Source organism: Candidatus Thiosymbion oneisti (assembly GCF_004359955.1).
Taxonomy (GTDB): Bacteria; Pseudomonadota; Gammaproteobacteria; order Chromatiales; family Chromatiaceae; genus Thiosymbion; species Thiosymbion oneisti.
Map to the genome: position 1 here is coordinate 1 of NZ_SMSC01000029.1, position 48274 is coordinate 48274.

Annotated in this window: 33 protein-coding genes, 1 tRNA gene and 1 pseudogene; 19 read left to right on the forward strand and 16 right to left on the reverse strand. The window is 62.7% G+C overall.

Features of this window, described 5'->3' with window-relative positions; genetic code table 11:
- Positions 1–604: 604 nt before the first annotated feature.
- Entirely contained in the window at positions 605–2743 is a 2139-nt protein-coding gene (locus tag E1958_RS15795; protein ID WP_133512725.1) for a nitric oxide reductase activation protein NorD, read from the forward strand.
- Positions 2744–2909: 166 nt separating this feature from the next.
- The gene (locus tag E1958_RS15800) at positions 2910–3938 is read left to right on the forward strand and encodes a KpsF/GutQ family sugar-phosphate isomerase (RefSeq protein ID WP_243448392.1); all 1029 of its coding nucleotides are present in this window, start codon (positions 2910–2912) and stop codon (positions 3936–3938) included.
- Here the strand turns inward: E1958_RS15800 and E1958_RS15805 are convergent.
- The gene (locus E1958_RS15805) at positions 3914–4756 is read right to left on the reverse strand and encodes an arginyltransferase (protein WP_243448393.1); all 843 of its coding nucleotides are present in this window, start codon (positions 4754–4756) and stop codon (positions 3914–3916) included. The genes E1958_RS15800 and E1958_RS15805 overlap by 25 nt on opposite strands.
- 317 nt (positions 4757–5073) lie before the next feature.
- On the opposite strand from E1958_RS15805, the gene E1958_RS15810 reads away from it, so the two are divergent.
- Both E1958_RS15810 and E1958_RS15815 read left to right on the forward strand, forming a co-directional pair.
- Positions 5074–6387, forward strand: coding sequence for an HD domain-containing protein (locus E1958_RS15810; protein ID WP_133512726.1), 1314 nt, complete (start codon positions 5074–5076; stop codon positions 6385–6387).
- The gene (locus tag E1958_RS15815) at positions 6380–6922 is read left to right on the forward strand and encodes a hypothetical protein (RefSeq protein WP_133512727.1); all 543 of its coding nucleotides are present in this window, start codon (positions 6380–6382) and stop codon (positions 6920–6922) included. Before E1958_RS15810 ends, E1958_RS15815 begins: the two co-directional genes overlap by 8 nt.
- Positions 6923–6972: 50 nt before the next feature.
- On the opposite strand, the gene tadA is transcribed toward E1958_RS15815, so the two are convergent.
- The 8 genes from tadA to cobO all read right to left on the reverse strand — a co-directional run bounded on the left by tadA (position 6973) and on the right by cobO (position 13590).
- Entirely contained in the window at positions 6973–7425 is a 453-nt protein-coding gene (gene tadA / locus E1958_RS15820; RefSeq protein ID WP_133512728.1) for a tRNA adenosine(34) deaminase TadA, read from the reverse strand.
- 299 nt (positions 7426–7724) lie between these two features.
- The gene (gene guaA, locus E1958_RS15825) at positions 7725–9311 is read right to left on the reverse strand and encodes a glutamine-hydrolyzing GMP synthase (protein ID WP_133512729.1); all 1587 of its coding nucleotides are present in this window, start codon (positions 9309–9311) and stop codon (positions 7725–7727) included.
- 151 nt (positions 9312–9462) lie between these two features.
- Positions 9463–9912 carry a type II toxin-antitoxin system VapC family toxin gene (locus E1958_RS15830; RefSeq protein WP_133512730.1) on the reverse strand — a complete coding sequence of 150 codons (450 nt, stop codon included), beginning with the start codon at positions 9910–9912 and terminating at the stop codon, positions 9463–9465.
- Complete coding sequence (locus E1958_RS22115; RefSeq protein ID WP_133512731.1) at positions 9909–10163, reverse strand: FitA-like ribbon-helix-helix domain-containing protein; 255 nt, start codon at positions 10161–10163, stop codon at positions 9909–9911. Before E1958_RS22115 ends, E1958_RS15830 begins: the two co-directional genes overlap by 4 nt.
- Before the next feature lie 53 nt (positions 10164–10216).
- Positions 10217–10393, reverse strand: coding sequence for a hypothetical protein (locus E1958_RS22120; RefSeq protein WP_133512732.1), 177 nt, complete (start codon positions 10391–10393; stop codon positions 10217–10219).
- Positions 10394–10584: 191 nt separating this feature from the next.
- Complete coding sequence (trxB, locus tag E1958_RS15845; RefSeq protein ID WP_133512733.1) at positions 10585–11541, reverse strand: thioredoxin-disulfide reductase; 957 nt, start codon at positions 11539–11541, stop codon at positions 10585–10587.
- 67 nt (positions 11542–11608) lie between these two features.
- Positions 11609–12988: a cobyrinic acid a,c-diamide synthase CobB gene (locus E1958_RS15850; RefSeq protein WP_208108609.1), complete on the reverse strand. Its 1380-nt coding sequence runs from the start codon at positions 12986–12988 to the stop codon at positions 11609–11611.
- Positions 12985–13590, reverse strand: coding sequence for a cob(I)yrinic acid a,c-diamide adenosyltransferase (gene cobO / locus E1958_RS15855; protein WP_133512734.1), 606 nt, complete (start codon positions 13588–13590; stop codon positions 12985–12987). The genes E1958_RS15850 and cobO overlap by 4 nt, the downstream gene beginning before the upstream one ends.
- A gap of 74 nt (positions 13591–13664) precedes the next feature.
- On the opposite strand from cobO, the gene efp reads away from it, so the two are divergent.
- Together efp and epmA are read left to right on the forward strand one after the other, a co-directional pair.
- On the forward strand, positions 13665–14237 hold the full coding sequence (gene efp, locus E1958_RS15860; RefSeq protein WP_133512735.1) for an elongation factor P: 573 nt from the start codon (positions 13665–13667) through the stop codon (positions 14235–14237).
- Positions 14234–15202 (forward strand): EF-P lysine aminoacylase EpmA, encoded by a 969-nt coding sequence (gene epmA, locus E1958_RS15865; RefSeq protein WP_133512736.1) that lies wholly within the window; start codon positions 14234–14236, stop codon positions 15200–15202. The genes efp and epmA overlap by 4 nt, the downstream gene beginning before the upstream one ends.
- Positions 15203–15508: 306 nt before the next feature.
- Here the strand turns inward: epmA and E1958_RS15870 are convergent.
- From E1958_RS15870 to birA, 3 genes are all read right to left on the reverse strand, one after another.
- Positions 15509–15584, reverse strand: a tRNA-Thr gene (locus E1958_RS15870).
- A 543-nt stretch (positions 15585–16127) separates the two neighbouring features.
- Positions 16128–16868 carry a type III pantothenate kinase gene (locus tag E1958_RS15875; protein ID WP_341765489.1) on the reverse strand — a complete coding sequence of 247 codons (741 nt, stop codon included), beginning with the start codon at positions 16866–16868 and terminating at the stop codon, positions 16128–16130.
- 867 nt (positions 16869–17735) lie between these two features.
- Positions 17736–18710, reverse strand: a complete 975-nt coding sequence (birA, locus tag E1958_RS15880) for a bifunctional biotin--[acetyl-CoA-carboxylase] ligase/biotin operon repressor BirA (RefSeq protein ID WP_341534736.1) — start codon at positions 18708–18710, stop codon at positions 17736–17738.
- A 390-nt stretch (positions 18711–19100) separates the two neighbouring features.
- Here birA and E1958_RS15885 point away from each other — a divergent pair, with 390 nt between their 5' ends.
- From E1958_RS15885 to purD, 5 genes are all read left to right on the forward strand, one after another.
- Positions 19101–22076, forward strand: a complete 2976-nt coding sequence (locus tag E1958_RS15885) for a molybdopterin-dependent oxidoreductase (RefSeq protein ID WP_133512738.1) — start codon at positions 19101–19103, stop codon at positions 22074–22076.
- A gap of 19 nt (positions 22077–22095) precedes the next feature.
- Positions 22096–22743 carry a 4Fe-4S dicluster domain-containing protein gene (locus tag E1958_RS15890; protein WP_133512739.1) on the forward strand — a complete coding sequence of 216 codons (648 nt, stop codon included), beginning with the start codon at positions 22096–22098 and terminating at the stop codon, positions 22741–22743.
- Position 22744: 1 nt separating this feature from the next.
- Entirely contained in the window at positions 22745–23704 is a 960-nt protein-coding gene (nrfD, locus tag E1958_RS15895) for an NrfD/PsrC family molybdoenzyme membrane anchor subunit (RefSeq protein ID WP_089724551.1), read from the forward strand.
- A 257-nt stretch (positions 23705–23961) separates the two neighbouring features.
- Positions 23962–24543 (forward strand): Uma2 family endonuclease, encoded by a 582-nt coding sequence (locus E1958_RS15900; RefSeq protein ID WP_133512740.1) that lies wholly within the window; start codon positions 23962–23964, stop codon positions 24541–24543.
- Between the two features lie 289 nt (positions 24544–24832).
- Complete coding sequence (gene purD / locus E1958_RS15905; RefSeq protein ID WP_133512741.1) at positions 24833–26122, forward strand: phosphoribosylamine--glycine ligase; 1290 nt, start codon at positions 24833–24835, stop codon at positions 26120–26122.
- A 358-nt stretch (positions 26123–26480) separates the two neighbouring features.
- Here purD and bioC read toward each other — a convergent pair whose 3' ends face one another.
- From bioC to bioB, 4 genes are all read right to left on the reverse strand, one after another.
- Positions 26481–27359 carry a malonyl-ACP O-methyltransferase BioC gene (bioC, locus tag E1958_RS15910; RefSeq protein ID WP_133512742.1) on the reverse strand — a complete coding sequence of 293 codons (879 nt, stop codon included), beginning with the start codon at positions 27357–27359 and terminating at the stop codon, positions 26481–26483.
- Positions 27353–28129: a pimeloyl-ACP methyl ester esterase BioH gene (gene bioH, locus E1958_RS15915; protein WP_133512743.1), complete on the reverse strand. Its 777-nt coding sequence runs from the start codon at positions 28127–28129 to the stop codon at positions 27353–27355. Before bioH ends, bioC begins: the two co-directional genes overlap by 7 nt.
- 276 nt (positions 28130–28405) lie before the next feature.
- On the reverse strand, positions 28406–29578 hold the full coding sequence (gene bioF / locus E1958_RS15920) for an 8-amino-7-oxononanoate synthase (RefSeq protein WP_133512744.1): 1173 nt from the start codon (positions 29576–29578) through the stop codon (positions 28406–28408).
- Positions 29575–30573 (reverse strand): biotin synthase BioB, encoded by a 999-nt coding sequence (gene bioB / locus E1958_RS15925; RefSeq protein WP_133512753.1) that lies wholly within the window; start codon positions 30571–30573, stop codon positions 29575–29577. Before bioB ends, bioF begins: the two co-directional genes overlap by 4 nt.
- A 1354-nt stretch (positions 30574–31927) precedes the next feature.
- Here bioB and E1958_RS15930 point away from each other — a divergent pair.
- The 8 genes and pseudogenes from E1958_RS15930 (at position 31928) to E1958_RS21695 (ending at position 48263) form a co-directional block, all read left to right on the forward strand.
- On the forward strand, positions 31928–33766 hold the full coding sequence (locus tag E1958_RS15930; protein ID WP_133512745.1) for a tetratricopeptide repeat protein: 1839 nt from the start codon (positions 31928–31930) through the stop codon (positions 33764–33766).
- Between the two features lie 746 nt (positions 33767–34512).
- The gene (locus E1958_RS15935; protein ID WP_133512746.1) at positions 34513–35979 is read left to right on the forward strand and encodes a succinate-semialdehyde dehydrogenase; all 1467 of its coding nucleotides are present in this window, start codon (positions 34513–34515) and stop codon (positions 35977–35979) included.
- 14 nt (positions 35980–35993) lie between these two features.
- Complete coding sequence (locus tag E1958_RS15940) at positions 35994–36392, forward strand: arsenate reductase ArsC (RefSeq protein ID WP_133512747.1); 399 nt, start codon at positions 35994–35996, stop codon at positions 36390–36392.
- A 382-nt stretch (positions 36393–36774) separates the two neighbouring features.
- The gene (arsB, locus tag E1958_RS15945) at positions 36775–37881 is read left to right on the forward strand and encodes an ACR3 family arsenite efflux transporter (RefSeq protein WP_133512748.1); all 1107 of its coding nucleotides are present in this window, start codon (positions 36775–36777) and stop codon (positions 37879–37881) included.
- Positions 37882–38605: 724 nt separating this feature from the next.
- Positions 38606–39922: a polynucleotide adenylyltransferase PcnB gene (pcnB, locus tag E1958_RS15950; protein WP_207787871.1), complete on the forward strand. Its 1317-nt coding sequence runs from the start codon at positions 38606–38608 to the stop codon at positions 39920–39922.
- Positions 39923–39930: 8 nt separating this feature from the next.
- Complete coding sequence (panC, locus tag E1958_RS15955) at positions 39931–40794, forward strand: pantoate--beta-alanine ligase (protein WP_133512755.1); 864 nt, start codon at positions 39931–39933, stop codon at positions 40792–40794.
- A gap of 411 nt (positions 40795–41205) precedes the next feature.
- Positions 41206–44334 (forward strand): annotated as a pseudogene (locus tag E1958_RS21390) (SpvB/TcaC N-terminal domain-containing protein); the annotation flags it as partial.
- Between the two features lie 1319 nt (positions 44335–45653).
- Positions 45654–48263 carry an RHS repeat-associated core domain-containing protein gene (locus E1958_RS21695; protein ID WP_165742138.1) on the forward strand — a complete coding sequence of 870 codons (2610 nt, stop codon included), beginning with the start codon at positions 45654–45656 and terminating at the stop codon, positions 48261–48263.
- Positions 48264–48274 lie beyond the last annotated feature (11 nt).

The following is a 48274-nucleotide window of genomic DNA, read 5'->3' on the forward strand; positions in this document are numbered from 1 at the left end:
CTAGAGGGCGTTCTCAATTGAGCTGAATCCTCATGAAAATCAAGCACATCAGGCCCATGCAGCAGCGGCTACGAGTTTCCGAGACACTCCGCGGCGCGGAGCTTCTGCGTTCCCACGCGGCGCGTGGGAACGAGAGAAAGCCCGAACGCGGTTGGTTTCGCTGACCTAGTCTTCAAGCCGGGCGGGCAGGCGTGCGGCCTGGGCACGGGCGACGCCTGGCTTGTAACCTCTCGCCATCAATCTCACCCTCTCGGATCGAACTCGACCGGGAGCTTACCCTCGCCACCACCAAGGGCGAATTCTTTTACAGTCTTCCGGAGCGTGGGAGCCAGAGAAAATTAGCGAACCGCACCATTTTTCCTATAGTCAATGCGGCTCAAATAAGAGGTTGCCCGGCATCTGTGGGGACGGACCGGGCACAGAGATTTTGAACCGCAGTCGATCCGGCCCTACCGGTTGCGGATTGGTCGCCCGATGATCACAATAACCGGGCTGTCATTGCTGCCGGTCCGGCTCATCGCCCCGGCGGTTTCCTGCTCGCGTTCGCCCTGCCGGCTGCAGCCTGCTGCCACCGCAAAGACCGCTGTCTGCTTACCCTTCGCTGATGCCCAAGCCGCTCGCTGCCGACCAGCTCGAAGACCTGCTCGAGGATATCCTGTGGGCCGAGGCCTCGTCGAAGCGAGGGGCGGCCTTGGCCCTGGCGGGTCTTACCCGAGCGCAGCAGGAGTTTGCGCTGCACTGGGTGCGGACCCTGGAGAAGGACAACACCGCCTGCGCCTACCAGTTCCTGATTCATGCCGACCGCGCCTTGCAGGCGCTCTCCCTGCCGGATGTGGAACGCTGGATCATCCAGGGCCTGGATGTCTACGACCAATCCGGCCTCTACGCCGCGGTGGAGGTGTTCAGGAATGTGGACCAGTTCCTGGAGCGCGCCCGGGCTGCCCAGGTCGGGGCCTCGCTCGCGGAGCACACCGGTGTCCTGGAACGGGTGGTGCTGGGGCTCTCGGGTCGGCGCCTTGGGCTCGCGGCCGCCGAGACGATCCATACGGATACCGAGACCCTGTTCCTGCCGGCTATGGCCAGCCGGTTCGGGAGCCGCGAGGACAATTTCCGCTTCCTGAAGGCGGCGGCGGCCTATCTCTGGGCCCAGACCCGGTTCGGTACCTGGCGGCTGGGGATCATTGAGGCCCTGATGGGTTTTGATGACCCAAGGCGTGCGTTGCAGCTGTTCCACACCTTCGAGACCCTGCGGTTGGACGCCCGTATCGCCCGGGAGCTGCCCGGGATTCACCGCGATATGCAGCATCTCAACACCCTCGCCGGTCAGCACACCTGTTCGCCCCATTGGGAGGTGTGGCGGGAGCGGCTGCGCCGGGCCGGCGATCGGGCCCGGGATTCGCTGGCCCTGGTGGCCGAGGTGATGGCCGCGCCACCGCCCCTACCGGAGCCCCTGTGCTATCAAGGTGAGCTCTATCCGGAGCGGGTCGAGGAGGTCCTGCGGGCGCGGTTGGAGGACGAGAAGGCCGGATTGCGTAGCCTGCTGGTCCGCTATCGGAAGGACCTGGAATCCGAGCAGCCGGTGTCCGAACGCAAGGCGTTCCCCGGCGAGGCGGAGACTCCCTTCGCGGCGCGGAAACGGGAGGACGACGAGCATCCGGGGGAGTTCGAGTTGGAGATCCTGTTCCATGACCAGCCGGTCAGCCCGCCGGAGGACATCAAGCGGCTCATCGGCTCGATCATGCTGGATCTGGGGGAGCTGCCCCCGGACTATCTGGTCCCCGCCGGTGACGGCTACTATCGGCCCAAAGGGGCAGTGGAAGCGGACGCGGATGCGGGCGCGGATGTGTGGTCCGGCACCTACCACGAACGCGGCGCCCATCTCTACAACGAATGGGATTTTCGCCGCCAGAGCTACCGCAAGAACTGGTGCGTGATGCGTGAGCTCACGGTGGAGCCCAAACGCGACGGCTTCGTCGCCGCGACCCTCGACAAGTATTCCCGACATTTGCCGGGACTGCGCAAGACCTTCGAGGCCCTGCGCGGCGAGGACAAACGGCTCAAGAAGGAGCCTTACGGGGACGAGGTGGATATCGACGCCCTGATGGAGGCCCGCGCCGACGCCCATCGCGGCCTGGAGATGTCCGACCGCCTCTTCACCCGACGTGACCGGGTGGAGCGCAACATCGCGGTCATGTTCATGGTGGACATGAGTGGCTCCACCCGCGGCTGGATCAACCAGGCCGAGCGGGAATCCCTGCTACTGCTGTGCGAGGCCCTGGAGACCCTGGGCGACCGCTATGCCATCTACGGCTTCTCGGGCATGACCCGCAAGCGCTGCGAGACCTTTCGCGTCAAGGGCTTCGATGACGCCTACGGGGATGAGATCCGGGGTCGTATCGCCGGCATCGAGGCCAAGGACTACACCCGCATGGGGGCGGCCATCCGCCACCTGACCGAGCTCCTGGACCGGATCGATGCCAAGACCCGCATCCTGATCACCCTGTCCGACGGTAAGCCCGACGACTACAGCGACGAGTACCGCAGCCGGTACGGGATCGAAGACACCCGCCGCGCCCTGATCGAGGCCAAGCGCCGCAGCATTCACCCCTTCTGCATCACCATCGACAAGGAAGGCCGGGAATATCTACCCCATATGTACGGAGCCGTGAACTATACCATTGTCGAGGCGGTGGAAAGGTTGCCCTATAAGGTCTCGGAGATCTATCGGCGGTTGACGGTTTGAGTTGATCGAGTTCCGGTCATTCAGGTTCAGTACAACCGCGAGCCAGCTGCATACGGTAAAAATGCACCGGCAAATTACCCAATGGTGATTTGGTTATCACGACCTCCGGTGTTGATAAGGGCAATTTGCAAATGCAAGTAATCACAACAGCTCTTGGCACAGCGAGATGAAATCACGGTTGGCCGCGCGCAGTGCCATGCAGACGGCACAGTGGAATGGGGGCATTTCTAAGGACTCCTATCTCGATCGGGCACGGCGGGTATTGCGGATCGAGGCCACCGCCATCACCGCCCTGATCGAGCAGGTGGACTCGGATTTGGCCGCTGCCGTGGACGCGATTCTCGCCAGCCGGGGGAGGGTGATCGTCTGCGGTATGGGCAAATCGGGCCTGATCGGAAACAAAATCGCGGCGACCCTGGCGAGTACGGGGACGCCTGCGTTCTCCGTGCATCCGGGGGAGGCCTCTCACGGTGACCTGGGCATGGTGCGTTCGGAAGACATCTTCCTTGCGCTTTCGAACTCCGGGGAGACAGATGAGGTCATCCGGTTGATTCCCTTTCTCCAAGACAATGGGAACCAGCTCATCGCCATCACGGGCCGGCCCGATTCGACGCTGGCGCGGCATGCGGATTTTCACCTGAATGCCGCTGTGCCTAAGGAGGCCTGTCCCCTCCAACTCGCCCCTACCGCCTCCACCACCGCGGCCCTGGCGCTGGGCGATGCCCTCGCCATCGTGTTGATGGAGGCCCGCGGCTTCCGTCCCGAGCACTTTGCCCGCTTCCATCCCGGCGGAAACTTAGGCAGGCGTCTGCTGACCCGGGTGGAGCATGTGATGCATACCGAGCAGCTGCCCATCGTCCGCCCGGACGACCCCGCCGCTCACGTCGTCCAGACCATCAGCGCGGGGCGCATGGGGGTCGCGGTGGTCTGCGTGGACCAGGAGCTGATCGGCATCATCACCGACGGTGACCTGCGCCGGGCCATGGAGCGCCATCGCCGGGATTTTTCGGAGCTGTTGGCCGGCGATATGATGACGGCGAATCCCATCTGCGTCGACCGGAAGGCACGCTTGCAGGCTGCCGTCGACCTGATGACGGAGCACAGCATCACCAGCCTAGTGATCGCCGATGACCGGCGTCTGACCGGTGACCGGCTTCTAATCGGATTGGTTCACCTGTTCGATTGCACTGTGTGAGGCGCTGCACTGGCCCGGCCTGTCCCACTGATTTCAGCGCCCCGGCCGTACCATTGCCAGCGTTCGTCCAGCCAGGCCTCCAGGGGGCGGAAATGCTCCTTGTAGCTCATCTTAGGGCATTCCCCGACCCAGTAGCCCAGGTACAGGTACTCAAGTCCCAACCGCCGGGCCTCCTCGATCTGGCATAGGACGGCGTAGGTCCCGGGTGCACGATCGGAGCGCCCCGGATCGAAGAAGGTATAGACGGCGGACAGACATCCGGGCAGATAATCGGTGACGGCCACTGCCATCAGCCGTGTGTCCAGATATAGCTCCAGGAAGCGGGTCTCGCCTCCCCAGGGAGCGACCAGGAACTCACGGTAGCGCACCAGGGCGGCGTCGGAGCTGTCTGTGTCCCCATGCCGGCTCTGGATGTATGAGCGATAGAGGACGTAGTGCTCCGGATCGAAGCAGGCAGGACGGTCCCGGAGGACCACCTGGTTGCGATTGCGGGTCCGATTGCGGCGCTGGGATCGGTTCGGCACAAACGCATGTACCGGGATCCGCAGGGGGATACACCGCCGGCAGAAACTACAAGCCGGGCGGTAGATATGGGTCCCGCTGCGGCGGAATCCCTGCGCAAGGAGGGCTTGGTAGGTCGCTCCGTCCATGGGCACCGACGGATCCACGAACAGGGTCCGCGCACTCAGACCCGGGAGGTAAGAGCAGTCGTGCCGGTCCGTAACATAAAGGGGGAGCATGGCGGGCTTTCCGGCCTGTTCATCAAGACTCGTGATGTTGCCCCGGCGGTGGCTCGGGGGCACTGATCCGCTCGTCATTCCAGCTCCCGTACCGGTCGGAGCAGGGATGCCAGTGACCGAGCATACGGATGAGGTGTTCGATCACACTAAGGTGTCCCTTTTGACTACAAGGAAAAACCCTAGGTGCCTGAATGTTGAAACCTCAACATCTTGTGCTTTGATGGTCATGAGTGTGGTATATCATGTAGTTGAACAGTTACCCTCGTTTGCTGGTTTGGCCTCCGGTTAGGATACGGTTTCAGATACGCGAAGCGAGATGTGGCCGCAGCACGGTACTGCGACACTCCCGTGGATACCGTTGGTAAAGCCACTAGCCGAAGAGAGAACCTAAGTCCATGCCGAAGAATGTCCACGAGATCAGGGATCCGATCCACGTCTTCGTACGGCTTTCCAACGACGAACGCAAGGTATTAGATTCACGACCCTTTCAGCGCCTACGCCATATCCACCAATTAGGGTTGACTTATCTGGTCTATCCGGGGGCTACCCACCGCCGGTTCGAGCATTCTCTCGGTGTCATGGAGCTCGCCGAACGGGTATACGACGTCGTAACGGGCAAGCTGACCGATGACGTTCGCAACGAATTCCCCGATGTCGGCGACGATAGGAAGCGGGAATACTGGCGCTGCGTTTTACGCATGGCGGCTCTTTGTCACGACATCGGACACCTGCCATTCTCCCATGCCGCCGAGAAGAAACTTCTGCCCGAGGGCTGGAACCACGAGGCGTTGACCGCGCAGCTCATCCGCTCTGACGAAATGTATCCGATATGGAAAGGTATGAAGATCGATGCGGACGATGTGGTCAAGCTGGCACTCGGCCGCAAGGAACTTCCGGACGTCGATTTCACGCCCTGGGAAACGATCCTCGCTGAAATCATCGTCGGCGACGCCTTCGGCGTGGACCGGATGGATTATCTGCTCCGGGATTCCCATCACGCAGGGGTCGCGTACGGCAAGTTCGACCAGTACCGGCTGATCGACACCTTGCGTATACTGCCGCGGGTCCCCACGGATGTCGAGACCGGCTTTGCCTTGGGTCTCGACGAAGGCGGTATCCAATCCGCCGAGGCACTAATGTCGGCGCGTTACTTCATGTATTCGCAGCTATACTTCCACCCGATAAGGCGCATCTATGACATCCATTTGCAGGAGTTCCTCCTCGAATGGCAGGGTGATGACGGCTACCCGACCGACGTGGAAGGCCATCTCAGGCTCACCGATGCCGAGGTAATGCAGGGAATACGGGAAGCAGAGCAGAACGCGGATTTACCGGGACACTTGCACGCCCGTCGCGTCAGTCGGCGTAAACATTTCAAACTGATCTACTCGCACAATCCCATCGATGCCGCTATCGATACCGAAGCGGGCAGAGCAGTTTTCCGGGCGCTCAGCGAAAAATTCGGTGCCGATTATTTCCGCCATGACCGTTACCGTCAGGGGGGTAACGCGCCCGAGTTTCCGGTGCGCATGCGCGACGGCAGGGTCTCACTGTCATCCACGATTTCTGCCGTCCTGACCCACCTGCCGGTGGTCGATCTGGACTCTGTGTTTGCCGACAGGGCGGTTGCGGACGAGGCAAAACGCTGGCTGAGAAGCCATCGCAACGAAATCATCCGATCAAGACCAGAGGGGGACACCGATGGATAGGCATAAAAAAAATGCCGTGCTGACGTATTTCGTGCAGGCCTTGTGGGATAAGAGAAGCTGGGCAGGAGAGACCCACATCCAGAAGGCGGCGTATTTCCTGCAGGAATTATTGGAAGTGCCGCTGGGTTTCCGGTTCATGCTGTATTGGTATGGACCCTTTTCCTTCGATCTGCGTGATGAATTGACGGGGTTGCGGGGCGATGGGCTGTTGCGCCTCCGGCCCCAGCGGCCATATGGGTTTCGCTACGAGCCAACGGACCGTGCCAAGTATGTCCAAGGGGGGTTTCCAAAAACCCTGGCAAAGTACCATGACCGGATTGATTTTATCGCCGATCGGCTCGGAGACAAAAACGTGAAGGCGTTGGAACGTCTGGCGACCGGTTACTATGTCACCAGGAAGCTACCTGATGGGACCACCGAGGAGCGGGCGGCCGAGTTGATAAAAATCAAGCCGCATGTCGACTTGAGTGGCGCGGTAGCGGCTATTCGTGAGGTGGATGAAATTATCGGCCAGGCGCAGGTCCTCGTGCATTGACGAGCCCGAATACGCACACCTGGCTGCCACCGGGCGAATCGGGTCCCCGATCACCTACGTGATCGGAAAAAATCCCGCAGCAGCCGGCCGCACTCGTCGCCAAGGAGACCGCCCGTGCAGTTGGTGCGGTGATTGAAGCGGGCGTCCGCGGGCAACAGATCGAAGACGCTGCCGCAGGCACCACTCTTGGGGTCGGCCGCTGCGAACAGGACCCGTTTGACCCGCGCCTGGATGATAGCGCCCGCGCACATGGGACAGGGCTCGAGGGTGACATAGAGGCAGGTGCCGGGCAGCCGGTAATTGCCGAGGCGACGCCCGGCGTCGCGCAGGGCCAGGATTTCGGCATGGGCGCTCGGGTCGTTATCGGTGATCGGGCGATTCCAGCCCGTACCCACCAGCTCACCTTCCCGTACCAGGACCGCCCCTATCGGCACCTCGCCTGCCGCAGCCGCCTGCTTGGCGAGTGCCAAGGCGCGGCGCATCCACTCCTCGTCACTCGGCATGGGATACCTACGTACATAGTTTCGATCGATATTGCCAGCGAGGCTTCGCCTCAGACCGACGAGTCGTGAGTCGCTGTTGGCAAGAACCACGGATGAACACGGATGGAGACCAATCCGTGTTGATCCGTGTCCATCCGTGGTTCGAGATAGCCAGGATCAGATCGTTTGTTAATTGAGAACACCCCCGCGTTCATTTGCGGAAAAAAATGATTCCCAGGTTATTGGTGCTTCGGTACTGCTGCCCCAGCCACAGCGCATTCAGCGCTCGCAATACGGGTGTGCCGTCACACTGCGGAGTCTTACTCCCACTCGATGGTCCCCGGCGGCTTGCCGGTAATGTCGTAGACCACCCGCGAGACCCCGCGCACCTCGTTGGCGATGCGGCGGCAGACCTGATCGAGGAAGTCGTAAGGCAATCGGGCCCAGCGGGCGGTCATGAAATCCAGGGTCTCGACCGCCCGCAGGGCGATGACATGGTCGTAGTGGCGATTGTCGCCCACCACGCCGACGGATTTGACGGGCAGAAAGACGGCAAAGGCCTGGGAGACCTGGTCGTAGAGCTCCGCCCGGTGCAGGGCTTCGATGAAGATATGGTCCGCCAGGCGCAGAATATCCGCATAGGGCTTGCGGACCTCACCCAGGATGCGTACCCCGAGTCCAGGGCCGGGGAAGGGGTGGCGGTAGACCATCTCGTAGGGCAGGCCGAGTTCGACACCGATCTTGCGTACCTCGTCCTTGAACAGCTCCCGCAGGGGCTCCACCAGCTTGAGCTTCATGGCGGCGGGTAGTCCGCCCACGTTGTGGTGGGATTTGATGACCTTGGCCGTGCCGGTCTCGGCCCCCGCCGACTCGATGACATCGGGGTAGATGGTCCCCTGGGCCAGCCATCTGACGCCGGGCAGCTTTTCCGCTGCTTCCTCGAAGACCTGGATGAAGGTGTTGCCGATGAGCTTGCGTTTCCGCTCCGGGTCGGTGACGCCCGCGAGCTTGGCAAGGAAGCGCTCCTCCGCCTCGGCGCGGATGACCTTGATCCCCAGGTGGCGGGCAAAGGTACGCATGACCTGTTCGCCCTCACCCAGCCGCAGCAGCCCATTGTCGACGAAGACGCAGGTAAGCTGGTCGCCGATGGCCCGATGTAGCAGGGCGGCTACCACGGAGGAATCCACGCCCCCGGAAAGGCCGAGCAGCACCTGATCGGTGCCCACCCGACGGCGGACCTCCGCGATGGCGTCCTCGATGATGTTGCCCGCCGTCCAGAGGTTGCCGCAGCCGCAGATGTCGTGGACGAAGCGCTCGATAATGCGTTGCCCCTGGCGGGTGTGGGTGACCTCCGGGTGGAACTGGAGGCCGTAGAGGCGCCGTTCCTCGTCTGCCATGCCCGCCAAGGGCGCATTATCCGTGGTGCAGATGGCGCGAAACCCCGGCGGCAGGGCCTCGACCCGGTCGCCGTGACTCATCCAGACGTCCAGCAGGCCATAGCCCTCCGGGCTGGTATGGTCCTCGATGTCCCGCAGCAACCGGGAGTGGCCGCGGGCGCGCACCTGGGCGTAGCCGTACTCGCGTTGGGTCGCCGCGGTCACCCGGCCGCCGAGTTGGGCCGCCATGGCCTGCATGCCGTAGCAGATGCCGAGCACGGGAACGCCGAGATCGAATACGGCGGCGGCGGCCCGTGGCGTCGCTTGCTCATGGACCGATTGGGGGCCGCCCGAGAGGATCATCCCCTTGGCGCCGAAGCTACGGATGTGGTCGGCATCCAGGTCCCAGGGATGGAGCTCGCAGTAGACCCCCGCCTCGCGCACCCGGCGGGCGATGAGCTGGGTGTACTGGGAGCCGAAATCCAGGATCAGGATGCGATCGGCGTGGAGGGGGCTTGGGTTGGTGGTCACAAGATGGCTCGAGATGAAATGACGCGGATCGAAATGCCAGAGGGTAGTGGTTAAAGTCTAAATGGAAACATCGCCACCCACCGTGTGTTGGGCACGCCATACGCTACACCCTCTCTCCCTCCGAGGGTGTCGCAAAAGCGGTAGGATCCGTCTACGCTTCATCGTTTTCCTCCGTTATCAATTGTTGTGCTACCCAAGGGTTGATGACATTGAGGCCAGCGGTCTGGAACGGAGCAACATCACGTGTGGCGACGGTGAAGCTGCGAGCAGCTGCAATGGCAGCAATATAGCCGTCCGGCGTAGGGAACCCTTTGCCGGCGGCCCTGGCTGTCACGGCCAACTCGGCATAGTGCCGGGCCGCATCTGCATCGAACACCAGGACGCGCTCTCCAAACAACTCTAACAAGCCATCCAGGGTTTGGGCCAAGATGTTCTTACGGCGGCCGGACGGCATTGCGCCGATGCCGAACAGAAGTTCAGCAAGTGTGATGCTGGACAGATAGAGGGTTTCCGCCGCCTGCTGGTCAAGCCACGCCTGCACGACCGGATGTGGCTTCGGCTTCATCGCTTCGGAGACGACATTGGTATCCAAGACGATCATTCGAACCTCACTGGCTCAACCGGCGTTTTGTCGCACGCCTGTTCAAAGACGGCGAAATCCTCATTCGTCAACCCTACGCGCCGGCCTAGCGCCGCCAAGGCCGTACCCAAGCGAAGGCGCTTCGGTGGCCGGACGGTCGTCTCGAGGATTTCGCGGATTTCGGCCTCAGTACTCCGGCCATGCGTTGCTGCCCGCACGCGAAGCGCGCGATGCACTTCGTTGGGCAGATTTCTAACGGTAACTGTTGCCATGACTGCTTGATCCCCTTATCGCTATCAATGATGTCATTATTTTATGCTTGATGTCAGATCGCAAGTGGTAGTTTTGAAACTGGTGTAAAGCTCTGGGCTCGTCCAAGTGTCATGCCGGCAGCTATCAAGTTCATGATAGCTATGCGTTGTGCCTCACGGGTCGGTGCGGCAAATTGTGCCATGGCTGTTTCCAGCTCGTGCTGCACCACGTCCTGTGCTGTCTTTGTCATCAGTCCCGTAGGGCGGGAAAGCGCAGCGCATCCCGCCTTCAGCCGCTCACCGCATCTCAGGGGGCAGCTGTCAGTTACCAGTTATCAGGGAGCCTCCCCTGCCAACTGCCCCCTGCCAATCGATGCGGTTCACGCCGCCCGGCAGTGCTATCCTGAAAGACCTCCCACGCTCACCGCATCCTACGGCTATCCTACGGGCTTAAGGTGTCGAGATATTTCTCGGCATCGAGTGCCGCCATGCAACCCGTGGCCGCGGAGGTAATGGCCTGGCGGTAGATCCGGTCCATGACATCGCCGGCGGCGAAGACCCCCGGTACCGAGGTGGCGGTAGCATTGCCGGTGGTGCCGCTTTGGACCTCGACGTAGCCGTTGGTCATTGCGAGCTGTCCCGCGAAGATTTGGGTGTTCGGGTGGTGCCCGATGGCAATGAAGACGCCCATCAGCGCGAGGTCCTTGGTGGTACCGTCCTGCACCTGCTTGATGCGGATGCCGGTGACCCCGGTCGCATCGCCCAGGACCTCGTCGAGTACCTGGTTCCACTCGATTTTGACATTGCCGTGTTCCGCCTTCTCCAGGAGATGCTTCTGGAGGATCTTTTCGGCCCGCAGGGCATCCCGGCGATGGATCAGGACCACTTCGGATGCGATGTTGGAGAGATAGAGCGCCTCCTCGACGGCGGTGTTCCCACCGCCGATGACGGCTACTTTCTGATCTTTGTAAAAGAAGCCGTCGCAGGTGGCACAGGCGGAGACGCCACGGCCACGAAACTTCTCCTCGGAGGGCAGACCCAGATATTTGGCACTGGCGCCGGTGGCGATAATCAGGGCATCGCAGCTGTAGGTGCCCGCATCGCCTGTCAGACACAAGGGGCGCTCGGAGAGGTCGACCTGGTTGATCTGGTCAAAGACGATCTGGGTTTCGTAACGTTCCGCATGCCGGCGCATACGGTCCATCAGATCCGGCCCCTGCACACCGTCCGGATCCCCCGGCCAGTTGTCCACATCCGTGGTGGTCATCAGCTGGCCGCCCTGCTCTAGGCCGGTGATGATCACCGGGCTCAGGTTGGCACGGGCGCCGTAGACGGCCGCGGCATAGCCGGCGGGACCGGAGCCGAGGATGAGTAGGCGGCAGTGTTTGGGTTCGCTCATGGGTCTTGATGCTCCAGTAGCTTGGGTGATCCCCGCAGTTGCGGTATCAACTAGAAAAGGTGATGTTTCAGCGGTGATGATTGTTCGGTAGCCCTGCCATACCTGCACTCACCGTGCCTGCCGGATTGAACAACTGCACGACCGCCCCCGGGTTCGAGGGGAAATAGAAGTGCAGGTAGGAGGCAAGCAGGCCGTCTTCCCGGTATATCGGCTCCCCGCGCCGGTCGGCATCCCGGCCTTGACTCCAGGCGACGGGGGTCAGTGCCAGCTCCAAGCGCGAGTAGTGGAAGGTATGGCCGCGCAGCACTCCCTGGGTGAGCCTGACCCTATGGACACCGAGATTGGCGAGTTTTTTTTGTATCAAAGCGCGCCCCGGCAGCAAACCCACCATGTCTGCCCGATGTCCTTTCACATCGGTGAGGGATTCCAGGAGATACAACATCCCCCCGCACTCCGCGACGATGGGTCTACCAGCGGCGTGATGCGCGCGCACGGCCGCCTTCAGCGGCCGGTTTGCCGCCAGCCGCTCCAGGTGCAGTTCCGGATAGCCGCCCGGAAGATAAAGCGCATCCGCATCCGGTAACGCATCGTCTGCGAGCGGGGAGAAGAACACCAGCCGTGCACCCAAGTCACGCAGGAGATCCAGATTGGCACGATACAGAAACGCGAACGCCCGATCGCGTGCGATCGCAATCCGTCGGCCCTCGAGCCCGGACGGCAACGGGGTCTGCTCCGGTTGCGCGAATTCGATCGGCTCCAGCGCCGTCTCGACCCCGTAGGGTGGGCTGTGCCCACCGCATCCTAGGCCGTGTCCGTCGAATCCCCGCAGCGCCGCGGCCGCGCGCCGGATCCGCGCCTCCAGATCCTCGATCTCGTCCGCCTGTACCAATCCGAGATGCCGCTCCGGCAGTGCGACTCCCGCGTCCCTGGCCAGCCACCCGAACGCGCCTATCCCCGCGGGCAAAGCCTCCGTGAGCAGCCGGTAATGATGGGCCCCGGCCACATTGTTGGCGAGCACCCCGGCGAACGGGACCTCCCGGCGATAGGTGGCGAGCCCGTGCGCCACGGCACCGAAGGTCTGGGCCATGGCGGAGCCGTCGATCACCGCTAGCACCGGAATGCCGAACCGGGTAGCCAGATCGGCACTGCTGGGGTCCCCGTCGAACAACCCCATCACCCCCTCAATGAGTATGAGATCGGCCGGCCCGGCCGCCTCGTAGAGGAGTCGGCGGCAGTGGCGCTCACCCCCCATAAAGAGATCCAGGTTGTAAACGGGTGCCCCCGAGGCCCGCTCCAGAATCATGGGATCGAGAAAATCGGGGCCGGTCTTGAACACCCGCACGGTACGACCGCAGTCGCGACACCAACGTGCCAGCGCCGCGGTGACTGTGGTCTTGCCCGAGTTGGAGGCCGGCCCGCTGATGAACAACGCCGGACAGCGCCTCACAGATCGACCCCTTTCTGCGCCCTTACCCCGGCCCGGAAGGCGTGTTTGATATCGCACATCTCGGTTATGGTATCGGCCGCCTCCCGCAACGCCGGCGGCAGGCCGCGACCGGTGATCACCACATGCTGCATGAGCGGACGGGCCCGGAGCTCGGCCACGACGGCCGCGGGCTCCAGCCAATGGTTCCGCAACGGATAGGTGAGCTCATCCAGGACAATGAGATCGAACGCCGGATCGCGCAGCATCTCGCAGGCGACGGCCCAGCCGCGCTGTGCCGTCCGGATAGCGCGCGCAAGATCCTGGGTGTCCCAGCTAAAACCCTCGCCCAGGACATGCCAAGTCACCCCCGGCTGGCGGCGGAAAAAGCACGCCTCACCCGTGTCGTCACGACCCTTGACGAACTGCGCCACCCCCACCCGCAGGCCGTGGCCGAGGGCGCGCGCCACCATCCCGAACGCCGAGCTGGATTTGCCCTTGCCGTTTCCGGTGAGCACAAGCAGAACGCCCTGCTCCCGCTCGGCACGGTCGATCGCGGCGTCGATGACGACCTGCTTGCGCTCCATGCGTTCACGATAGCGCCTTTGCCGAGCCTTATCATCCATATTCGACTCGTTTCGCTTCGGACGCTGTTCGCGCTAGCATTGGTGATTTCAGCCCCTCTAATCAGGAGGACGATATGGCAAGTTACAGTACCAACGAGTTTCGCGGCGGCCTCAAGATCATGCTCGATGGCGATCCATATGTCATCGTCGAGAACGAGTTCGTCAAGCCCGGCAAGGGTCAGGCCTTCAACCGGGTGCGGGTTCGTAACTTGAAGACCGGGCGCGTGGTGGAGAAGACGTTCAAATCCGGCGAGTCCGTGGCGGCCGCCGATGTCCACGAGACCCGGCTCCAGTATCTCTATAATGATGGCGAGCTCTGGTATTTCATGGACCCGGAATCTTACGAGCAATTGTCCGCCGATGCCGCCGCGATGGGAGAGACCGTCAGCTGGATCAAGGAACAGGATATGTGCAATGTCACCCTCTGGAACGGCTCTCCACTGAATGTCGATCCGCCCAACTTCGTGGTGCTCGCGGTCACGGAAACGGACCCGGGGCTCAAGGGCGACACCTCCGGCGGTGGCGGTAAGCCGGCGACCCTGGAGACCGGGGCGGTGGTGCGCGTTCCCTTGTTCGTGCAGACCGGCGAGCTGATCAAGGTCGACACCCGCTCGGGTGAATATGTCGCCCGCGCCAAGGACGGGTGAGTCCCACCTGGCGGCCCAGCGCCGGCCTTGAGATGCTGAAGGCGCGGGCATATCTACTCGGACGCATACGGGAATTCTTCGCCGCTGCCGGCGTTATGGAGGTGGAGACCCCCATCGCCTCGCGTGCCGCCGCCAGCGACCCCGCCCTCAACAGCCTGAGAACCCGTTGGTCCGGCGCAGAGGCAGGGCCACAGACGCTCTATCTCCAGACCTCCCCCGAGCTCCCCATGAAACGCCTCCTGGCGGCGGGGAGCGGGCCCATCTTCCAGATCTGCAAGGTGTTCAGGGACGGCGAGCGCGGATCCCTGCACCACCCCGAGTTCAGTCTGCTGGAGTGGTACCGTCCGGGCCTCGGCTATGGGGCCCTGATGACGGAGGTCGCGGAGCTGGTACGCCATGCCCTGGATCGCCCTGAGCTTGCGGTCCGGCGCATCAGCTACCGGGAGCTGTTTCGGACTCATCTGGGCTTGGACCCCATGCGCGCGGATGTGGCGGCGCTGCGGCAGGCCGCCGATGGTCTCCCCGGATGCCGGGATCTGGATCTCGACCGCGACGGCTGGCTCGATCTGTTGCTTACTTATCGTATCGAACCGGCGCTCGCTCGGGACCGGTTGACCTTCGTCTACGATTATCCCCCGAGCCAAGCGACCCTGGCCCGGATCCGCCGGGATGCGGAGCCGGTGGCGGAACGCTTCGAGCTCTACCTGGGAGGGATGGAGCTGGCCAACGGGTTCCAGGAGCTCACGGATCCCGGCGAGCAACGCAGGCGTTTCGATGCAGATCTGCAGGAACGCTCCGCGCGGGGATTGGACCGGTTGCCCTTGGACGAGGCGTTCCTGGCCGCGCTGGAGGCAGGCATGCCCGCGGCAGCGGGGGTCGCCCTGGGCCTGGATCGCCTGCTCATGGTGGCTACCGGCAGTACCCACATCGACCAGACACTGGCGTTTCCGGTGGAACGGGCGTGAAGGTACAAGAAGAAATTAGAAATTATCGCTCGAAGGAGAAATGGGTTGCACGTTGCTGATGCTTGATGTTACGGATGCACTTTCCACATTCAGGCCGCATTCAGGCCGCATTCAGGAGAGATCACCATCCCGGGAGCGGGAGGCGAATGGGAATCAGCTTGCCGCTGGGGGTAATACTGGGGTCCGCAATCATTCAGCCCCCTACCGCTATCAGTTGGCGTAGGGGGTAATGCTCCGGGGTTGGGGTACGCCACAAATATGCAACGGGCAAAAAAGGGCTGCGATTTCTCGCAGCCCTTTGTTTTTTGGAGCTGGCGATAGGATTCGAACCTACGACCGGCTGATTACAAATCAGCTGCTCTACCAACTGAGCTACGCCAGCAGGATCCGATGTGCCCTTGTGGCCGCCTATAGCGCAGCGTTCACATTCGGCCCGCCCCGGCCCCGGCCCGCCTGTGCAGCGAGAGGCCGGGGCACACTGCTTAAAGCCGCCCGTGGAAACAGCACCCATGTCTCGATTTTATGGGAACCCGAAAGATCACACAATGACTCGGACTACTAGGACGAGGCAGGGGACGGAGCAGGTACGTATCGACTTCTCTCGCGTTAACAAGTCGTTTTCGCGCTCGTTCCCACGCTCCAGCGTGGGAACGCCGTCTTGTCCGCTCCAGCGGACTCAGCTCCTCTGTGCTAATAGGCGTTGGCTGTTAGCCTACCGAGACGCTTAATCGACGCTGGAGCGTCGGGATCTGCTCCCACGCTGGAGCGTGGGGAGCCAGCCGAACAATCTTTATCCGCAGATTACACAGATGCTCACGGATCATTTCGTTTTTAATCTGTGGAAATCTGCGTAATCTGCGGATTAAACAGGTTTTTATCAGGAACCCGACTTAGGTTCCTGTTATAGAGGGAAAAATGCTGGTTCTCAGGAGAGCAGGGCCAGACCCTGGAGCACGAGGTCGGGTCTATGTTGGGTTGGGAGGCGCAGGGCAGGGATAAGCCGTTCCGCATCTCCCCCCGAGAGGATGCATTGAGGTGTCTTACCGACCTGCTCGGTCAGCCGGTGGAATAGCCGCTCGGCCAGCGCGGCAGGGGCCTGGATCGAGCCTACGGCAATGGCGGTGCCCGTATCCGTGGCCCAGGTGTCCGCAGATTCCATGGGCTCGATTCGAGGGATCCGGGTGCCGGCGATCAGCCTATCGCGCATCATCTCGATTCCCGCCGTGATGAGCCCACCCAGATGGCTTCCATCCCCGAGCAGCAGGTCGTAGGTGATGGCGGTACCCGCATCGACTACAAGGACCGGGCCTCGGCAGATCCGATGGGCGGCAATCAGGGCCAGCCAGCGGTCGACGCCGAGCCGCTCCGGGTGTTCATAGGCGATGGTGACGCCACAGGCCTTCGGTTCGGTGGTGACGAATAGCGGAGCTCGGTCCCAGTAGGAACGACAGACCCGTTCCAAAGCCTTGGCCATCTCAGCACCGCCGACGTTGCTGACGAGAATTTGCCTCGGGGGTGTCAGCTGTTCCCAGGCCGCGTGCAGGTCGATTGGGAGCCCACCGTGGTGGCGGACGGCCCGCATCGCTTCCAGCGAGCCGGATGCGCCGAGAGTCCACTTGAGGTTGGTGTTGCCGATGTCGATGAGTAGATCCATTGATAAGGTCACATTGTCTTTCTCTGTCCGCAGATTACGCGGATTTTCACAGAAACTACGAATCACGCGAATTGCTATGTTTGCTGCTAACCGATGGTGCCCAACGCCGTGTTGGACAGGCCCACATTATTTTTTGCCGCAAATGAACGCGAATCAACGCATATCTTCGCAATCGGCTTGCGTCTGAACCGCGGATGCCGAGTATGTTTCTGTACTAATGCTCTGCGCGCTCTGCGTCTAACGCCGGCGACTGGAAGCTACCGGACTATTTTCCCATGCTCAATCTGGCCCGTTGTTACGTGACGCCGGAGCGTCGAAGCCAGAGAACCCCCTCTCCCCAACCCCTCTCCGGGGGAGGGTATTGCAAAAGCCCCTCTCCCGGCGGGAGGGTGTCGCAACAGCCCCGCTCCCGGTCTCTGGTTCCCACGCAGCGCCTGGGAACGAGAACACTCAGCCTGACTGATGACCAGTTGGACCGGCAACTGGGCATTCAGGTTTTACCCGATAGCCAAAAGGGCCAACGAAATATCGGTAGTCCCGGGGGCCGACAGAATGTCGGCGATCCCAGGAGCCGACAACATGTCGGCGGTCCCAGGAGCCGACAGGATGTCGGCAGTCCCGGGCCGGTTGGGACCGCCGTCTTTCAGGCGGCTTACGGACCCCATGACCAGCTGGCGGCAACGCTCAGCGCAGACGCCCTCCGGGCCGCACCGAATAACGCCGGACAGCCGGCAGGTTTGATTCCCGTGTATACACCGGCCTGATGCTCTCCGCGGCGCGGAGCAACCAGCTTCCCACACAGCGCGTGGGAACGAGAATGACCGCATCGGGCCTCACCTTTTACGACACCCTCGCCGGGAGAGGGGCTTTGAGGCTTACTCAAATAGCATTGGGCCGCAGGCTGACTTCACCGGCCTGGAAGGTCCGGATATTGCCGTCCATGTCCAGGCGCAAAGCGCCTTGTGGGGTCACCCCGGCATGCATGCCTGAGAAGCTCTGGTCGGCCAAGTGGATTGTGACCGGCTCACCGCGGTAGCGATCGAAACGCTCCCATGCCGGGAGGAAGGGGCCGAACCCGTCGCCGCCGTAACGGACCATGATGTCGGTGAGGCGCTCCGCCAACCGGGCCGCGAGTCGGTTGCGGCTAATGGCGCCGAGCTCGGCAACGGAATCCAGGTCGGTCCAGGGTTGATCGATCGCAGCGGCCTGGGCCGCGGGGAGACGGGTGTTCAACCCCAACCCGAGCACCACCAGGCTTGGGCCCTGGGCCTCGCCCGCCACCTCCAGGAGCAGGCCCGCGAGCTTGCGGCGGTGCCACAGGACGTCGTTGGGCCACTTGAGGCCGATGTCGGGTATGCCTTCCGCCTCCAGGACGCCGGCTACCGCGGTGCCCGCGGCCAGACTTAAGCCCCCGAGCACCGCCGGTCCCAAGGGGTAGCGCCACAGCAGGGAGAGATAGATGTTGGTGCCGAAGGGGGAGATCCAGGTCCTGCCGCGCCTCCCGCGTCCGGCCCGCTGGCGTTCGGCGAGACACAGGGTACCCGACGGCGCGCCCTGTTGCGCCTCGCGCATCAAGTGGCTGTTGGTCGAGTCGATATCGGCGTAGACCTCCAACCGCTCGATCCGGTGCCGAGCCTGGTGCGGGATCGCGGCCAGAATGCGTTCGGCATCGAGCAGCTCCAGGGGCGCCACCAGGCGATAGCCGCGCCCACGCACCGAGCGGACCTCCAGCCCCAGTATCTCACCGGCCTTGTGTACCGCCTTCCAGACCGCCGCTCGGCTGACGCCCAGGGCCTGCGCCAGGTCCGCGCCGGAGTGGAGCTCGCCGTCGGCGAGCCGGCGGATTATCCTCAAGTGGGTTTCCATTCTCGCAAGACAGCCGATCTATTGACGCTCGTCAGTGATTAAGGCCCCCGAATAACATAGATTAACCTTCCTGTATGCGTCGGAGCCAGTCTCCGGTCGCCTAAAGGATGCTGTAACGAGGGTACTCATGGCTACCTTGGAAGCTGTACGGAGCCAGGATACCCCGCCGTCCAGCGTAAGAAAATAAAGGCGCTCGAAATGCCGTGTCTGCCTGTGCCTGTGATCTGCCTGCCGCCCGCCGGCAGGCGGGCCAGGCACTTAAACAAGTGAGCGTCGGGCCGGAGAATCCTTAGGGATCGAGGGTTCTTCAAGGTCCCCTTATAAAAATCCCGGTCGTCGTAGCACCGGGGCAGCATCAGCCACAGAGGAGGATCCCCCATGGGGTGGAAGATACCACGCCTTTCCCGCCGTGCGTTCCTGAAAACCACCGGCTACGGCACCGCCGGACTGAGCCTACTCTCTCCCATTTCTCCCCTCGGCGGCATGGTCGGCAAGGCCGTCGCCAAGGATGAACAGGAGCAGGAGGAGGTCACCTATAGCATCTGTAATTTCTGCTCGTCGCTGTGCAACCTAGAGGTCACTACCCGCACCAAGAACGGCGACAAGCGCATTGCCAAGATCGACGGCAACCCCAACTCCACACTCAACCGCGGCAAGATCTGTGCCCGTGGTCAGGCGGGGATGCGCCAGACCTATGATACGGACCGCCTCAAGACGCCCATGATTCGCGTCGAAGGGACCAAGCGCGGTGAGTACAAGTTCCGCGAGGCGAGCTGGGAGGAGGCCTGGAAGTATATCGAAGACAAGCAGAAGTCCGCGAAGATCCAGCCCTGGGAATGGACCATGGTGGGCGGCTGGACCTCCTGCGTCTTCTATATGAACTGGGCCGTGCCCTTCGCGGTGGCCAACCAAGTGCCCAATATCATCGCCTCGCCCATGCAGCACTGCGTGACCACCGGCCACCTGGGCACGGACATGGTCACGGGCAACTTCAACATCCACGACGAGGTCCTGCCGGATTTCGATAACGCCAAGTACATCCTGTTCGTGGCCAACAACGCCTCCATCGGGGCGGTCTCTACCTGCCGCATGGTGCGCTTCGCGGAGGGTCGCAAGCGGGGCGCCAAGGTAGTGGCGCTGGACCCGCGCTGTTCCGAGACCGCGGCCAAGGCGGACGAGTGGATCCAGATCCGTCCGGGGACCGATCTGGCCTTCATGCTGGCCCTGATGAAGATCATGATGGAGAAGGGGTTCTACGACGGCGAGTTCCTCCGGCGCTACACCAACATGCCGTTCCTGGTCTACACGGACGACCAGGGCGAGCTGCGAATGGTCACCGACGAGGAAGGTCGTCCCAAGGTGGTGGAAGAGGGCCTCGGCAACATCCGCGTGCTGGAACAGTTCAGCAACAACAATTTCAAGGAGGCCAGGAGCACGACAGCGCAGGACAGCACCGACGTCGACCACGTCCACGGGCAGGAACAGCCCGGCAGCGGCGGTTCCACGCGCGGCGAGGACCACTACGCCGTCCCCTCCGGGGCGAGGCAAGACCCGCATGTTGCTGCGGCTCATACTCCCAAGGACGACCAGACCCTCACCTTCCTGCCCGCCCTCAAGCTGTCGCAACCTGTCATGGTCGACGGCAAGCCGGTCAAGACGGTGTTCGAGGCCCAGCTCGAGGCGCTCGCCGAGTACACCCCCGAGTGGGCGGCGGCGATTACCGGCATACCCAAGGAGACCATCGAGCGCATCTCCCGCGAGTTCGGCACCACCCGCCCGGCCATCGTGGACCCGGGCTGGCACGGCGCCCGCTTCGGCAACGCGCTGATGCTGCGCCGGGTGCAGGCCATGGTGCAGGCGCTCACCGGCGGTATCGACAGCGTGGGCGGCTGGGTAAACTCCGGCGAGGTGCATCACAAGGCGGCCCATATGTACAAGGACATGGAAGAGATGGGTATATCCATAGACGCCTTGGTAGGCAAAATGCACGAGCCTTTGTTAAACCTGGCCGGCCTGGCTTTTATCAAGCTGGTCATCGGGGCCTTCTCCGACCAGAAAGGCCAGTTCTTCAAGCATGGTAAGCCCGGCTGGTCCTGGGCCTTCAGCCAGCAGGAAAAGGAGGCCGGCCGGTTCAACGTCGCCCTGCCGGTGATGACCGACACCGGTCTACACGAGTCGGTGAAGGGCGAGCTGCAATTCAAAGGCGAGCCCTATCGGACCCGGGCCTTTCTGATCAACGCGGCCAACCCCGTCCGTCACTACTATCCCGATACCTATTGGCGGGAGGCCCTGAGTCACGAGAACGTGGAGCTGGTGGTGGCCGTGGACGTGCTGCCTTCGGATACGGTCCCCTACGCGGACGTGATCCTGCCCAATAGCACCTACCTGGAGCGCGACGAGCCTACCCTCTACGGCAACGGCACCAACCAGGACCTGGCCTTGACTACCCGCTATGCGGCCATCGATCCTCTTTACGACACCGATGAGATGGCGGACATCCTGTACCGGCTAACCGGCATCATCAGCGGCAATCAGGGACAGGAGGGTTTCCTGCAGATGATGGAGATGCTGGTGGGGCTCAAGGCCGCGAACGTCAAGAAGTACTACGCCGAGACCCAACAGACGCATCAGGACAGGCAAGGGAAAGGGGCCTTCGCTGCCGCCTGCCGCAAGGCATCCTTCAACTTCTACGCCGAGCGTATTAAGACTACCCCGCAGCACATCGATAAAGTGCTGCGCGAGAAGGGGGTCTATCACGAAGAGGATATGCGTGAGATCCTCGCCCACCAGGCCATGCCGCGTAAGATGCCGGTGCCCACTGACAGCGGCCGGGTAGAGTTCTTCAGCGGCCTGATGCGCGCGCAACGCGACCTGGGCCACACCCAGGACAACTTCCAGGTGCTGGCCGGCTGGATCGCCCCCGAGATACCGGACGGCAAAGCGTTGGGAGCGGATGAGTTCTATTTCATCTACGGCAAGTCGCCCACCGTTTCCCACGCCTCCACCAACAGCAACAACCCGGTGCTGTCCGGCATCAACAAGTTCAAGGACGATATCTACAAGGGGGTCTGGATGCATCCGGACCGGGCCAAGAAGCTGGGCATCGGGAGCGGAGACCCGATCCGGCTCACCAACACCAAATCCGGTCAGGAAGCCAAGGGTCGCGCCTATGTCACCCGCCTGGTGCACAAGGACACCTTGTTCATTCACTCCTCCTTCGGCGTGGAGAATAAGGCCTTGACCCGGACGTCCGGGGACGGTACCGCGACTAGCACCCTCATCCCCCATCAGGTGGAGCCCGTGGTGGCCGGATTCAGGTCCCAGGAATTCACCCTCAAAGTAGCTCGCGCTTAAGGCTGGGAGGATCTAAGACATGGCTAAATACGCGATGGTCATCGACCTCAACACCTGCGTGGGCTGCAATGCTTGCATGGCCGCCTGCACCCTGGAGAATCAGATGCCCGTAGGGCAAATCGAGGAGGATGTGGAGATCAAGTGGGATACCACGAAGTGGCGGACCTATGTCCACGACGAAGAGATCGGCGTGGGCAACGATGTGCACCGCCGCTTCTTCCCGCGCCTGTGCAACCACTGTGACAACCCGCCCTGCATGAGTGTCTGTCCCACCGGGGCGACCTATAAAACGGACGACGGCTTCGTACTGGTGAACGAAGACCTCTGCATGGGCTGCCAGGCCTGCGCCATGGCCTGTCCCTATAAGGCCCGGGTGGACATTACCTACGCGGACGTCCGGCAGGGCAAGGAGTTCTACGGCTCGGACTACCGCCGCACCCGTCCCAGCGTGGACAAGTGCTCCTTCTGCAACCACCGGGTCGAGAAGGGCTTAAAACCCGCCTGCGTGGAGACCTGCGTGGGCGAATCGCGGATGTTCGGTGATCTGGACAACCCCGAGGATCCGGTCGCCCAAATGGTCGCGAGCGGGGAGGCCCAACCGCTGATGCCCCACATCGGCACCCGGCCCAATGTCTACTACATCAACGATATGAAGCGGAGGGGCTGAGATGGAAGTCAACATCACCTACGAGACCCAGGACATCTGGACCTGGTGGTTCGCCGTCTACCTGTACACCGGCGGGCTCGGTGCGGCGGTGGTGGCGGTGACCTTCTTCACCGACATGTATCTCAAGGCCCATCGCAACCTGGTGCTCTGGGGAGCAGGCGCCGGGTTCGTGCTGCTGTCCCTGGGCTCCCTCATGTTGTTCTGGCATCTGCTCGATCACCTGGCGGTAATCCATGTGTTCAACCCGTTGGCCATGTTCAACCAGCCGATGGCCTGGATCGCCTGGGGCACCCAATTCATCCTCTGGATGATGATTTTTGCCGTGCTCTACGCGATTCCCTATGCCCGGGTGACCCCCTTGTTCCAGAACGCGCCGCTGCTCGGCAAGGCCCTGGAATGGGGTTTCGTGGTCAAACTGAGCGACTTCGTGGAAAAGTACCGCAAGCTCTTCGGTTGGCTCGCGGTCGCCACCGGGGTGGGCGTTGCCGTCTACACGGGTCTGTTGCTGCAATCCTTCCCCGCCGTGGCCCTGTGGGCGAATCCGGGGGTGGTGGTGCTGTTCACCGTATCCGCTTTCTCCACCGCCATGGCCTTCCTGCTGCTGATCATGTACACCATCATCAAGGACGACGCGGATGAACACCTCCGGGTGCTCTACGAGCGCAGCGATCTGGGATTGATCGGAGCCGAGCTCTTGATCATCCTCTCCTTCTTCTTCTACCTGCAACGGGGACCCGAATCGGCCATGCGGTCGTGGGAGATCCTGTTCACCGACCTGGGTTGGCTGATCGGCTTTATCGGGTTCGGCCTTATCGTCCCCTTCTTCCTGGAGCTCAAAGGGGTCATCAAGGGCTGGACCAGTCATGCACCCATCATCGCCGCCTCCATCTTCGTGCTCGTCGGCGGCTACCTGCTGCGGCACTATTTCATGTATGCAGGGGTCTACGCCTACCCTTGGTAGGATGAGCCCGTAGCACCCCGGCGGATCAAAGAGGCGCGCAAGCGCCTCTTCGCGTAATTGGGGATGCCTTTGAGCCGCTAAGGTGGTTGCAACCTGATATATTTCTGCGTCAGCTGCCGATAGAATCAAGCATCGATCTCCTGCATTTCTACAGACCACAGAATGGGAGGGAGAGAGAGACGCAGACGGTTTGGAAGAAAGCAGTTTTCCGCAAAAGGTCACGCTTGTAGGTACGTTTGGGAGATAGGGACAAGAAAATGCAACCGGCACTTCAACCTACCCTCTACGAGTCCCTGGAGGCCCTGCCTGAAGGGGTGACCGGGGAGATCCTGAATGGGCAGCTGCATACTCACCCGCGGCCTTCCGGAGCCCATGTGAACGTTGGCTCTGTACTCGGCGGTGAGTTATTTGGCCCCTTTCATAAGGGTAGTGGAGGCCTTGGTGGCTGGTGGATCTTCGATGAGCCGGAACTCCACTTCGTGCGGAATGTGGAAGTGGCGGTACCGGATCTGGCCGGTTGGCGACGGGAGCGGATGCCCTACTTGCCGGAAGATCAACGCTTCGAGGTAGTTCCTGACTGGATCTGCGAGATATTGTCTCCGTCCACGGCGAGTAGGGATCGTGAGATCAAGATGCCGCTGTATGCCCACTATGAGGTACAGTACATCTGGCTGATCGATCCGGCTAAGCGCATGCTGGAGGCGTACCGACTCGATGCTGGCACCTGGATCGAGGTCGGCCGCTTTGCCGATGCCGATCAGGTTACCGCACCACCGTTCGAGGCCGTGAGCCTTGATCTGGAAATCTTTTGGCCGCCTCAGCGACCGGTTTGGGCGTAGGTTGCGTTAAGACGCCGGCACAACCTGGCGGCAGATCAACGAGCCTTGGTGCGTCGAACGCAACACGTCCGATCCCCCAAACTGCGCCAAAGCATTGAGGGTTGCTAACTTCTCGTTCGATCCTGGCACTGTTCGGCGTTACCTGCGAAGGGGTCTTTGTTAATCCACAGATTACGCAGATTTTCACAGATTTAAGAACGAAGCAATCTGTGGAAATCTGCGTAATCTGTGGATAAAGAAAGTCTGGTCCCCCAAACAACGCCATATAATTCAGGGTTGCTGTTCTGACATGAAAGTTTTGATCATCGGCAGTGGCGGGCGCGAACACGCCCTGGCCTGGAAGGTGACCCAATCGCCGCTGGTGAGAGAGGTCTTGGTGGCGCCCGGAAACGGCGGCACCGCGATGGAGCCGGGTGTGCAAAACCTGGACATCCCATCCGATGACAGCGAGGGACTGGTCGCCTGGGCCCGGCGAAACGCCATCGGACTCACCATCGTAGGTCCCGAGGCACCGCTGGTGGCGGGAGTGGTCGACGCCTTCCAGGCCGCTGGCCTGCCCTGCTTCGGTCCCACCGGCAAGGCCGCGCAGATCGAGGGCTCCAAGGCATTTACCAAGGACTTCCTCGCCCGCCGGGGTATCCCGACGGCGGCTTATCGTACCTTCACCGAGCTGGGACCCGCCCTATCCTACCTCCGGGAGGTGGGCGCGCCCATTGTCGTCAAGGCAGACGGCCTCGCCGCGGGCAAAGGCGTGATCCTGGCGGAAGACCTCGCCACCGCGGAGCGAGCGGTTCGAGATATGCTGAGCGGCGGGCGCTTCGGCGCGGCGGGCAGCCGTATCATCATCGAAGAGTACCTGCGGGGCGAAGAGGCAAGCTTCATCGCGATGGTCGGCGGCGGCCGGATACTCCCCATGGCGAGCTCCCAGGACCACAAGGCCCGGGACGCTGGAGACCGGGGTCCCAACACCGGCGGCATGGGGGCCTACTCGCCCGCACCCGTCGTCACCCCCGAGCTCCATGCCCGGATCATGGCAGAGGTGATCCGACCCACCGTCACCGGGCTTGCGTCCGAAGGGCTGCCTTACACGGGTTTCCTGTACGCGGGCCTGATGATAGGGCCGGACGGCACCCCTAAGGTCTTGGAATACAACTGCCGTCTCGGCGATCCCGAGGCCCAGCCCATCCTCATGCGTCTGCGCGCCGATCTGGTGGAGCTGTGCCTGGCGGCCCTCGCCGGGCGGCTCGATCGGATCGAAGCGGCGTGGGATCCACGGGCCGCGCTGGGGGTAGTCATGGCGGCGGGCGGCTATCCGGATGCCTACGAGAAGGGACACCCGATCAGTGGTCTGGATGCGGCGGCGGGGTTTCCCGACCGCAAGTTGTTCCATGCCGGCACCAAGCTGGTCGACGGCGAAGTGGTAACCCATGGCGGCCGCGTTCTGTGCGCAACCGCCCTCGGTGACAGAGTCGCCACGGCCCAGGCCAACGCCTACGCCCTGGTGCACAAGATCGACTGGAAGAACGCCTACTACCGGAGCGACATCGGATATCGAGCCGTCGCCCGAGAGCAAACGTAGGATAGCGACCTGGTTCCCCGACCCACCCGGATGAGGCCACGGGACAGTTTGAACCCCAAAGACGCATATTGAGCATAGGAAAATACGGATAGGTTGAACAAGGCGTAGGATACGGTGAGCGCAGGAAATCTTTCAGGATGGCACTGCCGGGTGGCGCGAACCGCATCAATGGTGTGGTGAGCGCACCGAACCATCTTGCACAGCGAACCGCATCTTTGGATGGCCCGCCTGCCTGTGCGTCCCGCACGCAGACAGGTGCCCAACATCTGCCTGATATTCGCCTTCAATGCTCGAAAAAACGACTTTAAATTTCAGCGATCCTGAATGATTTGGCGTTGTCTGGAGGATTTGACTGTGATCATCTGTTCAAGGCGTCGCGGAGGGTGCCGACCGGAATGACCGTGGCATCTTCCAGCCGGCGCTGTTCGGGTGCCCAGGCGTGCCCGTAGACCACCTCGTAGCTCGCCGGCAGGCGTCCATCCCGGCGGTGGGTGTCGTAGGCCCGCTCTACCGCCAGCAGGCGGCGGCGGCCGGTGAGTCCGCGCGCGCGTTGGCTGCTCGCATTGTGGGCTCCCAATACCTTGAGGTCCCGCATCAGGTCTCGCGCCTGCCCATAGGTGACGGTCAGGCGCTCGACGTCCATGACGGGAGCGGCGAACCGGGCCTTCACCAGGGCATCGCCCACATCGTGCATGTCCGGGAAGGGGCTGACGTGGGGGTAGCCGTCGACAGCGGCCCAGGCGTCTCGCAGCTCCCACAAGGTATCCGGTCCGAAGGTGGTGAACAGCAGCAGGCCGCCGGGTCGCAGCACCCGCAGGCACTCGCCGAAGGTCCCGTGGATATCGTTGCACCACTGGAAGGTGGCATTGGAGAAGATGAGATCCACACTGGCGTTCGCAAGCGGCAGGGCCTCTACATCGGCGCACACACAATCCGGACGCTCGAGCCGGGAGCCGCAGGTCCGATCTCGGTCTCGGGCCTGCCGGAGCATGGCCGGCGCAAAATCCAGGGCCAGGATGCGGGCCGTGCCGAAGCGCTTTTGCAGCCCTGGGATCGCGTAGCCGGTCCCGGCGCCCAGATCCAGCACCAACTCGGGCTCCAGGCGGATATAGTCCAATCGCTCCAGGAGCCGATCGGCCAGCTCGCGTTGGAGCACCGCGGCCTCGTCGTAGCCGGCCGCGGCCTGCTCGAAGGAGCGGCGGGCGGCGCCTTTGTCGATGGGCCCTCCGTTCAGCATACGACCTCCCGGAAGAAGCCCGCGATTGCTTCGCCGGTTTCCTGCGGATGGGACAGGAAGGGCGCATGGGCGGCGCCGGCAATCACCCGGCGGCGGGCCTGGGGCAGCAGGCGGGCGATGCCCTCGCCGGCCGCCGCGGGGACCAGGGTATCGCGCCGCCCGAATAGCCACAGCGTCGGACAGGCGAGCGCGCCGATCCGTCCCCGCAGGTCGGTGTCCCGCAACAGGTCGAGCCCCAGCGCCAGGGCGGCGGGAAGCGGTGCCGGGCGGTGGGCGAGCTCGCGGCGCAGGGTGCGTAGGGTGTTCCGTGCCGCCTCGCTCCCCATGACCTGGAGGGCCAGGAAGCGTTCCAGGGTCCCCGGGGGATCGGCCAACAGGCCGTCATGGAACTGGGCCAGCACATCGGCATCCATAGCCGCCGGCCAGTCCGGGGCGCGGACGAAGCGGGGCGTGGTGGTCAGCAGGACCAGGGCCTGGATGCGCTCCGGGGCCTGCAGCGCCGCCTCCAAGGCAATCAGCCCCCCCAGGGACCAGCCGATCCACACCGCCCGCTCCGGGGCCGACTCCAGACAGGCGTCGGCCCAGGCCGCACGGCTGTCGTGACGTGGATCGAAGGGGCTGGCGCCGTGGCCGGGCAGCTCGATCTGCCACTGTCGCCGGCCATCCGTGAGCGAGGTCGGCAACCCCTCCCAGACCGCCGCGTTCATGCCCCAGCCATGGATCAAGACCAGCGCCGGCTCCGCGCCCTGGTGGTGTACGGAGAGTGTCATCGGATTGCCGCCGATTTTCTCTCGTTCCCACGCGCTGCGTGGGGACGCGGAAGTTCCGCGCCGCGGAGTGTCTCGGAAATCCTATGAGCTCTAGCCACTACCCTATTGCTGAACTGTAAGCGCCGCATTTTATGATATTCACTGTGCTGGAATGGCTACCGGTGTTTACGCGCCCCGATACAGTACAAATTCCACGTTCCACGTTCCCACGCTGGAGCGTGGGAACGAGCGCGGATTTCTCGCTGCGCTCGAAATGACACTAAGTGTCAACACCCCCTAGTACCGCAGACTGCCGAGGGCCGCCAACAGTCGATCCACGTCCTCCGCCGTGTGCGCGGCGGAGAAGGTGATCCGCAGCCGGGCCGAGCCCTCCGGCACCGTGGGTGGCCGGATGGCGCTGACCAGGATACCGAGCGTTTCGAGCCGTTTGCTCCAGGACAGGGCCTGCCGGGCCGTGCCGGCGATGAGGGGCTGGATCGGGGTCGCGGAGTCCAGGAGCGGCAGATCCAGCTCAGCGGCACCCGCCCGGAAGCGCCGGATCAGCGTCCGCAACCGTTCCCGCCGCCAGGACTCGCGCCGGGCGATGCGCAGGCTCTCCCGGGTCGCTACGGCGATTGCCGGTGGTGGTGCCGTGGTGAAGATATAGCTGCGCGCGCGCTGGATCAGGGTCTCGATCAGCTCCCGGCTGCCCGCGACGAAGGCCCCCGCGGTGCCGAGGGCCTTGCCCAGGGTGCCCACCAGGACGGGGACCTGTTCCGGCCCCAGACCCAAGTGATCAAGGCTGCCGCGCCCCTTCTCGCCGAGCACCCCCAAGCCGTGGGCGTCGTCCACCAGCAACCAGGCGTCCGCGCGGCGGGCGATGGGGACTAGCTCCGGCAGGGGCGCCAGGTCTCCGTCCATGCTGAAGACCCCGTCGGTGGCGATGAGCCGGGCGCCAGTCTCGTTCAGCATCAGGGCGTCCAGCATCCGGGACAGGGCCCGCGGGTCCGCATGGGCATAACGCCGCAGCCGCGCCCGGCTGAGCCGGGCCCCGTCCAGGAGAGAGGCGTGATTCAAGCGGTCCTCGAAGACCTGATCCCCCCGTCCCGTCAGGGCCGAGATGACCCCCAGGTTGGCCAGGTAACCGCTGGAGAAGAGCAGGGCCCGGGCGCGACCGGTGAAATCCGCCAACTCCTCCTCCAGGGCCTGATGCGCGACGCTGTGGCCCGTGACCAGGTGGGCCGCTCCGCTGCCGACGCCGTAGGCATCCGCCCCCTGCTTGAGGGCAGCGATCACCTGCGGATGGTTGGCCAAACCCAGATAGTCGTTGCTGCAGAAGGCGAGCATCCGCCGCCCGTCGATCAGGGGCCGTGGCCCCTGGGGACTCGCGAGCGTTCGCGGCGCTCGGTAGAGATGGGCCTCCCGTAAGCGGTCCAGCTCGCCGGCGAGGTTGGTTCGCGCCGGGATCAAACCGCTTGCCGCGCGCAGGGTCCGGGCGCGGTCTTCTCTGCGGCCTCGATGGTCTCGAATGCCAGGCCCAGGCGCTCGAACAGCCGCTCGTCGCTGGCCGAGGCGGCGTTCGGGGCGGTGAGCAGACGCTCGCCGTAGAACATGGAATTGGCGCCGGCCAGGAAGCACAGGGCCTGCAACTCGTCGCTCATGTCCGAGCGTCCCGCCGACAGCCGCACATAGGACCTGGGCATCAGGATGCGGGCCACCGCGATGGTGCGCACGAACTCGAAGGGGTCCAAGTCATCGGTGCCGAAGAGGGGGGTCCCCTCTATCCGCACCAGTAGATTGATGGGCACCGACTCCGGATGGGTAGGCAGGTTTGCGAGCTGTTGGAGCATGGACGCACGGTCACGCCGCGACTCGCCGAGTCCCAGGATGCCGCCGCTGCAGAGCCGGATCCCCGCCTGCCGGACATGGGCCAGGGTCTCCAAGCGGTCCTGGTAGGTGCGGGTGGTGATGACCTGGCCGTAGAACTCCGGCGAGGTATCCAGGTTGTGGTTGTAGTAATCGAGCCCGGCGTCCGCCAGCCGCCGGGCCTGGCGATCGGTCAACATCCCTAAGGTAACGCAGGTCTCCAGACCCAGGTCGCTCACCCCCTCGACCATCGCGGTGACGCGATCCAGGTTCTTGTCGGTGGGATTGCGCCAGGCCGCACCCATACAGAAGCGGGTCGCCCCCTTATCCTTGGCCGCCTGGGCGGCCGCCAGCACCTCCTCCATCGGGAGCAGGCGCTCCTGCTCCAGACTGGTAGCGTGCTGCGCACTCTGGGAGCAATAGCCGCAATCCTCCGGGCAGGCCCCGGTCTTGATGCTGAGCAGCGTGCTCACCTGGATCCGGTTGGGCTCGAAATGGGCCCGGTGCACGGACTGGGCGCGAAACAACAGATCGTTGAAGGGCTGGTCGAAGAGCGCGGCGATCTCGTCGAGCGACCAGTCGTGACGGGTCTCTTTGATACTCATCGGCGGATGGGGTCCGGATTTGCGAGCGGGCGGGTTGCGCCTTAACCAGCCGCAGATTAACGGTTTTTGATCGGCTGTCAACCGTGTCCGGGTCATAAAGTTTACCGAGGTTCCGATCCGACACTGGAAGTCGCGTTCGTCGAGGCAGAGGGAGCCTGTACTTCCGGCTACCAGTCGTCGGTCACCGGAGAGACGCATTTAAACCACCGAGGACACAGAGGACGCAGAGCATTGGTTTTCCGTCTCCGCGTCCTCTGCGGTTCAATGACGACCGGAATTCGTAGGATATGGTGAGTGCAGTGAACCGCCTCGCCGGAACCCAGCTTTGATAGAGCTGTGGTTCTTAGCCGTGGAATTGCCCAGGTTGGATTGAGTATGGGAAAATCGGATAGGATACCCCGCCTACCGCAGGTGGGAGGAAAAGGGCGAAATTGGGTAGTGGTAAATTTTAAAATGGTTAGCGTAGAGCGGTTCATTATGCCCCATTCCTTTATTTGATCCCCTCTCCCCGGCCCCCTCGCTGCGCTCGGGGCAGGCTCTCTCCCGGCGGGAGAGGGGCTTTTTCTCGTTCCCACGTGCTACGTGGGAAGGTGGCAGCTCCGCGCCGCGGAGAGCATCGGACCGGTGTCCACCATTCGTATACACGGGAATCACACCTGCCGGCGGTCCGGCGTTATCCGGTGCGGCCCGGAAGGCGTCTGCTCTGACCGTTGCCGACAACTGGTGATGGGGTCTGTAAGCCGTCTGAAAGACGGCGGTCCCAGCCGGCCTGGGACCGCCGACATCTTGTCGGCCCCTGGGACCGCCGACATTTGTCGGCCCGGACCGCTGACATCTTGTCAGCCCTGGGATCGCTGACATTCTGCCTCGGAGCCCGCTGGTACTGGGCAAACGTGCGATATTCTCACGGTTCGCCCCTATTCCGGTTTTCCTTCGTCTATCGGCAGGTACCTTCCAGGCCACCGCTGAATGCAACGAGTTTCGCTGGAGACTGGCCGATTATTCGCTTTTCCCGAAAGCGGTGGGATGAAGTTACCATATTCCACGCTGAATTCCATATCACGTGGGACTGAGGAGAAAGATTTCCAGCTGGATTATGGAAATTATGTTGCTCTATCCTGATGCGAAATCCGGTACTTTCAGTTCGGGCGTAGGAACGAGCATCGATTGCCCCTGCCCCTGCCCTGACACGCTGCCCTCTCTGGTCCGTGTCCGTGCCGACGTCTCAACGCAATCGGCGTCCAGCCCTGATTTCTGACATTGAGCCGGCGGAGCGAAAGTGAAAAAATGCGGTCTGCCGGGTCCGCACCGGGCGGACCTTTCAGACCCTAGGGAGAATCGCCGGGGTATGACCCGACTCATCAAGGTCGCGAATTGGCCGGGTAGGCCACGGGGACATGTGATCTTCGTGCACGGCCTGGGCGGACACCCTTACGATACCTGGCGCCGGGGCAAAGCCGACGCCGGCTTCTGGCCCCTCTGGCTCGCCCGTGACATCCCGGGCCTGTGCGTCTGGACGCTGAGCTATGCCGCCCCGCCCACCAACTGGATCGGCAACGCCCTGGCGTTACCGGATCAGGCCGTCCCTGTGCTGGAGCACCTGCTCGGTGAGCCGGCGCTGACCACCGCGCCGGTGACCTTCGTGTGCCACAGCCTCGGCGGCCTGGTGGTCAAGCAGGTCCTGCGCGAAGCAAACGACCAACGGGGACACCGGCCAGAGGCGGGGATGCTGTTGGACCGGGTCAAGGCCCTGGTGTTCATCGCCACCCCCCACACCGGCTCGATCCAGGCCACCTGGCTCGATCGGCTGCGCCTTGTGGCCTGGCCGTCGCCGGTGGCCCAAGACCTGATCAAGAACGCCCCCGCGCTGCGCAAATTGAATGTCTGGTACCGCAATTGGCCGAACGAAATCGCCAATCAGGTCTTCTACGAGGCCCATGCCACCGAGGCGGGTATGATCGTGGATCCCGACGGTGCGGACCCTGGGCTACTCAATGTCGTCCCGATCCCGATCGAGGCCGACCATATCGGGATCTGCAAACCGGCGGGCAAGGATGAGCTGCTCTATACCGCGACCCGCAGATTTCTCGCGGAAAATATCGGTGGAGAGGACCGGCCCGCCGAGGAGTACGCCGCCGCCAAGTTGGAGACCCCGACGCTGCCGGCGGTGTCGCGCTCCAGGCCCAAGACCTGGCTACCCAGGATGCTCCGCCTCGCGGTCCTGATCTTGGTTGCCGTTATCGGGTTCAAAGGCATCCAAGCGGTCTTCTTTCCGCCGGACCTGCTGCAAGAGTCTGGGATCGAGGAGGTCCTGCGCACCAAATACCCCGAGCTCACGCCGGAGCAGATCGAACGATCCATACGTTCGTTGCAGGCGTTACGCGATGAGCCGCGCTTCGAGCAAGCGGTCGAACAGGCGGAAAAAGGCAACCTGCATGTAGCCCAGGGCATCTGGCGCCAAATCTACGAGAATCGCAAGCACCAAGAGGACAAGGCACGCAGCGAGCGGGCCGAAGCTGCTCGCAACCTCGCTGCCATCGCATTTGTGGAAAACGCCGCGGAGGGCCTGCGCTGGTACCGCGAAGCGACCCAGCTCGACCCGGACAATCGGGAAGGCTGGTTGGGGTTGGGTGAAGCGGCCCAGGCCACCGGTACCTTGGAGGAAGCGGAAGCCGCCTATCGCAAGTACATCGCACTCGCCCGCCGGGCCGACGACAAACGCGAGCTGGCCGTAGGCCTCAGCGGCCTCGGCGACGTGCTGGTGGCGGAGGGGAATCTGCCCGCGGCGCGTCGGGCCTATGAGGACAGCCGTGACATCCGAAAGCGGCTGGCCGAGGCCGACCCCAGCCATGCCGGGCGCCAGGTCGATCTGGCGGTAAGTCATGAGCGAATGGGCGATATGGCCGTCAGGCTTGGACGGACGGAAGCGGCCTTGGCGGCATTCCAGGCGGCGCGGGACATCTACGGGAGGCTATTGGCGCGTTTTCCCGAGCATCCCCAGTTTCTTCTCGGGTCGGTGGTCCCTGACATCCGCTTGGCCGCACTCGAGGGCGCCGAGGGTAGGGCCTATCTCGAGCGTGCCCTCCGGGTATTGACCGGGCTCGAGGCGGAGGGACGACTGGATGCGCAGCGGCGTGCCTGGATTCCCGTTGTGGAATCGGCCTTGTCGGAGCTCGACTCGAAATAACCCTTTGCTCGTTCCCACGCTCCGGCGTAGGAACACAAGTGTGGCCGCTCCGGCGGCCAAGGTCTCACGACGCTGGAGCGTCAGGACTTGCTCCCACGCTGAAACCTGGGAGCCAGAGAGATCGGTTTGTGGGGGTACTTCAGGATTTGGTAGTGGTAAATTTTTAAATGGTCGAATTTGACCCCCTCTCCCCAACCCCTCTCCCGGCGGGAGAGGGGCTTCTGCAACACCCTCGGTGGGAGCGGGGCGAAACCCGTAGGTTGGGCAAAGCCGGTAGGATGTGGTGAGCCGCCGGGCGCGGGACGCGCCCGGCGGCGAACCGCATCTTTGGACTCGCGAGTCGGCTGAGTTTGCTTTTAGCCCGTGATGGTTTTTGTTGTGAACGACATCTTGCTCACCATGAGTTCGTGAAGCTCCACTTTCAAGCTCGCATTATCTATATCTATGCCTACCAGGTATCCTGATTCGTCGTATTTGATGGGTGCCTCCTCCGAGAAGTTTGCAATATTAGTCGAAACTATGCACTAGTGCCCAGTTTCACCGAAAATTCCATGGTAAAACCACTCCCTGTCATCTCGACCGAAGGGAGAGATCTTTGACGGTAAGAGAACCACTCAAGTTACAAGATCCCTCCTTCGTCGGGACAAGGATTTCTCGCTTCGCTCGAAATGACAACGAGTGGGCCTTGTGGCTATTTACCACTACCCTTTTTCTCTTATCGGACACAACCACGGGGTGAGCGAGTAATGCGAATCCGGGACATCGACCTGTTGCGGGAGCAGGGTTACATCGGCGGCGAGTGGGTAGAGGCCCAGGACGGTGCCTGGCTGGATGTGACCGACCCGGCTACCGGGGAGATGATCGCGCGGGTGCCGAGTATGGGCGCCGCCGAGACCCGGCGGGCCGTGGCGGCCGCGGAGGGGGCCTGGGATGCCTGGCGGGCGCTGACCGCGGCCGAGCGGTCCGGGTTGCTCAAGCGTTGGCAGGAATTGATGCTTGCGCACCAGGAGGAGCTGGCCCGCCTCATGACCGCGGAGCAGGGCAAGCCGCTGGCGGAGGCGCGCGGCGAGGTGGTCTATGCCGCCTCGTTCCTCGACTGGTTCGCGGAGGAGGGGCGCCGGGTCTACGGCGATGTCATCCCCGCCCAGCATACCGACCAGCGCATCCTGACCCTCAAACAGCCGGTGGGGGTGTGCGCCCTCATTACGCCCTGGAACTTTCCGCTCGCCATGATTGCCCGCAAGGCCGGTGCGGCCTTGGCCGCCGGTTGCACCCTGGTCGCCAAGCCGGCGGAGGACACGCCCCTGACGGCCCTGGCCCTGGCGGTACTGGCGGAGCGGGCGGGCATTCCGCCGGGGGTCTTCAACGTAGTCACCGGCGAGCCGGTCCCTATCGGCGGGGAGCTGACCGCCAATCCGATCGTGCGCAAGCTGAGCTTTACCGGCTCCACCCAAGTGGGGCGCCTGTTGATGCGTCAATGCGCGGGTACGGTCAAGAAGTTGTCCCTGGAGCTCGGCGGCAATGCCCCCTTCATCGTCTTCGATGACGCGGATCTGGACGCCGCCGTCGCAGGCGCCATCCAGTCCAAGTATCGCAACAGCGGTCAAACCTGCGTCTGCGCCAACCGCATCCTGGTGCAGGACGGCGTCTATGATGCCTTCGCCGAGCGCCTGGCGGCCAAGGTCGAAGGTCTGCGGGTGGGACCGGGGACGCAGGCGGGGGTCGAGCAAGGTCCGCTCATCAACCCGGAGGCCGTCGCCAAGGTCGAGGCCCACATCGCCGACGCCCTGGGCAAAGGGGCGCGCCTGCTGGCCGGCGGCGACCGACACGCCCTGGGCGGGACCTTCTTCCAGCCCACGGTGCTGGCGGATGTCACCCCGGATATGCGCGTCGCCCGGGAAGAGACCTTCGGCCCGCTGGCGCCCCTGTTCCGTTTCGATACCGAGGCAGCGGCGGTAGCCATGGCCAATGCCACCGAATATGGGCTGGCCGCCTATTTCTACAGCCGCGATCTGGGCCGGGTGTGGCGGGTCTCCGAGGCCCTGGAATACGGTATGATCGGCGTCAACAGCGGTATCATCTCCACTGCGGTCGCCCCCTTCGGCGGCGTCAAGCAGTCGGGCCTGGGGCGCGAAGGGTCCCGTTACGGCATCGAGGAGTACCTGGAGATCAAATATCTGTGTCTGGATATCGGCGGCTCCCGAGCCCAATGAGAGGTCATAGAGTAATGAAAAGGGTATTATTTGTTTGCGTGGAAAATTCATGCCGGAGCCAGATGGCCGAGGCATTTGCAAAGATACATGGTAAAGACCGACTGGAGGCCCATAGTGCCGGCTCCCGGGCATCGGGCAAGGTGAATGAGAAGGCAATAAAATCAATGCGGGAGGTAGGTTATGATCTGAATACTCAGCGATCGAAATCGCTGAATGAGATTCCCGCTGCGGAGTATGAATACGCGATCACAATGGGGTGTGGGGATGAATGCCCTTATGTCAAGGCGAAACGGCGACAGGATTGGGCTATTCCGGATCCGAAAGCCATGAATGAGCAGGATTTCAATCAGGTAAGAGATACGATTGAAACCAAGGTCTTGTCGTTGATCGATTCCATGAATAGAGATGGATAACCCTGAGATATCCCCCCGAAGCGGAGGATGTCGCAAAAGCCCCTCTCCCCTCGGGGAGAGGGGCTAGCGGGCGGGGTTGACCGGCGGGCGGGGTTGGAGTCTTCAATCCCGCTCCCTCAAACAGCCCCTCTCCCGGCGAGAGGGGGGCTTTTGCGACACCCTTGCCGGGAGAGGGTTGGGGAGAGGGGGTCAAAAGGCCAGGATCGGTGCCTTTTACGACACCCTCAAGCGGAGCGAGGGATCTCGGCCGCTGGAGCGGCCACAACAGCATTCCCACGCTGGAGCGTGGGAATGAGCCGTAAGAGCATCGTGGCAGCTCATTCACTCTATAACTCGTTGTTTCAGATTCAATAATGTGAGAATACTTCCGGGGATAACCTGAATGGAAGAAAAGAAATTATCGATATTCGAGCGGTATTTGACGGTCTGGGTATTGCTCTGTATCGCGGCCGGTATCCTGCTGGGAAAGGCCGCTCCCGGCATTGCGACAACACTCAATGATTTCTCGATTTATCAGGTATCCGTGCCCATTGCGGTCTGTCTGTTTTTCATGATGTACCCGATTATGGTGAAAATCGATTTCGCGCAAGTCGTAAAATCGGCAAGCACACCAAAACCGGTCCTGCTCACCCTGTTCATAAATTGGGCGGTCAAACCCTTTTCAATGTTTGCGATCGCCTATTTCTTCATAGGTTATTTATTCAAGGATTTCCTGCCCGGCACGGAAATCCTTGCCAACGGCGAGGAAGTCGAGCTGTGGCGGAGCTACATCGCGGGGGCGATTTTGTTGGGGATTGCACCCTGTACCGCAATGGTCCTGATGTGGGGTTATCTTGCGAAGGGTAATGATGGGTTGACCTTGGTCATGGTCGCGATCAATTCATTGGTGATGCTTTTCCTCTATGGTCCATTAGGAGGCTTATTACTCGATGTGAACGCCATGCCGGTTCCTTGGCAGACGATGTTGCTTTCCGTTTCGATTTATGTTGCACTACCCTTGATCGCAGGTTACTTATCGAGAAAGTGGATCATCCGATACAGGGGGATCACGTGGTTCAACCAGACATTTCTACACTGGCTTACCCCGATCAGCATAACCGCCCTGCTATTGACATTGGTTCTGCTGTTCTCATTCAAGGGAGAGGTCATCACGGGCAATCCACTTACGATTTTGTGGATTGCCGTCCCACTTTTCATACAAACGGTCGTTATCTTCGCCAGCGGCTATTTTGTACTCGCACGGTGGTTGAAACTCTCCTACCATGATGCCGCGCCGGCGGCGCTGATCGGGGCCTCTAACCATTTCGAAGTTGCGATAGCCACCGCCGTCATCCTGTTCGGCTTGTCGTCCGGTGCGGCCTTGGCCACCGTGGTCGGAGTGCTCATAGAAGTCCCGCTCATGCTCATGCTGGTAGCGATCTGTAAACGCACTTGTCATCTATTCGACGAATGTCATTTGGATTATCCGCAATGTGAGCGGATGATTTAGGGGATCTTGGAAAATTGCGACACCCAAAGGTTTCCCGCAGTCGACTTGTACCCGCTACCTGGTGTCCAGCGAAGACCGGAACCTGTGCGTCCACCTAAGATTTATACTGCCACACGGCACAATCTGCGCATTTCACTCCCTCTCCTTCCGGGAGAGGGCCGGGGTGAGGGGGAAATTCAAAAGCTCGGATTGTGTCGTGTGGCAGTGTAGTTAAGAGGCTGTCTAAAACTAACCCATTGATTTTCATCTGGCATTGATTTTCGGCTGGCTCCCCAGGCTCCAGCATGGGAGCAGACCTGGTTCCGACGGAGGAGGGATCTGACGCTCCAGCGTCGATTAAGCGCCTGGTAGGCTAACCGCCAACGCCTAATCAGCACAGAGGAGCTGCGTCCGCGGGAGCGGACAAGACGGCGTTCCCACGCTGGAGCGTGGGAACGAGCGCGGAAAGATCCCTCCTGCGTCGGGACAAGTTTGACTGCTGGCCCGCGCGGCCTCGCGTTAAGTGTAGGTTGGGTTAGGCGCGCGGTTCGATCCCAAAGCATAGTGACAGGGCTGAACGCGCCGTAACCCAACACGCCGCATCCCACAACCAACGCCAAATAATCCAGGACCGCGCCCGGACCGGCACGGCGCCGAACGTGGCGTAACGCAACCCGACGCTCGGATCCATTTTAACCAGACAGCTTCTTAGTCCACGCTCAAATTTAAGGAAAGCGAAAGCAACTTGCACAAGACGACCTCCCCTTCACCCTTGATCGTACCCCGCAGCGAGCATCGAATCTCGCGCGCCGATATCAGCGAAAACGCGCTCAAGGTGCTCTACCGCCTGAAGGATGGGGGCTATCAGGCCTATCTCGTCGGGGGTGGGGTACGGGATCTCCTGCTTGGCCGGGAGCCCAAGGACTTTGACGTGGCCACGGACGCCACGCCCGAGCAGGTGCGCAGGATATTCCGCAACTGTCGCCTGATCGGACGGCGGTTCAGGCTTGCCCATGTCCATTTCGGCCGCGAGATCGTCGAGGTGGCTACCTTCCGCGGTGGCGGGCAGGATGAGGATACCGACGGCGAGCGCCGTATCCACAATGGTATGATCGTGCGGGACAACCGCTACGGCACGCGTGAGGAGGACGCGCTGCGCCGGGACTTCAGCGTCAACGGTCTCTACTACAATATCGCGGACTTCTCCGTCATCGATTACGCGGGGGGACTCGATGATCTGCGGGCCGGACGCTTGCGGCTCATCGGCGACGATCCGGAGCAGCGGTACCGCGAAGACCCGGTGCGCATGCTGCGCGCCGTGCGTTTTGCCTGCAAGCTCGGTTTCAATCTCGATCCGTCCTGCGAGCGACCCCTGTTCGAGCTCGGCCATCTGCTCCGGGACATCCCGCCGGCGCGCCTGTTCGAGGAGGTCCTGAAGCTGCTCCAGACCGGCCTGGGCCTGTGTGTCTTCGAGAAGCTGCGTCACTACCGGCTCTTTGCCCAGCTGTTTCCCGCCACCGATGCGTTGCTTGACCATGAGGATCATAACTTCCCCATCACCTTCGTCAGTCGCGGCCTGGAGAACACCGATCGGCGCATCCGGGAAGAAAAACCGGTTACCCCCGCATTTCTGTTTGCGGTGCTGCTGTGGGAACCGGTGCGCCGGCGCTTTGCCCAACTGCTTGCGGGGGACATAGCGGCCAACGAGGCCATGTTACTGGCCGCGGGTGATGCCTTTGCCCGTCAGCGGCCCCTGGTGGCTATCCCGAAGCGCTTTGCCCTGCCCATGCGAGAGATCTGGTCCCTACAGCCCCGTCTCGAACGGCGCGAGGGCAAACGCCCTTATCGTCTGGTGGCCCATCCCAGGTTTCGTGCGGCCTATGATTTTCTGCTCCTGCGGGCCGAGGTGGGCGAAGTGGACTTAGCGCTCGCTGACTGGTGGACCCGTTTCCAAGCGGTGAACGGCCACACCCGGACCGAGATGACTGCCGGCACGACCAAGGGCAAGGGTCGGCGTCGGGACCGCCGACCGGCCATGGAAAAGGAGACGGCAGGTACCTGACGATGCCTATGATGCTGATCGACGCTGTCTCCTCGTTGCGCCGGTGTCTGACCTCATGGCGGCGTAGTGGCCGATCTATCGCCCTGGTGCCTACGATGGGCAACCTCCATGCCGGCCATCTGGCCCTGGTTCGGGAGGCGCGGAGGGTGACCGACCGTACCCTGGTCAGCATCTTCGTCAACCCCTTGCAGTTTGGTCCCAACGAGGATTTCGGATCTTATCCCAGGACCTTGGAGCAAGACCGCAAGCTGCTAGAGGCCGAAGGTACGGATCTGCTTTTCACCCCTCCGGTGCAGGCCGTTTATCCCCATGGGTCCCAAGATCAGACTCGCGTGGAGGTACCGGGGCTCTCGAATATCCTGTGCGGCGCAAGTCGGCCAGGACACTTCGCCGGGGTGGCGACGGTCGTGTGCAAGCTCTTCAACATGGCGCAGCCGGATATTGCTATTTTTGGTGAGAAGGATTATCAGCAACTGCTGGTGATTCGGCGCATGGTCGAGGATCTGTGTCTGCCGGTCGAGGTGCGAGGGCTGGCCACCGTTCGCGAGCCAGACGGTCTGGCAATGAGCTCGCGCAACGGCTATTTGTCCCCCGCAGAGCGCGCGCGCGCGCCGGCACTCTACAGGGCCCTCTGTCAAGCCGGTGAGCGCCTGCGCGAGGGACTGATCACCGGCGAAGTGGAACGCATGGGAATAGAAGAGCTGGTGGTCGAGGGACTAAGGCCGGATTACTTCAGCGTTCGCCGGGCCTCGGATCTGCAACCGGCAACCACCGAGGACCGGGATCTGGTGGTGCTTACGGCCGCCTATCTGGGCACGGCACGACTCATCGATAATCTTCGCGTCTCGCTGAGGGACCAGGAACAATCCTGAATTTCTGTAGCGTGGCCTGGAGCACCTGACTACCAGTACACCACCCCGCAGGGTGAGACCCATCCAGGTATCTACTGCTTCTCACCCGCGCTGCCGGAGCCGGCGCCCGACTATGAGGTGGTGTGCCTCGACCTCATTGACGGGCCAGCTGGTCCACCCGCGTATTGCCTGGGTTACGGCTGGCCGGACGGCCAAGCGGTGACCCTGGACTATCGGAGCACGGAAAACTAGTTATCGGTTTTCAGTTGACAGGTATTAGTTATCAGCTGGTCCTGCCCCTGACTCCCCGACAAAGATCCATGGATACCGCCGCTGTAACTCCACCTGCAGCCACACCCGCTGATCCGGTAACGCCTCGGCCCACCAACCTTCCAGCCGCACCCGCAGCCGGGCGAGGCACTCTGCTCCGGTGCTGAAGACCTGGTGCCGGTTCTGCAACCGGACGGCACCAGATTCGCGGACGACGCCACCGCCTCGGGCTATATCATCCATCGCTACCGCCCCCGTATCGAAGGCCTGTTCGCGCGCATCGAGCGCTGGACCGAGGTCGCAACCGGGGAGATCCACTGGCGCTCCATCACCCGCGACAATGTCACCACCCTGTACGGAAAGGACAAGGGATCCCGCATCTGCGACCCCGCGGACCCGACGCGGATCTTCACTTGGCTCATCTGCGAGAGCTACGACGACCAGGGCCATGCCATCCGCTACGAATACGCGGTCGAGAACGACGACAACCTCGATCTCGACCAGGCCAACGAGCGCAACCGTCTGCGCACAGCCAATCGCTATCTCAAGCGCATCAAGTACGGCAACCGCATCTCGCGGCTCGTGCAACCGGACCTGGCGTTGGCGGAGTGGATGTTCGAGGTGGTCTTCGACTATGGCGAGGGCCACTACCAGGAAGTCGCTCTCGACCCGGCCCGGCCTGAGGCCGAGCAGCATCGCTACGTGCGGGCCTCCAGCGACTCGCACGGGAGCTGGGACGTGCGCCCGGACCCCTTCTCCGTATACCGGCCGGGCTTCGAAGTGCGGACCTATCGCCGGTGTCACCGGGTCCTGATGTTCCACCGCTTCGCTGAGCTCGGCCCCGAGCCCTGCCTGGTGCGGGCGACCGAGTTCGACTACCAGGACCTCGACCCGGCGCGGCCCGTCACCGTCGAGGACGAGCTGGGACACCAGGGCAGCACGCACTACGCCTCCTTCATCCGCCGCATCACCCAGTCGGGCTATGTAAAGGACGCTACCCAGACTCCCGGTGTGCGCGACGGCGTTGGGTCCGCTACCTACCTCAAGAAATCCCTGCCGCCGGTCGAGTTCGAGTACAGCAAGGCGGCTATCCAGGATCAGGTCCTCGAGCTCGACCCCGAGAGCCTCGACAACCTGCCCGTCGGCCTTGATGGGTCCACCTATCAGTGGCTCGACCTGCACGGGGAAGGCATCCCAGGCGTTCTTACCGAACAAGACGACACCTGGCTCTACAAGCCCAATCTCAGCCCGCTCCCGGTTGGCGACAGCGGCGCCGTCAAGGCGCGACTGGCTCCGGTCGAGCGTGTCGCGACCAAACCGAACCTCGCCCTGGCCGGCGGCCAGGCCCAGTTCATGGACCTCGCCGGCGACGGTCAGCCCGACCTGGTGGTACTGGACGGTCCGACACCGGGACTGTACGAGCACGATGGCGAAGCAGGCTGGCAGCCCTTCCGCCCCTTTAGGTCGCGTCTCAATCGCGCGATGCGCGACCCCAATCTCAGGTTCCTGGATCTGGACGGCGACGGCCATGCCGACGTGCTGATCACCGAGGACGACGCCTTCCTCTGGCACCGGTCCCTGGCCGAAGCGGGCTTTGGCCCTCCCGAGCGGGTGATGCGGGCGCTGGATGAAGAAACAGGCCCGCGCCTCGTGTTCGCGGACGCCACCCAGTCCATCTATCTCGCCGACATGTGCGGCGATGGTCTCACCGATCTGGTGCGCCTTCGTAATGGTGAGGTCTGCTACTGGCCCAACCTGGGCTATGGCCATTTCGGCGCCAAGGTCACCATGGACAACGCGCCTTGGTTCGACCACCCGGAACAGTTCGACCAGCGCCGCGTCCGCCTGGCCGACATCGACGGCTCGGGAACCAACGACATCATCTACCTGCACCGCGACGGCCCGCGCCTCTACTTCAACCAGTCGGGGAACCGCCTGAGCGAGGCGCGCCAGGTCTCCCATTTCCCGCCCCTCGACAATCTCTCGACGGTCATGACCGCCGACCTGCTGGGCAACGGCACCGCCTGCCTGGTCTGGTCGTCACCGCTGCCCGGCGACGCGCGGCGGCAGATGCGCTACATCGATCTGATGGGCGGGACCAAGCCGCACCTGCTGATCAAAGCGGTCAATAATCTGGGCGCGGAGACCCAGGTGCACTACGCCCCCTCGACCAGGTTCTACCTGGCCGACAAGCTCGCCGGAACCCCCTGGGTGACCCGGCTGCCCTTCCCGGTGCAGGTCGTCGAGCGCGTCGAGACCCGCGACCGCATCAGCGGCAATCGGTTCGTCACCCGCTATGCCTACCACCATGGCTACTTTGATGGCACGGAGCGCGAATTCCGCGGCTTCGGCATGGTCGAGCAGTGGGATACGGAAGAGCTCGGCGCCCTCGGATCAGCGGGCATCGCCGAGCATGCCGCGGACGGTGCGCCCCAGTCACAAGCCCCCAAATACGCGATCGGTCAACCCGCCACCTGCCAGATCCGGGGCGTCTGGCAGTTCAGGTTTCGGCCCATCATTGCCATCAAGCCATCGATCCATGTCGATGGCGGTTGGTATTACTTCTTCGAGGGCATTACGAGCGGTATACCCGAGGACGATGTGCTGTTGCTCGAAGACGCGGGCAGCCACGCACCGGCAAGCGTCTGGGACGGCACGCCGGAAGAGAAGATCAGTATCGGCTGTGCGTCGAATCTGGATGAAGCCTCCCATATTCCACCGGTGCATACCAAGACCTGGTTCCATACCGGTGCCTATTCGGGGCGCGAGCGGATCAGCCGCCAGCACACCCGCGATTACTACGGTGCCCCCACCGACCAGGCCGCGCTCGACCCAATCGCACTCGAACAATTCATCGCCGGCGAACTCCTGCCCGACACCATCCTGCCCGCCGGCCTGACGGCAGACGAGGAGCGCGAGGCCTGCCGCGCCCTCAAGGGCTCCATGCTGCGACAAGAGGTGTATGCCCTGGACGGCACGGACAAGCAGCCACACCCGTACACGGTCACCGAGCAGAATTTTACTGTCCGCATGATGCAACCGCGGGGCAGCAACCCTCACGGGGTCTTCCTGACCCACGCGCGGGAATCACTTAGCCACCACTACGAGCGTAATCCCGAAGATCCGCGCAGCGGTCATGCGCTGACCCTCGCAGTGGACGACTACGGCAATGTCCTCAAGTCCGCCGCCATCGGATACGGGCGCCGCTGGCCGGACCCGACCCTGGCCCCGGCGGATCAGGCCCAGCAGACCCAGCTCCACATCACCTACGCCGAAAACCGGGTCACCAACGCGGTCGATGCCGCCGATACCCACCGCACCCCGCTGCCCTGTGAGTCGCGTACCTATGAGCTCACCGGGCTGAGCCTGCCCGCCGAACGCAACCGCTTCACCCTCGACGAGATCCTGGACGCCGGCGAAGCGGCGACCACGCTGAGCTACGAGGAGAAGCCAACGGCCGGATCGGTGCAAAAACGCCTCATCGAGCACGAGCGCACCTACTACCGCCGCGACGACCTCGCCGGCCCACTGCCGCTCGGCGAGCTGCAACCGCTGGCCGTGCCCTTCGAGACCTACAAGCTCGCCTTCACGCCCGGCCTGGTCGCCGAGATCTACGGCGAACGCGCGGGCGACACCATGCTCGAAAAGGAGGGCCGTTATGTCCACACCGAGGGGGGCGTCGACTGGTGGATTCCCTCCGGGCAGCTCTTTTTCTCGCCCGACCCGGACGCATCGCCGCCACAAGAGCTGGCCTATGCGCGGGAGCACTTCTTCCTGCCCCACCGCTACCGCGATTCTTTTCACAGCGATGCGGTCAGTACGGAGAGCTTTGTTGGTTACGATACCTATGATCTCTTGGTGCAGGAGACGCGCGACGCCCTGGACAACCGTATCACCGTCGGGGAACGCGACCCCGATCCGACAAAGCCGCTGGTAAAGCACGGCCAAGATTATCGCGTCTTACAGCCCGCGCTGGTTATGGACCCCAACCGTAACCGCTCGGCGGTCGCATTCGACGCCCTCGGCATGGTCGTCGGCACCGCGGTCATGGGTAAGCCTTCTCCTGCACCCGTCGAAGGGGACTCGCTGGACGGATTCTGTGCCGACCTCACCCAGGCGGAGATCGACCGCTTCCTGGCCGCTCCCAAGGGGCCGCCGGCGGCCAGGCTGCTCGGGGATGCCACCAGCCGGGTCGTCTATGACCTGACCGCCTACCGGCGCGAGCCCGATCCGGCAAAGAAACCGCCCACCGTTGCCGCCACCCTTGCCCGCGAGACCCACCTCAGCGACCTGGCCGACAATGAAGAATCGAAGATACAGGTTAGCTTCTCCTACTCCGACGGCTTCGGCCGCGAGATCCAGAAAAAGATCCAAGCCGAACCTGGCCCGGTACCTCAGCGCGACGCCGGTGGCAAGATCATCGTCGGCGCCGACGGCCGGCCCGTGACGACGCCCGACGAAGTCAGCCCGCGCTGGGTCGGCAGCGGCTGGACGGTGTTCAACAACAAGGGCAAGCCCGTCCGCCAGTACGAGCCCTTTTTTACGGACACCCACCCTTTTTTACGGACACCCACCGCTTCGAGTTCGACACCAGGATCGGCGTCAGCCCGGTGCTCTTCTACGACCCGGTGGAACGGGTCGTCGCCACCCTGCACCCCAATCACACCTGGGAAAAGGTCGTCTTCGACCCCTGGCGGCAAGCGACCTGGGACGTCAACGACACCGCTTTGATCGCCGACCCCCGGACCGATCCCGACGTGGGCCACTACTTCCGCCGCCTGGCCACTGCCGACTACCTGCCCACCTGGCATGCCCTGCGGACCGACGCGGCCCACGCGGTTGCCTTCGCGGCGCTGTATCCGGATGCAACCGATCGCGCCAACGAGCGACGGGCCGCCGAGAAGACCCGAGCCCATGCCGACACACCCACCGTCGCCCACGCCGACTCGCTGGGCCGCACCTTTCTTACCATCGCTCACAACAAGTTCAAGCACAGCGACACGCCTGTGGATATGTCTCCCGTCGAGGAGTTCCATCGCACGCGGCTCGTCCTCGACATCGAAGGCAACCAATGCGAGGTCATCGACGCCAAGGACCGCGTCGTCATGCGCTACGACTACGACCTGCTCGGCAACCGTATTTACCAGGCCAGCATGGAAGCGGGCGAGCGTTGGATGCTGGGCGACGTGGCCGGCAAGTCCCTCTACGTCTGGGACAGCCGCGACCACCGGTTCCGCACCGCCTACGACCCGCTGCGGCGGCCGACCGACTCCTTCCTGCGCGAAGGCAGCGGGGCAGAGATCCTCGTCGGGCGCAGCGTCTATGGCGAATCCCGTCCGAACCCGGAAGACAGAAACTTGCGCGGCCAAGTCGTCGAGCTCTTCGACCAAGCGGGCGTCGTCGTAAGCGATGACTACGACTTCAAAGGCAACCTCCTGCGCAGCCGGCGCCAGCTCGCGCAACCCTACAAGACCACCCTGGACTGGTCGAGCGCCGTGCCCCTCGAAGCGGAGACCTATACCAGCCGCACCGGCTACGACGCCTTCAATCGTCCGACCCAGCTGATTTCTCCCCATAGCGACCAGCCCGGCGCCACGATCAACGTCATTCAGCCGATCTATAACGACGCCAACCTGCTGGAACAGGTGCATGCCTGGCTCAATCGGGATACCGAGCCCGGTAATCTACTCGATCCGGCCACGGCCAGCCTGCACGCCGTTACGAACATCGACTACGACGCCAAGGGCCAGAGAGAGCTGATCGCCTACGGCAACGGTGCCGTGACCACCTACGAATACGACCCCCTCACCTTCCGCCTGGTACACCTGCTCACCCGGCGCGACGCCAGCGGTTTTTCCGACGACTGCCCCCAACCGCCGCCCGCTGGATGGCCCGGCTGCCAGATACAGAACCTGCATTACAGCTACGACCCCGCGGGCAACATCACCCACATCCGTGACCATGCCCAGCAGACCGCCTACTTCAAGAACCGACGCATCGAGCCGAGCGCCGACTACACCTACGACGCCGTCTACCGGCTGATCGAGGCGACGGGCCGCGAGCATCTGGGGCAGGTTGACGGTCCTCCGGTTCCACACTCCCACAAGGACGCGCCCCGTGTCGGCCTGCTCCACCCCGGCGACGGCAACGCCATGGGCACCTACCTGGAACGCTACCTCTACGACGCCGTCGGCAATTTTTTAGAAACGCAGCACCGCGGCAGCGACCCGACCCATCCCGGCTGGACGCGGATCTACGACTACAAGGAGAGCAGCCAGCTTGAGCCCGGCAGACAGAGCAACCGCCTGACCAGTACGGCAATCGGTGCGACCACCGAGACCTACAGCACCGCCGGCGACGGTTATGACACCCACGGCAACATGCTGTGCATGCCCCACCTGCAAACCATGCAGTGGGACTTCGAAGACCAACTGCAGATGACCCAACGGCAGGCGGTGAATGACGAGGACACGGACGGCGGGCATCGTCAGGGAGAGCGTACCTGGTATGTATACGGCGCGGACGGACAACGCACCCGTAAGGTCACCGAGCTGGCAAACGGCCGGATCAAGGATGAGCGCATCTATCTCGGTGGTTTCGAGCTCTACCGCAAGCCGGGTACGAACGGTCTGGTGCGTGAGACGCTCCACATCATGGACGACCAGCAACGGATTGCCCTGGTCGAGACCCGCACCCAGGGCAACGAACCCGGCGTGCCGCGGCAGCTCATCCGTTACCAGCTCGGCAACCACCTCGGCTCGGCCAGTCTGGAGCTGGACGATGTGGCGCAGATCATCTCCTACGAGGAATACACACCCTATGACAGTACGTCGTATCAAGCGGTGCGCCGTCAAACGGAGATACCGAGAAAGCGGTATCGATATACGGGCAAGGAGCGGGATGAGGAGAGTGGCTTTTATTACCACGGGGCGCGGTATTATGCGGCGTGGTTGGGGAGGTGGACGAGCGTAGACCCTGCATTGTTTAAACTGATCGAATCGGAAGAAAAATTTAACGAAGGCCAAATGCTCGCTCAAAATCCATACGTAAGTATGTCCAATAACCCAATCATTTTCGTGGACATAGATGGTCAGCAGGATACTGCATATACACAGTATCTCGATCGTCAACTTGCGACGCCAGAAGGTGCTAGTCGTGTCACTGGCATTCCATACACTCCCACCACAACTCCTCAGCTCACACAGCTACACCAGCGGTAGTGGTAAATATT

Excerpts from the sequence above, each read along its gene's own strand:
- E1958_RS15795 (WP_133512725.1), top strand. The coding sequence starts at position 605 with ATGCCCAAGCCGCTCGCTGCCGACCAGCTCGAAGACCTGCTCGAGGAT.
- E1958_RS15800 (WP_243448392.1), top strand. The coding sequence starts at position 2,910 with ATGAAATCACGGTTGGCCGCGCGCAGTGCCATGCAGACGGCACAGTGG.
- E1958_RS15805 (WP_243448393.1), bottom strand. The coding sequence starts at position 4,756 with ATGACGAGCGGATCAGTGCCCCCGAGCCACCGCCGGGGCAACATCACG.
- E1958_RS15810 (WP_133512726.1), top strand. The coding sequence starts at position 5,074 with ATGCCGAAGAATGTCCACGAGATCAGGGATCCGATCCACGTCTTCGTA.
- E1958_RS15815 (WP_133512727.1), top strand. The coding sequence starts at position 6,380 with ATGGATAGGCATAAAAAAAATGCCGTGCTGACGTATTTCGTGCAGGCC.
- tadA (WP_133512728.1), bottom strand. The coding sequence starts at position 7,425 with ATGCCGAGTGACGAGGAGTGGATGCGCCGCGCCTTGGCACTCGCCAAG.
- E1958_RS15830 (WP_133512730.1), bottom strand. The coding sequence starts at position 9,912 with ATGATCGTCTTGGATACCAATGTCGTCTCCGAAGCGATGAAGCCGAAG.
- E1958_RS22115 (WP_133512731.1), bottom strand. The coding sequence starts at position 10,163 with ATGGCAACAGTTACCGTTAGAAATCTGCCCAACGAAGTGCATCGCGCG.
- E1958_RS22120 (WP_133512732.1), bottom strand. The coding sequence starts at position 10,393 with ATGACAAAGACAGCACAGGACGTGGTGCAGCACGAGCTGGAAACAGCC.
- trxB (WP_133512733.1), bottom strand. The coding sequence starts at position 11,541 with ATGAGCGAACCCAAACACTGCCGCCTACTCATCCTCGGCTCCGGTCCC.
- cobO (WP_133512734.1), bottom strand. The coding sequence starts at position 13,590 with ATGGATGATAAGGCTCGGCAAAGGCGCTATCGTGAACGCATGGAGCGC.
- efp (WP_133512735.1), top strand. The coding sequence starts at position 13,665 with ATGGCAAGTTACAGTACCAACGAGTTTCGCGGCGGCCTCAAGATCATG.
- E1958_RS15885 (WP_133512738.1), top strand. The coding sequence starts at position 19,101 with ATGGGGTGGAAGATACCACGCCTTTCCCGCCGTGCGTTCCTGAAAACC.
- E1958_RS15890 (WP_133512739.1), top strand. The coding sequence starts at position 22,096 with ATGGCTAAATACGCGATGGTCATCGACCTCAACACCTGCGTGGGCTGC.
- nrfD (WP_089724551.1), top strand. The coding sequence starts at position 22,745 with ATGGAAGTCAACATCACCTACGAGACCCAGGACATCTGGACCTGGTGG.
- E1958_RS15900 (WP_133512740.1), top strand. The coding sequence starts at position 23,962 with ATGCAACCGGCACTTCAACCTACCCTCTACGAGTCCCTGGAGGCCCTG.
- purD (WP_133512741.1), top strand. The coding sequence starts at position 24,833 with ATGAAAGTTTTGATCATCGGCAGTGGCGGGCGCGAACACGCCCTGGCC.
- bioC (WP_133512742.1), bottom strand. The coding sequence starts at position 27,359 with ATGCTGAACGGAGGGCCCATCGACAAAGGCGCCGCCCGCCGCTCCTTC.
- bioH (WP_133512743.1), bottom strand. The coding sequence starts at position 28,129 with ATGACACTCTCCGTACACCACCAGGGCGCGGAGCCGGCGCTGGTCTTG.
- E1958_RS15930 (WP_133512745.1), top strand. The coding sequence starts at position 31,928 with ATGACCCGACTCATCAAGGTCGCGAATTGGCCGGGTAGGCCACGGGGA.
- E1958_RS15935 (WP_133512746.1), top strand. The coding sequence starts at position 34,513 with ATGCGAATCCGGGACATCGACCTGTTGCGGGAGCAGGGTTACATCGGC.
- E1958_RS15940 (WP_133512747.1), top strand. The coding sequence starts at position 35,994 with ATGAAAAGGGTATTATTTGTTTGCGTGGAAAATTCATGCCGGAGCCAG.
- arsB (WP_133512748.1), top strand. The coding sequence starts at position 36,775 with ATGGAAGAAAAGAAATTATCGATATTCGAGCGGTATTTGACGGTCTGG.
- panC (WP_133512755.1), top strand. The coding sequence starts at position 39,931 with ATGATGCTGATCGACGCTGTCTCCTCGTTGCGCCGGTGTCTGACCTCA.